Here is a 57671-nt window from a genome sequence, read left to right as displayed (position 1 = left end):
AATAGACAGAGTTTCATTCTGTTGCCTACAATACGCCACTAATTGTACGCGATTTGCGCACCGCTTTCTTCTTACGCCCAACCACATTGCTACTACCATGACTTCTCCACAACTTGATACTGGGTTACTGCGTTATTTTTCCACCTCCCACCTAGCGGCCGCTATTGCAGCGCTGCTGGTGTCGTATGGGTCCAGTGCGGTGATTGTGTTTCAGGCAGCCCAAGCATTCGGCAGCAGTGCTGAGCAGATCAATTCTTGGTTTACCGCATTGGGTTTGGGGTGCGGGTTGCTGACCTTATTGCTGTCTTGGCATTATAAAGAGCCGATTATGGTGGTTTGGAGCACACCAGGTGCAGCGTTGATGGTCAGCATGCAAGGCGTGCCTTTGGGGCAAGCAGTGGGCGCCTTTTTGTTTGCTGCTGCCTTGATGTTGCTGGTATCGGCCACGGGATTTTTTGCTAGGTTGGTGGCCATGATTCCGAAAACGTTGGCCTCAGCGATGTTGGCAGGCATCCTCATTCGCTTTGGTAGTCAGGTATTCTTATCCATGCAAACCCAAACGGTGCTGGTGTCGCTGATGCTGGCTACTTATTTGCTGAGCAAAATTCGGATGCCGCGATACAGCATTTTGTTGATGTTAGTAGTGGGTTTTGGGTATGCGGCACTAACCGGGCAATTACACACGGAAAATTTACATTGGCACGCGCCATCATTACAGTGGCTTGCGCCCGAATTTCATTTGGGGACCTTGATTAGCGTGGGGGTGCCACTGTTTATCGCCACGCTGGTGACTCAGAATGTTCCTGGCATTGCCATTATGCGCGCTTATCAATACCAAGCACCTGCGGCACCTTTGGTTAATGCCACCTCCATTGGAACGCTATTGTTGGCGCCATTTGGCGCGTTTATGATGAATGTTGCCGCCATTAGTGCAGCGATTACCATGGGGCGGGATGTAGACCCAAATCCTCGCAAGCGCTATTTGGCCAATATATGGTTGGCCTTATTCTATTTGGGCTTGGCTGCTTTAGGTGGGGTGGTGGTGTCGGTGTTCGCAGCCTTGCCCAATGAGTTACTCTGGGCTTTGGCGGGCATCGCGATTTTTGGCACCCTCTTGACCAATTTGGTGGCAGCTTGGGCCGAAGAAAAAACCCGAGAAGCCTCTATGGTTACCTTAATTGCCAGCGCATCTGGGATGACTTTGTTTGGCATTGGCAGCGCATTTTGGGGCCTACTGTTCGGATTGTGTGTTTACCATTTAAATCGGCGTTTTAATCGAGATTAGTAGATGGTGGACCACATAATTGCGGCCATCTATTGTGTAAATATCGGTTAACAATAGCCTCGGGCGTATCCATTACTGCTTGGATTTGAATTGTTTTCGGTTTGAAATTATTGTTGTCCTGAATTAATCATGATCTGTTTAATTCAAGCAAATGTGTTTAGATACAAATATCTAAGAAATTCAATGTAGTTTTGTTACTTGCAAAAGCAGGAGATACATACATATAAATGAGAATCAATATCATTATATGTTTGAAAACATTATGCTTTTGTGAATTCTTGCGGTCGCAAAAACTTTAAAACCCAGAGGAATTTGGTTACAATAATAAAGTCTTTACCAACATTTGCATAAGGTGTGTACCGTCATGTTGGCGAGTTATTTTCCGATATTGGTGTTTGTCCTGGTGGGTATTGCAGCCGGGGTATTGTTTATTTCATTGGGCTTGTTACTTGGGCCTAACCGTCCCTATGCTTTGAAGCAAGAAGCATTTGAGTGCGGTTTTGAGGCATTTGAAAATGCGCGCATGAAATTTGATGTGCGTTATTACTTAGTGGCCATCTTGTTTATCTTGTTTGACTTGGAAGTGGCGTTCATGGTGCCTTGGGCTGTGGTGTTCAAAGATTTGGGCGCCTATGGTTTTTGGGCCATGCTGCCGTTTCTGCTGATATTGGTGGTCGGCTTTGTTTATGAATGGAAAAAAGGCGCTTTAGAATGGGAATAGAAGGCGTTTTGAAAAAGGGCTTTGTGACCACCAGTGCGGACACGGTATTGAACTATGTGCGCACGGGCTCATTGTGGCCGGTAACATTTGGTTTGGCTTGTTGTGCGGTGGAAATGATGCAGGCTGGCGCTGCACGGTATGACTTGGACCGATTTGGTATTATTTTTCGACCATCACCGCGTCAATCTGACTTGATGATTGTGGCTGGAACATTATGCAATAAGATGGCCCCAGCTTTGCGTCGGGTCTATGACCAGATGGCGGAGCCGCGATGGGTTCTCTCCATGGGCTCTTGTGCCAATGGGGGTGGATACTATCATTACTCTTATTCTGTGGTGAGAGGCTGTGATCGTATTGTGCCGGTGGATGTGTATGTGCCAGGCTGCCCACCTACAGCAGAAGCATTGGTCTATGGCTTGTTGCAGTTGCAACAAAAAATTAAGCGCACCGCCACCATTGCGCGGGTGTGAGGATTGAGACATGGCGGATATTGCAAAACTTCAGGCAGCCTGCGAAGCGAATTTCGGCGATAAGGCCACGCTTAAAGTGGCATTTGGTGAGTTAACGCTGGAATGCGCAGCGGCAGATTATCACCACATCATGCAAACGCTGCGTGATCACGATGATTTGCATTTTGAACAAGTGCTTGATTTATGCGGCGTAGACTATTTAGCATACAAAAACGAACCGTGGGATGGCAAACGCTTTGCAGCAGTGAGCCATCTTATTTCTTTGCGCCATAACTGGCGCATTCGTGTACGCGTATGGGCTGACGATGACGACTTTCCCACGGTGGATTCCGTGGTGGATCTTTATAATGGCGTCAATTGGTATGAACGAGAAGCATTTGATTTGTATGGAATTATGTTCAATAACCATCCTGATTTGCGTCGTATTTTGACAGATTATGGTTTTGTTGGACATCCATTTCGCAAGGATTTCCCTGTTTCTGGCTATGTTGAAATGCGTTATGACGAAGCCGAAGGCCGCGTAATTTATCAGCCGGTGACGATTGAACCGCGTGAAATCACCCCGCGGGTGGTCAGAGAGGAGCAGTACGGTGGCTAAACTACGCAACTACACCATTAACTTCGGCCCCCAGCACCCTGCTGCACATGGCGTGCTGCGTATGATTCTGGAGCTGGAGGGTGAAACCATTGTGCGTGCCGATCCGCATATCGGGTTGTTGCATCGTGGCACAGAAAAATTGGCTGAAACACGGACTTATTTACAAGCACTCCCCTATATGGATCGCTTGGATTACGTGTCGATGATGTGTAATGAGCAGGCTTATTGTTTGGCGGTAGAAAAACTACTGAATATAGAAGTGCCGTTACGTGCTCAATACATCCGCGTTATGTTTGCCGAAATTACCCGAATTTTGAATCATTTGATGGGCGTAGGCTCCCACGCGCTGGATATTGGCGCAATGACGGTATTTTTGTATGCATTCCGTGAGCGTGAAGATTTGATGGATTTGTATGAGGCAGTTTCGGGTGCGCGCATGCATGCGGCGTATTATCGCCCGGGCGGTGTGTACCGTGATTTACCGGATTTTATGCCCAAATACGAGTCCAGTAAGTATCGTAATGCCAAAGTGTTGAAAGAATTGAATGCGGCGCGCGAAGGTACTATGCTGGACTTCATTGAGGATTTCACCAATCGCTTTCCTGGGTGTGTGGATGAATACGAAAATCTACTGACTGATAACCGTATATGGAAACAACGTACGGTTGGTATTGGCGTCGTGTCGCCTGAACGTGCTTTGCAAAAAGGGTTCACTGGCGTGATGTTGCGCGGTTCAGGCATTGAATGGGATGTGCGCAAGAAACAGCCTTACGAAGTGTATGCAAAAATGGATTTTGACATTCCTGTCGGCGTCAATGGCGATTGTTATGACCGCTATCTTTGCCGTATTCAGGAAATGCGTGAATCCAATCGCATTATTAAGCAATGTGTGGATTGGTTACGTGTCAATCCAGGGCCTGTTATTGTGGATAATCATAAGGTTGCGCCGCCACATCGTACCGACATGAAAATGGGCATGGAAGATTTAATTCATCATTTCAAACTCTTTACTGAAGGCATGCATGTTCCAGAAGGTGAGGTGTATGCGGGGATTGAACATCCTAAGGGTGAGTTTGGGATTTACTTGATCTCGGATGGCGCCAATAAGCCATACCGCATGAAAATTCGCGCTCCTGGATTTGCCCATTTGCAAGGCATGGACGAAATGGCGCGTGGCCATATGTTGGCCGACGTCGTGGCCATTATTGGCACTCAAGATATTGTATTCGGAGAGGTGGATCGATAATGTTGTCCGCTGATAGCTTGAAACAAATTGACACAGAATTAGCTAAATATCCTGCAGACCAACGACGCAGTGCCATTATGGGTGCTTTGCGCGTGGCGCAAGTGGAATTGGGCTACCTAAAGCCTGAAACCATAGAAGAAGTGGCCGATTATGTTGGCATTCCACCCACCCAAGCTTGGGAAGTGGCTACTTTTTATAATATGTATGATCTGGCGCCGATAGGAAAATATAAGCTTACTGTGTGCACTAATTTGCCTTGTGCGCTACGCGGAGGTGTAAATGCAGCCGAGTATCTGAAAAAACGCTTGGGTATCGGTTTTGGGGAAACCACTGCGGATGGCAAATACACCTTATTGGAAGGGGAGTGCATGGGCGCTTGCGGCGATGCACCGGTTATTCTATTGAACAACCACAAAATGTGCAGCTTCATGACTGAAGAAGCCATTGAAGCGAAATTGGCGGAGTTGAACTGATGGCAATTTACCAATCAGGTGTGATATTTGATGGGATAGATACCCAGGACCCCAATTGCTGGACATTGTCTGCGTATCAGGCTCGTGGTGGCTATCAGGCACTCAAGCAAATTTTGGCGGAAAAAACGCCACAAGACGATGTGATTGCCAATATGAAAACATCGGGTTTGCGCGGGCGCGGTGGTGCTGGCTTCCCAACTGGGTTGAAATGGAGTTTTATGCCGCGTTCTTTCCCCGGTGAAAAATACGTGGTTTGTAACTCAGATGAAGGTGAACCAGGCACATTTAAAGATCGTGATATTTTAAATTTTAACCCTCATGCCTTGATTGAAGGGATGGTTATTGCGGGTTATGCGACCGGTTCTGGTGCGGGTTACAACTATATTCATGGTGAGATTTTTGAGACTTATGAGCGCTTTGAAATAGCGCTCAAAGAAGCTCGCGATGCTGGTTTTTTGGGCAAGAATATATTGGGCAGTGGTTTTGATTTTGAACTGTATGCGCATCATGGTTATGGTGCTTATATTTGTGGTGAAGAAACGGCCTTGTTGGAGTCGTTAGAAGGCAAAAAAGGGCAGCCACGTTTCAAACCCCCATTCCCTGCTTCCTATGGCCTATATGGTAAACCCACCACCATTAATAACACGGAAACTTTTTCTTCGGTTCCGTTTATTTTGCGCGACGGGGCGCAAGCGTTTGCCGATAAAGGCAAGCCCAACAATGGTGGCACCAAATTGTTTTCGGTATCTGGACATGTTAACCGGCCTGGGAATTATGAGGTTCCACTGGGCACACCATTCAAAGATTTATTGGCTTTGTGTGGCGGCATGCGCGATGGCAAAAAATTGAAGGCCGTGATTCCTGGTGGCTCTTCTGCTCCAGTGTTACCTGCTGAGATCATGATGGAACTCACCATGGATTATGACGCCATTGCCAAAGCGGGATCGATGTTGGGTTCAGGTGCTGTGATTGTGATGGATGAAGACGTGTGTATGGTTAAAGCTTTGGAGCGTTTAAGCTATTTCTATCACGAAGAGTCTTGTGGTCAGTGCACGCCTTGCCGAGAAGGTACCGGCTGGTTGTATCGCATTGTGCATCGTATTGCGACAGGTAAAGGACGCCCAGAAGATTTGGCCTTACTCGAGTCGGTTGGTAGCAATATGGCTGGGCGTACCATTTGTGCCCTGGCTGATGCAGCGGTCATGCCAGTGCAGGGGATGCTGAAGCATTTCCGCAATGAGTTCGAACACTACATTGAGTATGGCACGCCAATTAAAGAACACCGCTGGTGCTGATGCATTGTGTGCTTAAGTTTAGGATTACAAACCCATGTTACAGATAGAAATTGACGGCAAACAGCTTTCTGTGGAGCAAGGCAGCACGGTGATTGAAGCTGCGCACCAGGCTGGCACCTATATTCCCCATTTCTGCTACCATAAAAAATTGTCCATTGCCGCAAATTGCCGTATGTGTTTGGTGGAAGTGGAAAAAGCACCTAAGCCATTGCCTGCATGTGCGACTCCAGTTACCGATGGCATGGTTGTTCACACTGATTCGGATAAAGCCAAAAAGGCCCAACGCGGAGTGATGGAGTTTTTGTTGATTAACCATCCGCTGGATTGTCCGATTTGCGACCAAGGTGGTGAGTGTCAGTTGCAAGATTTGGCTGTGGGTTATGGCAATAGTGCCAGTCGCTATCAAGAAGAAAAACGTGCGGTGGTGGGTAAGGATATGGGGCCTTTGGTTTCTGCCGCTGAAATGAGCCGTTGCATTCACTGTACCCGTTGTGTGCGATTTACTGAGGAAATTGCCGGTTACCAAGAAATCGCCATGGCCAATCGGGGTGAGTTTTCTGAAATCATGCCGTTTATCGGCAAAGCTGTGGAAACCGAGCTTTCAGGCAACGTGATTGATTTGTGCCCAGTGGGCGCATTGACCAGCAAACCTTTCCGATATGATGCACGCTCATGGGAGCTGAGTCGACGCAAAACGATTTCTGCACATGATGCATTGGGCAGTAATTTAATCGTGCAAACTAAGGATCATACGGTACGGCGCGTTTTGCCTTTGGAAAACGAAGCCATCAATGAGTGTTGGCTGAGCGACCGTGATCGTTTTGCATATGAAGGTTTGTTGGTTAATCGGCTGGCTCAGCCGCAAATCAAACAAGACAACCAATGGCATGCTGTTGATTGGCAAACTGCGTTGGATTATGTTGCCAAGGGTTTGCGTGGTGTGAGTAATGACTATGGCAGTGATGGTGTTGGGGTTTGGGTGAATCCCGCCAATACTGTAGAAGAAATGTATTTGGCCAAAAAATTAGCCAATGGGTTGGGTATCAATGCTGTCGATAGCCGTTTGCGCCAATTGGATGGCCGTTTGGCAGAGGCGGGTGCTGGTGCCCAGTGGCTGGGCCAGAGCATTGAAGATTTCGCGCGCAATGAGGCAATGTTGTTTGTGGGAACGCGCTTACGCCAAGAGCAGCCGCTTTTGACTGCACGCGTGCGCCAGGCAGCCAAGGCCGGCGCCAAAGTGGCGGTGTTGTCTTCAGAAAACGAAACATTGCACATGCCATTGACTGCGCAAATAGCCTTACATCCGCAGCAATGGGCTGCATGGCTGGCGGAGGCCATTCATGGTGCTGTTGGGCAAGCTTTACAGGCGGCAGAGAACGCAGTGATTGTGTTGGGTGCCGAAGCGCAAAATCACCCGGATGCGGCCGCTTTATTTGCCGCAGCACAAATTTTGGCACAAGAAACAGGTGCTGTGCTGAGTGTGTTGCCGCAGGCTGCGAATAGCGTGGGTGCTGATGTATTGGGCATCAGCGCACGTGTGGCCGAACACACGTTGTCGGCGCAATTGGCAATGCCAAAAAAGGCCGTCATGCTGCTCAATGTCGAGCCTGATATGGATGTTGCCGATGGCGCAGCAGCCGTATCTGCGTTGAAGCAAGCGCAGACTGTCATGGCGTTTACGGCATACGATAACCCGGTATTGCGTGAAGTGGCGGACGTGTTGTTGCCGATTACCCCTTTTGCAGAAACGTCAGGCAGCCTCATCAATATGGAAGGGCGATTGCAGTCTTTCCATGGGGTCGTGCAGGCGCAAGGTGCAGCGCGTCCATTGTGGAAAGTGTTAAGGGTATTGGGCAATGTCCTCGATCTGGATGGGTTTGAGTATGAAAATACCCAGCAAATCTTGGCTGATGCTGTCAATGTGGCGGATTTACCAAGCTTGCTCAATAATCAGGTGAACACAGATGCAGCACCAGAAACGGCGCAACCATTGATTCGGGTGGGTGGCGTGTCTATGTATGCGACTGATGCCATTGTGCGTCGATCTGCACCACTGCAAGCGACCAGCCATGCAGCGGAGCCTCGTTTACATGCGCACAGCCAAACGTTGGCCTTGCACGGATTGCATGATGGTGAAGTGGCGTTGGCTAAGCAGGCATCGGGTGAGTTAAGGGTAGTGGTTGCGGCCGATGATAAGCTGCCTGAAAACGTGGTGGTTTTGCCGTTGCACCAAAGCAACTGGCAATTAGGTGCGTTATTGACCACTGTTGAATTGAGCAAAGGATAATCATGCAAGCGTGGTTCCAACAATTACTGGGTAATGACATCGGTTTGGTGGTAGCGATCTTGGTCAAAATCGTGTTGATTTTGGCTCCGCTGATTATCACCGTTGCTTATTTAACGTATTTCGAGCGCAAAGTCATTGGCTACATGCAATTGCGTGTAGGCCCGAATGTGACAGGGCCTTTTGGCTTGATCCAACCGTTTGCCGATGTGTTGAAGCTTTTATTTAAAGAAATCACTCGGCCCACCCAATCCAATAAAGCCTTGTTTTACATTGGGCCCATGATGTCGCTGATGCCAGCCTTTGCTGCATGGGCTGTGATTCCGTTTAGCGATAGTTGGCTGCTGACCAACATCAATGCAGGGGTGCTGTATATCCTGATGATTACGTCTTTGTCTGTGTATGGAGTCATTATTGCTGGGTGGGCATCCAATTCCAAATATGCATTTTTGGGTGCCATGCGCTCATCGGCACAGACCATCTCATATGAAATTGCCATGGGTTTTGCCTTGATTGGGGTGATTATGGTTTCAGGCAGCATGAATTTCCATGACATTGTGGCCAGCCAAGGCAAAGGTATTTTTGGCGGTTCCATTTTGTCGTGGAACTGGTTGCCTTTGTTTCCCTTGTTCATTGTGTATTTGATTTCTGCTGTGGCTGAAACCAACCGTGCACCATTTGACGTGGCTGAAGGGGAATCTGAAATTGTGGCCGGTTTCCATGTGGAGTATTCCGGTTTCGCCTTTGCGTTGTTTTTCTTGGCCGAATATATTTTCATGATTTTGGTGGCCGCACTGACTGCGCTATTGTTCTTTGGTGGTTGGCTGTCTCCGTTCCCGCAGAGCTGGGGTTTTATTGGTGCTCCAAGCGTGTTGTGGATGTTCGTGAAAATGGCCATGGTGTTGTATTTTTACCTGTGGATACGCGCTACTTTTCCTCGCTACCGTTATGACCAAATCATGCGTTTGGGTTGGAAGGTATTGATTCCGGTGACCATTGTCGCGGTCATTGTTTTGGGCTTATGGATGATTTCACCCTTGTCTTTGTGGCAGCACTGAGCCGAGGAGGAGCATGATTATGGCGAATATTGTAAAAACCTTTTTGTTGACCGAGCTGGTCAAAGGGATGGGGGTTACGCTCAAGAACTTTTTTGCGCGTAAAGTCACCATCTATTTTCCAGAGGAAAAAACCCCACAGTCTGTGCGCTTTCGTGGTTTGCACGCGCAACGTCGCTATCCCAATGGGGAAGAGCGCTGTATTGCGTGCAAGCTATGCGAAGCAGTGTGTCCGGCATTGGCCATCAATATTGAATCCGAGCAGCGTGATGATGGTACACGTCGCACCACACGTTATGATATTGATTTAACTAAGTGTATTTTTTGTGGCTTTTGTGAAGAAGCATGCCCGGTTGATGCCATTGTGGAAACCCATATTTTTGAATACCACGGTGAAAAGCGTGGGGATTTGTATTTCACCAAACCGATGCTGCTGGCCATCGGCGATCGCTATGAGAGCGAAATTGCCAAACGCAAAGCGGCCGACGCTCCGTATCGATAAGAGGTGACTATGACTTTGCAATTGATTTTGTTTTATGTCTTTGCTGCGGTAATTTTGGCGGGTGCGCTCAGTACGGTAACGGCCAAAAACCCGGTACATGCGGCGTTATTTTTGGTGCTGACTTTTTGTGCCAGCGCCATGATGTGGCTGTTAATGCAAGCTGAATTTCTCGGCATTGTGCTGATCGTGGTGTATGTGGGTGCGGTCATGGTGCTGTTTTTGTTTGTGGTGATGATGCTGAATATCGATATTGAGGAAATGCGCGTTGGCTTTTGGCGGCATGCACCTGTGGCCGCTATTGTGGGCATTGTAACGGCGGCATTGATTATTTTGATTCTCATGAGTCCCAAAACCGATTTGGCAGCTTTTGGACCAATGAAAAACGTTTCGGCTGATTACAGCAATGTGCATGACTTGGGTATGCAAATTTATACCACTTACTTACTGCCTTTTGAGTTGGCCGCAGTATTGTTGGTGCTGGGTATGGTGGCGGCCATTGCATTGGTGCATCGCAAAAGCACCAATGTGCGCTACATCAATCCTGCTGACCAGGTCAAAGTTCAAGCAAAAGACCGCATGCGTGTTGTCAAAATGCAGGCAGAAGTGCCACAGGCCGCCGAGTCGGCTGAAGATACTAAAGAGGAGGGCAAAGCATGATATCCATTACCCATTATTTGGTATTGGCCGCTATTCTATTTGGTATTTCGGCCATGGGTATTTTCATGAATCGAAAAAATGTCATCGTGCTCTTGATGGCCATTGAATTGATGCTGTTGGCAGTAAATTTTAACTTTGTGGCTTTTTCCCGTTACTTGGGTGATTCAGCCGGCCAAATTTTTGTGTTTTTTATCCTGACCGTAGCGGCGGCGGAATCCGCCATTGGTTTGGCTATTATGGTATTGATTTATCGTAATCGCCAAAGCATTAATGTGCAGGATTTGGATCACCTCAAAGGTTAAGTAGCGCGTGAGACGAGAGACAAGATGGATAATATGAGTTTATATCTGATACTGGCTTTAGCACCGCTTGTAGGCTCCCTTATTGCGGGTCTGCTGGGCAACATCATTGGCCGCAAAGGGGCGCACACCGTTACCATTTTGGGTGTCGCGGTGTCTGCATTGCTCTCCGCATATGTTCTGTATGGTTTTGCAACAGGCGCGCGCGAAGTATTCAATGAAAATGTCTACACTTGGTTAACCATGGGTGGCCTTGATTTTTCTGTGGGCTTTATGGTGGATGCGTTAACGGCCACAATGTTGGTGATTGTGACCAGCGTATCGCTGATGGTGCATATTTACACTATTGGTTATATGAGCGATGATGATGGCTATCAGCGCTTTTTTAGTTACATCTCTTTGTTTACGTTCTCCATGCTGATGTTGGTGATGAGCAATAACTTCATCCAATTGTTTTTTGGCTGGGAAGCTGTGGGTTTAGTGTCCTATTTGTTGATTGGTTTCTACTTTAAAAAACCAACCGCCATATTTGCCAATTTGAAAGCATTTTTGGTAAACCGTGTCGGTGATTTCGGTTTCATTCTGGGCATTGGCTTGATACTGGCTTATTTTGGCGGCAGTTTGCATTACACTGACGTTTTTGCGCATGTGGATTCAGTTAAGAATGCAACCATCGAATTGATTCCGGGGCATCCGTGGTCTCTGATGACGGTAACCTGTATCTTGTTGTTTGTGGGCGCAATGGGTAAGTCAGCGCAGTTTCCTTTGCATGTGTGGCTGCCTGATTCCATGGAAGGCCCAACGCCGATTTCCGCTTTGATCCATGCTGCAACCATGGTGACAGCGGGTATCTTTATGGTGTCACGTATGTCGCCGTTGTATGAACTTTCCGACACGGCGTTAACGGTGGTGATGGTGTCCGGTGCCATAACAGCTTTGTTCATGGGCTTTTTGGGCATGATTCAAAACGACATCAAGCGCGTCATTGCTTATTCAACCTTGTCACAATTGGGTTACATGACAGTGGCACTGGGTGCTTCTGTGTATTCCATAGCTGTGTTTCATGTCATGACTCATGCTTTCTTTAAAGCCTTACTGTTTTTGGCTGCTGGTAGTGTCATTATGGGTATGCACCATGATCAGGATATGCGGCATATGGGTGGTTTGCGAAAATACATGCCGATAACTTGGATTACCATGTTGATTGGCTCATTGTCGCTGATTGGTACACCTTTTTTCTCTGGCTTTTACTCGAAAGATTCGATTATTGAAGCTGTGCATGCATCTAATTTACCGGCCAGTGGCTTCGCCTATTTTGCTTTGATGGCCAGTGTGTTTGTGACAGCATTCTATTCATTCCGGTTGTATTTCTTGGTTTTCCACGGCAAAGAAAAATGGCGTGATGCAGCACATGATGCCGATCATAATGACCATGCCGAGCATCATGGATTGGGTCCCAACGATAACCCGCATGAAAGCCCGCTGGTGGTAACCATCCCATTGGTTTTGTTGGCCATCCCATCTGTTCTGGTAGGGATGTGGGCCATGGAGCCCATGTTGTTTGGTCATCTGTATCAAGGTGCCATCCATGTTGACAGCGCAGCCCATCCGGCCATGAGTGTGATGCATGAAGAATTCCATGGAACGTTGGCGATGGTTTTGCATAGTATACAAAGCCCCGTATTGTGGCTGGCGCTTGCAGGGGTGTTGGTTTCTTGGTTCTTCTACATGAAAGCCCCTCATATCCCTGCTAAGTTGGCATCGACATTTAGTCCAATTTATAAATTGCTGGACAATAAATACTACTTGGACACCATTTACTACGGTATTTTTGCTAAAGGCAGTCGAGCACTAGGTACTTTCTTTTGGAAAATTTGTGATATTGGCATCATTGATAACTGTGTGAATGGTGCCGCCAAAACAGTGGGTACCATTGCCAGTGTAGTTCGACGCATGCAAACCGGTTTCATCTATACCTATGCTACAGCGATGGTGGTGGGTGTGCTGGTGCTGGTGGCAGTATGGTTTTGGCCCTTGATTAGCGGTTAAGTAGCGGCATTCAACTTGGTATTATTTAGGCTATAAATATGTACAATTATTTACTCAGTTTGGCGATTTGGCTGCCGATTGTGGCGGGCATCTTGGTGCTGGCTACTGGCTCAGACCGTCGTGCCGGCTTGGCCAGAATTCTGGCTTTGATTGGTGCTTTGGTCAGCTTCTTGGTGACCATTCCGTTGTTTGTCCGTTTTGACCGCCTAAATGGGGGCTATCAATTCACCGAATTCCACACTTGGATTCCACAGCTCAATCTCAACTATGCTTTGGGTGTGGATGGCTTATCTGTGTTGTTTGTTATTCTGAATAGCTTTATTACTTGGCTGGTGGTGATGGCTGGGTGGGAAGTCATTAAAAAGCGCACTGCCCAGTATATGGCTGCTTTCCTGATTATGTCAGGGCTCATCAATGGTGCGTTTGCGGCCATGGATGCGATTTTATTTTATGTATTTTTTGAAGGTATGCTGATTCCGATGTATTTAATCATCGGTATTTGGGGTGGCCCGCGCCGCGTGTATGCCTCCATGAAGTTCTTTTTGTATACTTTGTTAGGCTCATTGTTGATGTTGGTGGGTTTGGTGTATCTGTCGTATCAGGCAGGCAGTTTCTCGATCCCTGATATGCACAACATCAGGCACTTGGCTTTAAATGTACAAATTTTACTGTTTATCGGTTTTTTCCTGTCTTTTGCTGTGAAAGTACCAATGTGGCCAGTACATACTTGGCTGCCTGATGCGCACGTGGAAGCCCCTACCGGCGGTTCTATGGTCTTGGCAGCCATTACCTTAAAAATTGGCGGCTATGGTTTCTTGCGCTTTGTGCTGCCGATTCTGCCTGATGCAGCCCGCTATTTTGCACCCATGATGATTGTATTGAGCTTGATTGCGGTGATTTATATCGGGATGGTGGCGTTGGTGCAAACCGACATGAAAAAACTGGTGGCGTATTCCTCCATCAGCCACATGGGCTTCGTGACATTGGGTCTGTTTTTGTTCACCGGTGGCTATCTGAATGAGTGGGCACTGAAAGGTGCCATCATGCAGATGCTTTCTCACGGCTTTGTGTCTGCGGCCATGTTCATGAGCATTGGGGTGATGTATGACCGTATGCACACCCGTGATATTTCTGCTTATGGCGGTGTGGTCAATTCCATGCCTATTTTTGCTGCATTCATGATGCTGTTTGCCATGCTAATGCCGGATTGCCCGGTACTTCTGGGTTTGTGGGTGAATTTATGGTGATCATGGGCTCGGTGAAAACCAATTTTTGGATAGGTGCTTTGGCCGCACTGACGTTGATTTATGGTGCTGCCTATACCTTATGGATGTATAAACGGGTGATTTTTGGGGCTGTTGCCAATCCCGAGGTGGCTCAGCTCAAAGATGTTAACAAACGAGAATTATTGATTTTGGTTATTTTGGCTACGGCAGTATTGGGTTTCGGCCTGTATCCTGAGCCGTTTATTGCGGTGGTTCACCAAGCTGCGAATGATTTAATCGTTCAGGCAGCGCAAAGCAAACTGTAAGGATGTGTGAATGAACTGGGCAGATTTGAATGTGTTACCCGCAGCACCAGAAATGGTGCTGACTGTGGCATTATTTACGGTTTTATTGGTGGATTTATGGCTGAAAGACAGCCAACGTTGGCTAACTTGCGTGCTGGCCATTGTCAGTGTCGCAGTGACTACGGTGGTGCAAGTAGTAATTTGGCATGGCACACCAACGTATGCTTTTCATGACATGTTTGTTTTGGATGGCATGTCTCAATTAGCTAAATTGGTTTTGTATGCATTGGTAATGGTGTTGTTTGTGTACAGCCAAGCCTATTTAAAAGCCCGCCAAATTTATCAGGGTGAATTTTATACCATTACTCTGTTTGCCTTATTGGGCATGTGCATCATGGTTTCAGCCAGCCATTTTCTAACCTTATATATTGGCTTGGAGTTGTTGTCTTTGGCTTTGTATGCTTGATTGCTTTGCGTCGCCAAGATGGCGATGCTGCCGAAGCTGCATTGAAATATTTTGTGTTGGGTGCATTGGCGTCTGGTTTGTTGCTGTATGGTATTTCTTTAATTTATGGCGCAACCGGCTCCTTGCAATTGGCCGATGTGTTTACTGCGTCACAACAGGCTAACCCATGGCTCTTGAAATTGGGCATGATTTTCGTTGTGGTGGCGATTGCCTTTAAGCTGGGTGCCGTGCCATTCCATATGTGGGTACCTGATGTCTATCAGGCGCGCCTACTGCAGTGGCAGCCTTGGTGGGTACTGCACCAAAAATCGCAGCCACTGTCTTTGCATTCCGTATTTTGGTTACGGGCTTACTCACGCAATACCAAGATTGGGGCGGCATGTTGATGCTGTTGGGTGTCGCGTCTTTGCTGGTTGGTAACTTGGCGGCCATCATGCAAACCAATATCAAACGCATGTTGGGTTATTCAACGGTATCGCACATGGGCTTCATTCTGTTGGCGTTTTTGGGCGCCGAAGCTGGAGTAACCGCGGCACTATACTATGCCATTACCTATGCTTTGATGGCCACTGTGGCGTTTGGGGTATTGATGTTGTTGTCTAATGAAGGATTTGAGTGTGAGCAAGTCAGCGATTTGGCTGGGCTCAATCAAAAAAATGCGTGGTACGCATTTTTGATGTTGTTGTCTATGTTCTCCATGGCAGGTATTCCTCCATTAATGGGCTTTTATGCCAAGCTGTCGGTGATTAAAGCTCTATTGGCGCACGGTTATGTGTGGGTGTCTGTGTATGCAGTCATTATGTCTTTGATTGGCGCTTTCTATTATTTGCGTGTGGTTAAAACCATGTATTTTGATAGCCCAGATGCACTCGATCACAAAATAGAAATGCGTCGAATTGCACAGTGGGTGCTGTCGATCAATGCATTGCTGTTGTTATTGTGGGGCGTGTTGCCTGAATCTGTGATGCATTGGTGTGTGCAAGCCTTTAATCAGTCTATGATTGGCTAACGCAAAAACCAGAAAGCAAGGCAGCCTTTGGGCTGCCTTTTTTATGGCCGATACAAATGCTTATCAAGCGTCAAGTGCTTCGGTACAATGGAGAGAATCAAATTAGCTTCGTGCCGCTCCTGATGGGCGCAATAGGCCTGTCTTGGTGAGGCCCGATGGTTTCTGGATGATGGCAAACCATGTGGTGCCATTGCCCCGATTTTGTATAGCGCGGGTGCGGTCCTTTTTTTCATTTTCAGGCAGCCTGAAATACAATGGATACATACGATTTACGCCAAGCCGATACAGTGGTTATCAAAGTGGGTTCCAGTTTGGTAACCAATGGCGGGCATGGCATTGATGCAGATGCCTTAACCAACTGGGCACAACAAATCGCGGAACTGAAAACCCACGGCATTGATGTGGTGTTTGTTTCCAGCGGCGCCATTGCCGAAGGCGTCAAGCGCCTGGGTTGGCACGCCCGTCCCAAGGCCTTGAATGAGCTTCAGGCAGCCGCTGCGGTGGGGCAAATGGGATTGGCTCAGGCTTATGAAACTGCGTTTCAGCCCCTCAATATTCAAACGGCTCAAATTTTACTGACACATGAAGACCTTAGTCACCGTACCCGTTATTTAAATGCACGCAGCACCATTCGCACGTTGCTGGAAAAGGGCGTGGTACCGATTATCAATGAAAATGATACCGTCACTATTGATGAAATTAAGCTAGGTGACAACGATACATTAGGGGCGTTGGTGACGAATTTAATTGAAGCCGATGCGCTGATTATTCTCACGGATCAACAGGGTTTATTTGATAGTGATCCGCGTACCAATCCCCATGCCAAACTCATCAATGCGATTGCGGCCAATCACCCAGAGCTGGAAAGCATGGCTGGCGGTGCGGGCAGCAGCGTGGGTACGGGTGGTATGTATACCAAAATTCTGGCAGCGAAGCGCGCCGCATTCAGTGGTGCGGCAACGTATATTGCTTCGGGGAAAACCGATAAAGTTTTATTGAGATTGATGCACGGCGAGCCTGTGGGCACTTTGTTGACCCCAGATGAAAACCGGCTCAATGCCCGTAAACAATGGATGGTGGGTCAAATTCAGCTTTCAGGCAGCCTGATGGTGGATGAAGGTGCCGTGCAAGCTTTATTTAAACGCCATTCCAGTTTGCTGCCCATCGGTTGTGTGGCGGTGGATGGTCATTTTGATCGAGGTGCGCTGGTGGCGGTGCGCAATGTTGATGGTGTGGAGGTGGCCCGCGGTTTGGTCAATTACAGCAGCCGCGAAGTGCAAAAATTATTGCGTCAGCCTTCTCACCAAATCGAGCATTTGTTGGGTTATGTGGCCGAAGATGAATTGATTCACCGTGACAATATGGTGCTGCGGCGCAGTAATCTGCGCAAGCTGATGTCTTCTGTACCAGTAAGCAGTTGATGCTGTGCATGTCATGGTGCTGTCACACAATTCCTTTAAGCTGTCACGATACCTTCATTTGATTTCGTAGGAGCAAGTTATGGCGGCAGTGACTGTTTTGGTGGTTGAAGATGAAGAGTCGATTCTCACTTTGATTCGGTTCACCTTAGAGCAGGCTGGTTTTCATGTGGACTGCGCCACCAGTGTTGAGCAAGCAAAGCCTTTGTTGTCGGCTAAATTACCTGATGTGGTGTTGTTGGATTGGATGCTGCCCGGTACGTCAGGTGTGCAGTTTGCCAAGGTATTGCGCCAAGATGAGCGTACGCGGGACTTACCCATTATTCTCTTGACTGCCCGTGGGGAAGACGGTGATAAAGAACAAGGCCTCAACCAAGGCGCTGACGACTACATCACCAAACCGTTTTCACCGCGCGAGCTAATTGCACGAATCAATGCGTTGCTACGCCGCCGCGCACCGCAAAAAACCAGTACGCTGTTGGATGTGCAAGGCTTGGTTTTGGACCCAGCCGAGCAGCGGGTAACGGCGCAGGGCAAACCCGTGGCCTTTGGGCTACTGAATTTAAATTGCTGCATTTTTTTATGACCCACCAAGACCGCGTTTATAGTCGGCGACAATTGCTGGATTTGGTTTGGGGTGACCATGTGTTTGTGGAAGAGCGTACAGTAGACGTACACATTCGCCGCTTGCGCCGAGGTTTAGAAGCCGTGAATTTTGCCCATTTGGTTCAAACAGTACGCGGCGCTGGCTACCGCTTTTCACAGAAGGAATCGGCCTGATGCAGGCTGCCTGAATACTGAATCATGATGAACGATTTCCGCCAACATGTTTATTTTGTGCTGGCCACAGTGCTGGTGACCGCGGTGGCTACCTATTTATTAGGTGGCACTTTGGTCATGTTGGTGAGTTTAGATGCGTTGCTGTTTGCTTGGTTGATTGGCTACTGGGTGCATCTGGGTAAACTGGCACAATGGTTGGAAAGCCCAAAATTGCGTAATGTGCCTACCGGCATCGGTATTTGGGAGCATGTTTTCAAGACCCTAATGCAGCAGGCTAAGAGTCGCAAAAAACGCAAACAAAAACTGGGTATGGCACTGCAGCGCTTTAATAATGCCGCCGAGGCGATGCCTAATGGGGTGGTGATTTTGGGCAAAGATGGCCGGGTGCAGTGGCTCAATACACTGGCGGCAAAGCACCTTCATCTTGATATCACCATCGACGCCAATGGCATTTTGCCTAACTTGATTCGCGCACCGGAGTTCCATCATTTATTGGGTATCCCTTTAACCGAGCCCGTGAGCATTAAATTGGCGATGAGCGACCAATCTGGCTTGCCGCAAACGCTTAATGTGATACGAGCACCGTTTGAGGATCAAGCTGATTTATTGATCACTCAAGACATCACCGCTGCTGAACAGCTTAATGTGATGCGTACCGCTTTTGTGGCCAATGTGTCGCATGAATTGCGCACGCCGCTGACCGTCATCAATGGTTTTTTGGAAACCATGGCCGATATGCCTGATTTACCCCAGGCACAGCAACAACAATTCATTACCTTGATGCGCAAAGAAGGCGAGCGCATGCATCAATTATTGGCAGATTTACTCACGCTTTCGCGCTTAGAAAGCCATGAGTCAGAAGCGGTGCACCATGAGCCACTTTGTTTATCCGCTTTGGTGCGTCAATTGCTGCAGGAGGCACAATCGCTCTCGAAGCAACAACATGAATGGCATAGCGACATAGCTGATGATGTTTGGGTCGAAGGCGTGCAGTTGGATCTATACAATGCATTGAGTAATCTGGTATTCAATGCAGTGCGTTACACGCAAGCCGGCGGTCATATTACCGTTAGCCTGAGTGGAAATCTTGCGGTGCAGAGCCCGCAAGCCATATTCAGCGTGCGCGATACTGGGCCTGGCATCGCCCCGGAACACATTCCCCATTTGACGGAACGATTTTATCGTGTTGATCCAAGCCGATCACGACAAAGTGGTGGCACCGGTTTGGGATTGGCCATCACCAAACATGCTTTGGCGGAACACAAAGGCGTGTTGCGCATTGAGAGCGAAGTCGGTGTGGGCAGTGTGTTTACCGCATTGTTGCCGCAAATTCCGCCCCCTATCGATGAGGGTGTGTCAGAGGCAAGGCCGCCGGCGTCGGTGCTGCCTTGAGTGGCGCGCAAGCACTTGAAGCTTAAGAGATGCGGTGGCGGGTGCGGAAAAAGCCAAATTGACTTAAAATACGCTTAATTTTATCGGTTAAACAGCATTGATCGATGTTAATCAGGCAATCCATTGAATTCAGGCAGCCTTAGGGCTGCCTGAAAAGCGTGTTAAGGAAATAAAACCATGAGCGAAGAGCACAATCAGCAAGCCGTAGTGCTGGATGAAAACCAAATTATGGCGCTGCGCCGTGAAAAATTGGCCGACCTGCGTAGCAAGGGTGTGGCCTTTCCCAACGACTTCCGTCGTGATGCATTTGCGGGGGATTTGCATCACGATTATGAAGCACTGAGCAAAGAAGAATTGGCAGAAAAAGCATTGCCGGTGAAAGTGGCTGGTCGCATGATGCTCAAGCGCACCATGGGTAAAGCCAGCTTTGCCACGATTCAGGATATGAGTGGGCAAATTCAGTTGTATATCAATAATCAAGGCATAGGTGAAGAAGCCCACAATGAATTTAAGCATTGGGATTTGGGCGATATTGTCGGCGCCGAAGGTGAATTGATGAAAACCAACCATGGTGAATTGACTGTGCGGGTATCTCAAATTCGGTTGCTGTCTAAATCATTGCGCCCGCTGCCTGATAAATTTCATGGTCTCAATGACCAAGAGCAGAAATACCGCCAGCGCTATGTGGATTTGATTACCAACTCGCATACCCGTGACACATTCATGAAACGCAGCCGCATTATTCAAGCCATTCGCAATGTGATGGTGGGCAACCGCTACTTGGAAGTGGAGACGCCGATGATGCACCCCATTCCCGGTGGTGCAACAGCCAAGCCCTTTGTTACCCATCACAATACTTTGGATATGGATTTGTATTTGCGTGTGGCGCCAGAACTGTATTTGAAGCGCTTGGTGGTGGGTGGCTTGGAACGCGTGTTTGAAATCAACCGTAATTTCCGCAATGAGGGCATGAGTACACGGCACAACCCAGAATTTACCATGATGGAATTCTATGAAGCCTATGGTGATTATCAGCGTATGATGGATATGACAGAAACTGTGATCCGCACTGCGGCAATAGAGGCCAATGGCAGCGCTGTGGTTAGTTATAACGGACAAGAAGTGGATTTAAGTCAGCCTTTTGCGCGGTTCACTATTTTACAAGCCATCCAACATTTCAATCCGCAGTATACCGAAGCGCAGTTGCAAGATGAGCATTGGTTAAAGACAGAGATCCAGCGTTTACACGGCAGCTTGCCCGCTGCCCCTGGTGTCGGCAGCCTGCAGTTGGCTTTATTTGAAGAGTGTGCTGAAGCCAAGCTGTGGCAACCTACTTTCATTATTGATTACCCAGTGGAGGTTTCTCCGTTGGCACGTGCATCTGATACCCAACCCGGTCTAACTGAGCGGTTTGAATTGTTCGTAGTGGGGCGTGAGCTCGCCAATGGCTATTCTGAGTTAAATGATCCAGAAGACCAATCTGCCCGCTTCAAAGCACAAGTGGCGCAATTAGATGCTGGTGATGATGAAGCTATGCATTATGATGCAGACTACATCCGAGCCATGGAATATGGACTGCCGCCGACGGGTGGTTGCGGTATTGGTATCGACCGATTGGTGATGTTGTTGACCGATGCGCCTTCCATACGGGATGTGATTTTGTTTCCACAAATGCGGCCAGAGTAGAGTTTTTTGTCTCTCCAAGACTGCCTAGGCGTTCCTAGGCAGTTTTTTTATAGATTGCGTATCCGAGATGCAGATATGTCAAAGGAAAGAACCGTTAGGACGAAACGGATGTACTGTGTTATCAGGGTTGGGTCAGAAAAAATATTGGCCAGAAACTACATAAAAAACCGTTTCTGCAAGCAACAGCAAAGCAATCATAATGGCTGCAATGTGCATCGTCAGCATGATTTTTTGCTGATGCATTGTCCATATCCTCGCGCTGTAATGCAATAATGTTTTATGCGCATTAAGATGGTAAGCGCCGACTACCACGATGAGCGGTATTTGGCTAATAAGAATCCATAAAAAATGGATTACCGCCATGGCAAAAACAGTGTGCATTTTGGCAGCGATGACAATCACAGCATAGAAGGTTGGATCACTTAAAGCAGACAAAGCCAACAGCAAAGCCGCTGAGACACACTGCCATGTGCTGGCAAGGGTTTTTCTGGGTGGTTTATCGGGTTTTGGGTGGGTTCGTTGTACAAAATGAGTGGTCAGCCAAGCAATAATGACAATGATAATAATGAGGTTCAATATGGCCCATAAAGGGCTCAAATGGTCTGGAATAAATGCTTGCAGAAAATCAATGGCGGTCTGGCCCATCATTGAAAGTGCAACACCTAAGAATGTGGTTCCCAATAAAAATACAAGGGTGAAAAGAAATATTTTGGATCGGGTTGTGCCCACCGCAATGGCCGAGGCAACCATTATCGCCGCCACTGGATCAAGACCAAGGAGTCCCAATCCAATTATATTCACCAGTAATTGCATCCGAGTTTATGTGAAAAATTTAAATTATGTTGATAAGAAGTATTACAGCTTGGTTGAAGAATCAGGCGGTAGGTTTTTGATGGTTTTCTGATTGGCCGTATGACTTGTACGGCCATTTTTGACCTCATACTCCCCCTCAATAATATCGCCATGTTCGTTTTTTCGGCCAAAGTGAGATGAGTTGCTGGCTGCTATTGGTTTTCCTTTCAGCGGCAGCAGTAACATCAGCGCTACGGCATCAGAGCAGAAGCCAGGACTCATCAGCAGTAAGGCGGCGACGGTGTAGCGAATTGGCCAAAGTAGTTGATATAAAGATGTGCTTTCGCCGCTGCGTAGTGTCGCACCTGCCATGAGCACACCCGAGAATCCAACATTGCGGAGCATTACTATCCCAGCAATGAAGCTCAACAGCATCAGTAATAAAGTAGGCCCGCCACCAATCCAATCGGTCATCATCACAATAGACACAATTTCCAATGCAATCAGTAAGACGAATATCCAGCCGAAATGGCGCATGGGATTTCCTTAATTAACTTTGTTGGTTTAAATGGTCGCATTTCCGGGAATTTCAATCAAAATAAGCGTCAAAGCAAGTAAAGCACGAGGTTGAGTAGATACAATAGAATGGTTATTCTAAAAAAATAATGGGCATGGCCTACGATTTATTTTATCTTAAATAAACAGGTTGCTGTATTGGCCTGAGAATACGAAAAAAATTAATAAAGGAGAAAGTATGAAAAAATTACTTGTGGCGCTATTGGCCTTGTCGGCCGGGGCTGCGTTTGCCGATGGCATCGTGGGTAAATGGCGTACGGTGGACGATGAAACCAAAAAGCCCAAAGCGATTATCAGCATTACTGAATCTGGCGGTACCTACTCAGGGCGTATTGTGGGCTTAATGCCGGGCGTAGACGCCAATTGCGGTGAATGCAGTGGTGCGCAAAAAGGCAAACCGCTGGTGGGGCAGACAGTGTTGCGTGGTTTGAAAGCAGAGGGTGGAGAATATGTGGGTGGTAAGATCACCGATCCTAAGTCTGGGAAAGTGTACAGTGCTAAGGCTAAAATAGTCGATGGCGGCAAAACATTGCAGGTTCGGGGTTATCTAGGTGTTTCTGTTTTAGGTCGCACCCAAACATGGTCTCGTGTTCCATAGTCGAGGATGCCGTAAAATAACGTAAAGCAGGTGCACTTGGCGCCTGCTTTACTGTCTGGTTTAGGGTTAATGAGATAAATTTGACCCTATGAACCGTTTACACGATTTTTTTCGATATTGCATTGAGATTTTTTCCAAGCCGGGATTGGTGTTAATTGTTTTGAGCCTATCGGCTTGTGCCAGTTCTTCTTCAAGTGGTGCACAAAATGGGCGTGTCCCCAGTGGTTATTACCGAGTCCAAGCAGGCGATAATTTGTATCGAATCGGTTTGCGCCACGGACAATCAGTAATAGCATTACAGCGTCTGAATGGTTTGTCGAATCCGCACGAAATTGAGGTGGGGCAGCTGATTCGTGTTCGTGGCGGGACACAGAGCAAACCATCTCGTGTTAGCAAAGCTACCACCGCTGTGCCAACGGATCATCGCCGTTCATCTGGTTTGTCTTCAGTGAAGCACTATCCAACGCCTGTTGTACCCAGTATCGCACTACAATGGCCAGTGCGAGGCGCTATTTTACGTGCATACAATGGCACGACACAAAAAGGCATTGATATTGGCGGTGCTCGTGGCGTGCCTATTAAAGCGGCTGCAGCGGGGACGGTGTTGTATGCTGGAGATGAGTTGCGCGGTTACGGGCGGTTGATTTTGCTCCAGCACAGCAGCAGTACCATGACAGCCTATGCGCACAACGATTCATTGCTGGTACGCAAAGGACAGCGTGTGACGGCGGGACAATCCATTGCGACTATGGGCGATTCGGGTACAGAAGGTGTAAAGCTTCATTTTGAAGTGCGAGTGAATGGTAAAGCGGTTAACCCAACTCGGTATTTGCCACAATAACTTCTTTTTACAATCAAGTTTGCCTGAAACAAAAAAAGCAGACCGAAGTCTGCTTTTTTTGTTTCAGTTATTAGCGCAACACGATGCCACCATCAATCATGATGGATTGACCCGTCATGTAATCTGAATCAGGAGAGGCCAAGTAGTGAACAAAGTCAGCCACATCTTTGGCTTCTTGTGGACGCCCTAACGCGATGGCTGATGAGAATTTGGCAAAGGCTTCACCCGGTTTGGTGCCCAAATATTTGCCCATTTCCGCGTCAATACGATCCCACATTTTGGTAGCAGCCACGCCTGGGCAATAAGCATTTACGGTGATTTGGTGGCGAGCCAGTTCTTTGGCGGCCGTTTGGGTGAAGGAGCGCACTGCATGCTTGGTGGCGCAATACACGCCCAAAAATTCATATGATTCATGCCCTGCGATACTGCACGCATTAATGATTTTACCACCGTGGCCTTGCTTGATCATTTGTTCTGAGGCTGCCTGAATACCATAAACTGTGCCATAAACATTAATAGCAAATACTTTTTCCAAATCTGGTTCGCGGACTTTATCCAAAGGCATAACGTCTTCCACACCAGCATTATTGATGAATACATCCACTTGGCCGAAAGCAGCCACGGCATGAGCCACTAACGCAAATTGATCATCACGCTTAGCCACGTTGCCTGCAAATGAAGTGGCTGTAAAGCCATTGTTTTTGAATTCTTTTTCAGTGGCAGCTAGTTTTTCAGCATTAATGTCTGAAAGTACGATACGGAAACCATCATGAGCCAAACGCTCGGCAATCGCTTTGCCCAAGCCGTCGGCAGAACCAGTAATCACAGCTACTTTTGCATTAGACATATTCCATCTCCTTGAGTGGTGTTGATAATTAAAGAAGGTGTTTAAGAATTCTTTTCAGATTACACCGTTTGCCCTGTTGGGCGGGATAAAATGACACCATTATTGATGCAAGGCAAGCATCGTTATTTTACGGGGAAATACCTCGGCAGAGACCGATTTAATTTAATCTTGCTGTGTTTGACCTGATTTCATGGTTGCCTTAATCGGATTAAGTCTATGAAAGTAGATACAGTGTTTTATAATGAGTAAAACCAAGGAAAACGCATGAATGGACACCGCGCCCGTAAACGATTTGGGCAGAATTTTCTTCAAGATACACGCATTATTCAGGATATTGTGCGCGCAGTGAATCCGCAGCCGGAAGATGTGGTCATCGAAATTGGTCCGGGATTGGCTGCGATCACCGAGCCGTTGGCTGCTAAGCTCAAGCAATTGCATGTGATTGAAATCGACCGCGATATTGTGGCCCGCTTAAAAAAATTACCTTTTGCTGAGAAATTGGTCATTCATGCAGGCGATGTATTGCAGTTTGACTTTGCTACAGTGGCTGGCAAGAAAAAAATTGTGGGCAACTTGCCTTACAATATTTCGACCCCGCTGCTGTTTCGCTTTGCAGACCATGTTGATGACATCATTGATATGCATTTTATGCTACAAAAAGAAGTGGTCGAACGCATGATAGCGGCGCCGAAAACCAATGATTATGGCCGCTTAAGTGTGATGTTGCAGTATTTCTTTGAGATGGAGTGTCTATTGGATGTGCCGCCGGAGTCGTTTAGCCCGGCGCCGAAGGTTGATTCTGCGGTGGTGCGCATGATTCCCCAACCTGGGCGAATTGGTTGGGCGGATGATTTTGAGCATTTTGCAGCATTGGTAAAACAAGCTTTTGCGCAACGCCGCAAAACCATTCGTAATAATCTCAAACATGAAGCCGATGATGCACAGCTACTGGCTGTGGGTATCCAGCCTCAGGATAGACCGGAACACATTGCCCCTGAATTGTATGTGGCATTGAGCAATAAATTATTGCACAATGCCACTCAGAATGAATCAGATATGAATGGATCAATGGATGGACAACGCGACCAACACAAACATGATTGAGTTTAAAGATGTGCATAAATGGTTTAAAGATTTGCATGTGATTAATGATGTCAATCTAACGGTTAAACAGGGCGAGGTGGTGGTGGTTTGCGGCCCTTCTGGCAGTGGTAAGTCTACGTTGATACGCACAGTCAATCAGCTGGAAAGCATTCAGCAAGGTGAAATTTGGGTTGATGGCATGAATGTAGCTGATCCCAAAGCAGATCTCAATAAAATTCGTACCGAAGTTGGGTTTGTATTCCAACACTTTAATTTGTATCCGCATTTGAGTGTGATTGAAAACATCACGTTGTCACCCATGAAGGTAAAAAAACTGAGCCGAGCTGATGCCGAAACCAAAGCGATGGAGCTGCTAAACCGGGTAGGGTTGGCACACAAGCGCGATGCTTATCCGCAGCAGTTGTCTGGTGGTCAGCAGCAGCGGGTGGCCATAGCACGCGGGTTGGCCATGCAGCCACGAGTGATGCTGTTTGATGAACCCACTTCAGCGCTCGACCCAGAGATGATTGGTGAGGTATTGAAAGTTATGAAAGATTTGGCTTTCAGTGGTATGACTATGATGGTGGTCACGCATGAGATGGGTTTTGCGCGTGAGGTGGCCGATCGGGTGGTGTTTATTGATCAAGGGCAGATTGTCGAACAAGCAACCCCTGAAGAATTTTTCTTGCGACCACAACATGAGCGGGCACAGCAATTTCTCAAACAACTGCTGACCCATTGATGTGAAAAAATCGGATTCAGGCAGCCTGTTTTAGTAGCCCAAACGCTGGCATATGGTGGACACCAAGCCAGCTTGATTTAATGTATAAAAATGCAAGCTGGGGGCGCCTTGTTGCAATAAGCGCTCGCACATTTGTGTTACCACATCCAAGCCCAAAGCCTTGATGGATGCGGTGTCATCGGCATAGGCTTGCAATTTCAAACGTAGCCAGCGCGGAATTTCGGCACCACAGGTTTCTGAAAATCGGGCCAGTTTAGAGAAGCTGGCGATGGGCATAATGCCTGGGATGATGGGGATGTTGATACCTCGGCTTTGCACTTCATCCACAAACCAGAAATAGCTGTCTGCATTGAAGAAATATTGCGTAATGGCTGAGCTGGCTCCAGCTTGGCATTTGCGCACGAAGTGGTTAATGTCATCTTCGGAGCTGCGCGCCTGAGGGTGAAATTCGGGGTAAGCCGCTACTTCAATGTGGAACCAGTCGCCAAAATCTTCGCGTATCAGCGAAACCAGCTCATTGGCATAATGCAGACCCTGATTGTTCAGGCCTACCCCAGAAGGCACGTCACCGCGCAAGGCCACCACATGGCGGATACCCATGTCTTTGTAGGTGTGTAGGAGGTCACTCATTTCTTCGCGATTCGCGCCAATGCAAGCCAAGTGGGGAGCTGCAGCGATGCCATCTGCCATAATGTCGCTTACTGTCTGGAGTGTGCCTTCGCGGGTGGCCCCCCCGGCTCCATATGTACAGGAAAAATAATCTGGTTTGAATTGACTGAGTTGCTTTCGGGTAATGGCCAGCTTGCGCCGCCTTCATCAGTGCGGGTAGGAAAAAATTCGAAGCTCAATGGCGTGAAACTCATGATGGCTGCCTGAAAGAAAAATTTCATTCACCATAGCGGGTAGATTCCGATTTATCAATGAGTTAATCTACTTTTGTATTGAAAAATACGCGGGTCGCCATGAAAAATATTAATAATAAATGATTTTCAATACATTCTCGTAAGCCATGAGCGGTATCAGAAAGGGTAATCTATATCGCCAATATCGTTTATTTGTCGCTTTGCCGGCGTGAGAATTGAATGCCCAATTGCTTGAGTTTTCGATACAGATGAGTGCGCTCTAAGCCGACTTTTTGAGCAACTTTGCTCATGTTGTGACCTTCTTGCGCAATGTGGTATTCAAAGTAACGGCGTTCCAGCTCTTCACGCAATTCCCGCAGTGGCATGTCAAAATTGAGGCCAGCCACGGTTTCAGTGTGTTGGCGACCATGAGTAAATTGCCCCAAAATAGCATTTACCGCGTCAACATCCACTTCATTGTTGTCGGTCGTCATCACCAAGCTTTTGACCACACTGCGCAATTGCTCTAAATTCCCGGGCCAGTCGTATTGTCGCAGTGCGTTGAGCGCAGCAGTGGTAAATTTAACCAGAGGCGATTTTTGGCTTTCCGCCAATTCAGTTGCGATTTGCTCTACCAAAAACACCATGTCGTCTAATTGGTTGCGTAATGGCGGAATTGTGATCATCATCGCTGATAAAGTATTCAGCAGTTTGGCATCTTGATTTGTGTCGGTGAGCATGTCTTGTAGTGGGCGGCTGCATGCACAAACGATGCGCACATTGTGCCGATCAGCTTTAGTGAGCATGAACCCAACGCCTTGCTGGATGCTTTTGCTGTATTGCGCAATGTCGCCTAAGAATAAAACACCATTGGCTGATTTTTGCAGCAGCTCCATGGGCGCGTCTACTATTTGCTCCACTTTGGAAGGTTCAGTCCAAGGCAAGTTATTTTTGTGAAAATAACGCGCTACCAGTTCGAATGGGGATCCAGTTTCACCTGTGAGCAAGACTGGAGTAGTCATTTTGGCGGCTCGCTCTAATTGCAGATTTAATTCTTTAATGGATGGGCTGTGGCCCAGCTTGTCTAATGATAAATTGGATGCTGCCTGCATCTGCCCATATTTCAATGCTCGATCCACGGTACTAAGTAATTTTTGTAGGGAAATGGGTTTTTCGAGAAAATCCAATGCGCCGATCTTGGTGGCCTCTACAGCAGTATCAATACTGGCGTGGCCGCTCATCATGACTACGGGCATGGTCAATTGGCCGGATTTGGCCCATTCTTTAAGTAGCGTAATGCCGTCACAGTCTGGCATCCAGATATCTAAGAGCACCATGGCCGGGCGTGTTTGTTGGCGCAGCTGGCGTGCTGCATCGGCATCTTCAGCCACCGTGACGGTATAGCCTTCATCTTGCAGAATTTCCGACAATAAGTCGCGGATGCCCACCTCATCATCGACAATCAGAATGTCACTGCTGCGCATGTCTAGTCTTTCAATAAAGGTAATGTTATTTTGACACAAGCGCCATGAGGTTCTTGATTGCTGATCTGAACCCGGCCGCCATGCTCTTCAATGATTTTTTTCACCACCGGCAAACCCAGTCCCGTTCCCCCCGCTTTATCAGTGACATAAGGATCAAATGCATGCAGAAGCATTTCTTTACTGAATCCTTTGCCATTATTACAAACATAAAATACGGTCTGTCCGTTGTGCCCTTGCGTGGTAACCGTGATGTGTGGTGTTTTTTCGGTTGTAGCAGCCTCAACAGCATTTTTGAAAATATTATGGATTACTTGCCGCAACGCACCGCTGTCTGCCTGTATCGGCAAGGGTATCTTACTTAAATTAATGACAAATGTACAATGGCTGCCTTCATATAGAATCAGGATTTCGCGGATTAGCTCATTCAAATCCAAAGGTGCTAATTTGAGTGCTGGGGCTTTGGCGTAATTGCGAAATGCCTCTACCATGTCTTTCATTGCCGCAACTTGGCGAATAATGGTGTCGGTGGCGCGTTGGAGTATGCGTGCATCGTGCTCATCTAATTTATCCGACAATTTCCATGCTAAGCGTTCTGCAGACAATTGAATGGGTGTAAGCGGATTGCGGATTTCATGGGCCAATCTCTGAGCCACTTCCCCCCATGCGGCTTCCTTTTGCGCCCTGACCAGTGCCGTTACGTCATCGAACACCAGAACTGTGCCAGCGCCGCTGTCTTCCGGCAATGGTGTGGCCTTGCCCAATAAAATCAATGTTTCGTCTTTGTGGTTATAGCTAAGCTGGGCCGGTTTGGTCTGATACTCGGTGGCCAAGATGGCATTGAATACCTCGCTGAGCATTTCGGCTTGAGGGGTATGATCAGCGAGGTGACTGATGCTTTGCCCAGCCAGACGACTCAAATCTTGTCCTAAAATCGCTTCGGCCATTTGATTGTGGGTTTTCAGGCAGCCTTTTGTATCTAAAGTGACCACGCCGGTAGTCAGGCTATTGAGGATGTGTTCCAAGTAATGGCGGGCAGCAGTCTGTTGTTCATTGGAAATGCGCAGCTGGGCTGTCATGTGGTTAAACAATTCTGTCAACTTACCCAGTTCATCTTTGCGGTAGACCGTGGATTGCGCCCGTAGATCGCCCTTCGCCACTGCCCGCGCACCTTCGGCCAGCGATAAAATGGGTGCCACAAAGCGGCGAGCGAAATACAAGGCGACTAAGAGTGCCAGCACTATGGCCAGCAAAGTGGCCATCAATAAGGTAGCCAAGAAAAATGTTTGTAGGCCTTGTTTTGCGTAACTGAGTTCTGCATATTTGGCGCGCGCTGCTTCAATTAATGTGGCATCAGTGGCGACTTTAGTTGGAATGGGTTGCCTGAAAAACAAAGCGTGGTTGTCACCATGATGGTCAGGTAGAACCAGCCAGCCTTGTGCATAGAGCACGTTATTCACGTTTTCCAGTTCCCGAGCCGAGCCCGTTTCCCGCACTGATTGCATTTGTTCTGCGGTGATGGGCGGCAATGGCAGGTGTTGTGGATTATAGTCGGCAAGTCGCTGCTGCTTCTTTAAATCGATGATGCTCAACTGGGTGAACGATTTGATTTGCGTGTCGGCTTGGCGCAATGCTTCTTTCGGGTGCTCAAGAGCATTATCGGCAATCATTTGAATTTGAATGGCGGTGGCGCGGCGAACACTGTTGTCTACGGCGTAGTCGAGCGCCGATTTGCTGAGACTCAAACTGCGGTTCAGCGCTTCGGCTGTATCGTTGCCAAACCAAGAATGAATGCTGTGGGAGATAAATTGGGCTGACACACCAAACAAAAACAGCCCAGGTAATACTGCCACCAAGGTAAACATGGAGGCCAATCTCAGCGCAATTTTGGAACCAAATTCTTGTCTGCGCCGACTCTGCAGCAACTGCCACCAATATTTGCCCGCCATGACTGTTAATGCCACCAGCAATAAAGAACCAAAGGCGAATGCCCACCAGAAATATTCAGACAAGGCATTGGTGTTGCCGGTGGCCACCGCCAAAACATACAACGTCACTACACACAATACCGCTATGACCAGCAAGAATCGCCGCATCCTATGCCTTCCTTTATTCCGGTGTAATGGCCAGCCTGCGCCAACCAGAATCCAGCTGCCAGTTGCGCGATGTTAGCGCATTGATTTGAAAAGGTCGCGGTAGTTGCCCGATGCTTAAGGATAAACGAACATCGGCTTGGATATCATGGATGCTGGTGTCTTTTAATGTACCGCTATTCAAAACCTTCCAATTGGCAACTGCACCCACGGCTTTCAATGCAGTGTCTAGACTATTATATTCAGTGGAGAATGTGCCCATGCTGACGCGATAACGGCTGGTGAGTGGATGATAGGCCAGTTTGTATTGGATCAGGTTGTCGCCGCCGACAAGGTTGTTGATGCGTGTGCGGTAGGCGGCAATTGTAGGGGAGGTCAGTTGATAGTTTAAATCAAAATGCAGGGGCACACCTTTTTGCAGCGCTTGTTTGAGCTGGTCTGGCAGTTGGGTATTGAAGCGAGTGTTGATGCTGAGTTGACCGTTGTTGGTGACCAAAGCTTGGGCGCGCGTGGCGCTGATGCCTTCAGCCCAAGCTAAAGAAGTAAGCAGCATTAGCATGCATGCCAGGAATGCAGAGCTAAATTTTGTCGATAAGCGCGTAAAAAAAGCCATCTTGGGTGCCATTGGGTAATAAAACGTGATGTTCGCGTACATGCGCATCGTCATGTCGCTGTAAAAAAGCCTGCATTTGTTGCTGATTTTCTTCGGCAAACAACGAGCATGTGGCCAATAGCATGCGGCCCTTCGGTTTTAGCGTGGTCCACAATGTGTCTAAGAGACTGTGCTGCTGTGCGGCGGTTTGCAGCGCATCTTGTGGCCGGCGTAACCATTTGATGTCAGGGTGGCGTTTAATCACGCCAGAGGCTGTGCATGGGACATCGGCCAAAATGGCATCAAAGGCTTGCCCATCATACCATGAGTGAATATCTTCTGCGGGTGCGCAAAATAGCTGTGCGTGAAAATTCAAACGGTGTAGGTTGGCTTTAACCCGCTGCAAACGAGTAGGCTCTATATCCAACGCTGTGACCTGACAGTCTGCCCATTCCAATATATGCCCAGTTTTGCCGCCGGGGGCTGCGCAAGCATCTAGGATACGCTCACCCTTTTGTGGATTGAGTAATGGAATGGCTTGCTGTGCACCAAAATCTTGTACAGATACCCAGCCTTCATTGAATCCGGGCAGTTTTTGTACTGATATGGGCTCTGTCAGTACTAAGGCGTAATCCGTCATGACTTTGCCATCCATACCGGCTGCATGCAGTAGGCCCAAGTAGCTTTGGGCTGTGTGGTGGCGGCGATTGATGCGCAGTGTCATGGGTGGGTGCATCACACTTGCAGCAGCAATGTTTTGCCAATGCTTGGGATGCTGTTGCTGTAGGCACATTAACCACCAGTGCGGGAGGTTAAAACGGGCTTGTGTGTGCTTTTGGGCTGCCTGAATCAAATGTACGCGTTCACGCAGAAAGCGCCGCAATACGGCATTGACCAAATTTTTAAAACGCCCACCGGCTATCTTGGCGGCTCTGTCAACGGTTTCATTGACCACAGCATGCACGGCATTGCGGGTGAATTGTAATTGGTATAAAGCCACCAGCAATAATTCCCGTATTTCTGCTGGTGGGGTTGAGACCATATCATTGAGTAGCTGCTGTAATAAACCATAATAGCGCAGGCAGCCATAAGTCATGTCTTGTAATGCACCCCGTTCCGTTGCAGATAACTCGGGATGGGTTGCCCACAATTCGTTGAATACATCCGTTAAATTGCGGCCCCGTAACACAGCGCCCACGCAAGTCGTGGCCCAGTATTGGGCTGTGGCCATGCTCATGATGGTTGTCCGATGCCCAGAAACTGACCGGGTGTGATGGTGTTGCCATTGAGGAATGCCACCGCAGGCATGGCCTTGCTGCCCGCTGGTTGGATAGTGTGCAAAGACAAAGCGGCATCGCCGCAGGCCACAATCAGTTCGTGAGCGTCAGCCTTTAATATGCTGCCGGGCATGCCGCTGCCTACCACAATCTGAGCTTGCCATATTTTTAGTGGTTTGCCTTGCCACCAAGTCCAAGCGCCAGGTGCTGGGTTGAATGCGCGAATTTGGCGTGCCAATACTTCAGCTGGTTTTTGCCAATCGAGCAATGCTTCGGCTTTATTGAGTTTGGCCGCATATGTGATGCCTTCGTGGGATTGCGGGGTACGGGTGAGAGTTTGCAAGTGTTGCAAATCTGCAACAATAGCTTGAGCGCCCATCTGCATCAATGCATTGTGGACATCGGCCGACGTATCGGTGGGGGCGATAGCATAAACATGGCGACTGATGACGTCACCTGTGTCTAAGCCTTCATCCATTTGCATGATGCATACACCAGTTTGAGTATCGCCTGCTTCAATGGCGCGTTCAATGGGGGCGGCACCACGCCAGCGTGGCAATAAGGAGGCATGGATGTTTAAGCAGCCTTGTTTGGGCAGTGATAGAACCGCCGCTGGCAACAACAAACCATAGGCTGCCACAACCATTACATCCGCATCTTGTGCGGCAATCAGTGCCTGAATTTCCGCTGATTTTAGGCTGGTGGGTTGAGCCACAGGGATGCCCAATTTTTCTGCCAATTGTTTGACGGGGCTGGCTTGGCGTTTCATGCCTCTGCCTTTGGGCCTGTCTGGCTGTGTTAACACCAAACTGATGGTTATGCCCGCATCGTGGATAGCGGCTAAGGCCGAGGCGGCAAAGGTCGGGGTGCCGGCAAAAATGATCTTGGGAAGTGGTGTCATGGTAAACTTTAAAAAGGGTTTCAGGCAGCCTATATCGGCTTTATAGGGCTTCGCGAGCGCGCTTTTTCAATTTGGCTTTAATCCGAGTCTGTTTGAGCGAAGATAAATACTCCACAAACACTTTCCCCATGAGGTGGTCGAGCTCGTGTTGAATACAAATGGCCAACAAACCATCTGCATCTAAAGTAAATGGCTTGCCCTGTTCATCAAAAGCCTCAACGGTAATTTTTTCGGCTCGGTGTACGGTTTCGTAAATACCGGGTACGGACAAGCAACCTTCTTCATATGTGGTGTCGCCTTCCTTGTGTGTAATGGTGGGGTTGATGAAAACTCTTAATTCATCCTGATTTTCCGATAAATCCATCACCACAACGCGCTCATGCACGTTGATTTGTGTAGCAGCCAAGCCAATGCCCCGCGCTTCGTACATGGTTTCTGCCATGTCTTTGACGAGGGTGCGAATGCGTTCATCAATCTTTGCCACAGGTTGGGCAACAGTATGTAAACGTTCGTCTGGATATTGTAAAATGTTCAATAAAGCCATAATCGCGTATATTTCCAAGCTGATGTTGTTTTTAAATAATGGCAATTTGTTGCTTTTAAAGTCCCAAAGTTTGGGCGCTAAGCAGAATTGCTCTATTATTAATATTGATTTGGAATGTTAATTAAAAAATATTTATTGTTAAGGGTGCTTATATGCAAATGCATAAACACATTATAACCGCGCTGTGTGCGCTTGGCGTGGCGATGTCATCTTCGGCGATGGCCGCCAAACTGAAATTGCGTCCAGATGCACCCGCTGAGTATGTGGTGCGCAGCGGTGACACGTTGTGGGGAATTTCTGGCAAATATTTATATAGTCCTTGGAATTGGTCGAAATTATGGGGCGCGAATCGCGGCCAGATCCGTAATCCGCAGCGTATTTATCCAGGGCAAGTATTGGTGTTGCGTTATGTCAATGGTGAACCACGTTTGGGATTAGGCGCACGCAGTGGTGGTATTCCTACCATCAAGCTCACTCCAAAAATCCATGATTTATCGACAGGTTATGGCATCAATACTTTGGATGTGAATTTTTATCGCATGTTTATGCAGCATCCCCAAGTAATTAATCAATTGGAAACACAGAATGCGCCCAAGCTCGTGGCAGGGCCTGATAATCGTGTTTTATTCTCGCTAGGGGAGCGTGTGTATGCTGATCGCCAGTTGGCACCGGGTAAATATTTAATTTACCGCCCTACACAGGATATTTTGGATCCGGATACGAAAAAATATTTGGGTCAGCAGGTGGTGTTTAGTGGTGAAGCTGCCACTTTGGCGGGTGCGAACACGGCGCTGGCCAGCCGCAGCGCGGCCGATGGTCAGCAATTGCCAGGTGATGAATACTACACCCGCGTGCATCCATTATTAAAAGTGCCCACGGAAACGGCACAGCCATTGGTGATTACCGAAGCCATTTCGGAAATCCGCAATGGTGACCGGTTGTTGCAAATCACCGATGAAAAAGATCCTTTCCAAATGATGCCACATGCGCCAGAGGCGGTCATTAACGCCAAAATTGTGGCCATTATGGATGGCATTGAAGAGGCGGGACCTTATCAAACAATTACGCTGAATAAAGGCAGTGTGGATGGGTTGGATAAGGGATCGGTGTTGAGCTTGTATAAAAAAAGTCGCCAAGTCAAAACCGATGTACCGCAAGGCAATGACGGCAAACGCACGGTGATGAAATACCTGAGCATTCCAGCAGAAGAGGTGGCATTGGCCATGGTTTATCGCGTGAGTGATCATTTGGCTTCTGCGGTAATTGTGGATGCACGTAGGAATGTTACGATTGGTGATCTGGCGATGAATCCTGGTCATGATTTGGATGATGTGAATCAAGATCGTGAGCACGCGCCCAATGTGCCGCAAGATCCGCATGAAGCGCCCAATCATCAATATGATGCGCATTCCAATATCGATATTTATTGATGCACAACTGGGTTAAATAATGGCCCGAGAAGGCCATTATTTAAAGCAGCTTCAGGCTGCCTGAATCTTTCAGGCAGCCTATTTTTGTCAGTGGCAGCCTTTCCGCGGCTGCGTTATGATGCGCAATTGGCTTGTAAACAGATGGCTTTGGCCAGTCTCCTTCATGGGGATTGACCAAAGAAATTTGTTAAATTGGATTGATTATTTATGCACGACACAGACATTCCTTTGCCTAAGGATGTGGTGCGCCCGCCGGAAACGGTGTTGGTTAACATCACGCCACAAGAAACCCGTGTGGCGATTTTAGAAGAAAATACGGTCTACGAAATTCACATCGAACGCAATAGCGGGCATGGTTTGGTGGGCAATATTTATTTGGGGGTGGTTAAGCGGGTGCTGCCCGGCATGCAAAGTGCGTTTATCGACATTGGGCTGGAGCGCGCGGCATTTTTACACATTGTTGATGTGCTGGAGCAGCGCCAAAAACCGGAACAAACCCAACGTATTGAACACATGCTGTTTGAGGGTCAAGCCATTTTGGTGCAGGTGATTAAAGACCCAATCAATGCCAAAGGTGCGCGACTATCAACGCAAATTTCATTGGCGGGGCGGTTTTTGGTGCATTTGCCTCAAGACGAACACATTGGCATCTCGCAACGTATTGAAGATGAAGAAGAGCGCAATCAGTTGCGCGAGCGTTTGGCACAGCTGTTGCCTGAAAATGCGTGTCATGGTTACATCATCCGCACCAGCGCGGAGAATGCCAGTGACGCTGAATTGCAAGCTGACATCGATTATTTGACCAAACTTTGGCAAAACATTCAGCAACAAGCCAAAACCAGTACCCCTGAAAACATGCTGTATCAGGATTTGCCACTCAGCTTACGGGTATTGCGCGATATGTACAGTGACAATACACGCCGCGTATTGGTCGATTCTAAAGCCAATTTTGAAAATATGCGTGCGTTTGCCAGCCAGTATGTCCAAAGTGCGGTGCCGAAATTGGAGCTGTTTCAAGGTGAGCGGCCTTTATTTGAAGCGCATGATATTGAAGCTGAAATCAATCAAGCGCTGCAGCCGCGCGTGAATCTCAATTTTGGTGGTTATTTGATTATTGAGCCCACCGAAGCAATGACCACTATCGATGTGAATACGGGTGGCTTTGTGGGTGCCCGCAATTTTGATGAGACCATTTTCAAAACCAACTTGGAAGCCTGTCACACCATCGCGCGTGAATTGCGGTTGCGTAATTTGGGCGGCATCATCATCGTTGATTTCATTGATATGGCCCACGAAGAACACCGCCAAGCGGTGTTGCAGGAGTTGGCCAAAGCGCTGGCATATGATCGTACCCGTGTAACCCTCAATGGCTTTACCAGCTTGGGCTTGGTGGAACTAACGCGCAAACGAACCCGTGAAAATCTCAACCAGATTTTGTGCGAGCCTTGTGCAACCTGTCATGGGCGCGGCCGCTTGAAAACGGCCCAAACAGTGTGCTATGAAATTCAGCGCGAAATCGTGCGTGAATCGCGCCGCTTTGAGGCAGCCAGCTTCCGTATTTTGGCGGCCCCTGCCGTAATTGATTTGTTTTTGGATGAGGAATCTCAGTCGCTGGCCATGTTGGTGGATTTTATTGGCAAGCCCATCTCATTGGCAGTGGAAACCAGCTACACGCAAGAACAATATGATGTGGTGTTATTGTGACACCCAAGAGCGAGACCCTCATGAATATGTTGAACCATACCCAGGCAGAAACACTGTGGCTGACCATCCGCGAAGAAACTGAATTGGCGGTACGCAATGAACCGATGCTGGCCAGCTTTTTGCATTTGACAGTACTGCGCCATAAGAATTTCGCGCGCATGCTGGCGTTTCACTTGTCGAGTAAAATGGCCAGTGCAGTGATGGACACACGGGCATTGTTTGAAATTTATCTGGAGGTTTTGCGCGAGGATCCGCGCATCATCCAAGCGGCGATGGCGGATATCGTGGCCTATTACGAACGTGATCCGGCCTGCGACGCCTACTCGCTACCTTTGTTGTATTACAAAGGTTTTCACGCTATTCAAACACACCGTATTAATCACTGGCTCTGGGTTCAGGAGCGCAAAACGTTGGCTTATTTTCTCCAGAATCGGGCATCGGAAGTTTTTGGGGTGGACATTCACCCAGCGGCGCGTTTGGGGCACGGCATCATGATTGATCATGGTACTGGCGTGGTGATTGGTGAAACGGCTGTATTGGGTAATGACATTTCCTTGCTGCATGGTGTGACTTTGGGTGGCTCAGGCAAGGAATCGGGCGATCGACACCCCAAAATCAGTGATGGCGTCATGATTGGTGCGAATGCATCGGTATTGGGCAATATCCGCATCCATACCTGCGCCAAAATCGGCGCAGGCAGTGTGGTGGTGATGGATGTGCCGGCACACAGTACTGTGGTGGGCGTGCCTGCCAAAGTGGTGGGGCAAGCGGCCACGGAGCAGAGTCCTGCTCAGGACATGGATCAACGCATTTAAGCCAAATCATGTTTGGTTTGTTTGGCCCGCTTCGTTTTCTGCTTTATGGGCTGATGAGATACCATGATGATCGTATTATCAGCACGTGATATTGATCTCTGGTTTTATGTCAGGGGCTGCCTGAATGTATTTGGCAGCCCTTTTTATTGGTGCGCCGAAACCAGCGTCATGGCCTGCTAGGCCGCGCGGGCACTGGCGCGAATGCATTCATGTATGAGGTTGGTGCCATGAAACACCAATCCGGAATAAATTTGTACAGCGGTGGCGCCCAAGCCCAGTTTCTGTGCGGCGTCTGCGCCACACACAATGCCACCCACCCCAATGAGTGGAATCTTTCCTTCCAACATCGTGGATAACTGAGTCAACACATGGTTACTGGGGTCGCGTACCGGTCGGCCCGATAGACCGCCTGCTTCCTGTGCTAAGGGGTGGGGGCCTAAAGCCGATTTATTGATGGTGGTGTTGGTGGCAATGATGCCATCGATTTCGGTATGGCGTGCAACGTGTGCCACGTCAGCAATTTGAGTGTCATCTAAATCCGGGGCAATTTTGACTGCGATGGGCACATAGCGACCATATTGAGCATGCAATTGGGCTTGCTTGTTTTTCAGGTAACCCAATAACGCGCTGAGTTCGTCTTGGCTTTGTAGTGCACGCAAATTTTTGGTATTGGGCGAAGAAATGTTGACGGTAATGTAGCTGGCGTAGGGGTAGGCCTTTTCTAATCCAATCAAATAATCTTGTGCGGCTTCTTCAATGGGGGTGGTGGCATTTTTGCCGATGTTGATACCCAAAATACCTCGGTATTGGCTTTTTTCTACGTTATTGAGTAAGGCATCAATGCCATCGTTGTTAAACCCCATGCGGTTGATAATCGCTTCTTGTTCTGGTAGTCGGAATAAACGCGGTTTGGCGTTGCCTGGTTGCGGCTTGGGTGTGACCGTGCCTACTTCAATGAAACCAAAGCCGAGTGTGGCCAAAGCATCAATATAGGCACCATTCTTGTCTAAACCTGCCGCCAAGCCCACCGCATTGGGCAAAGTCAGCCCCATTAGAGAAACGGGCGCCCCAGTGGGTGCCGTTGGCTGGATGGCATTGAGCAACCCGCTTCGGTAGGCCCATTGCAGGCTTTGTAAGGTTAAGTGGTGCGCTCGTTCGGCATCCAAGCGAAATAGCCAGGGTTTGATGAGTTGATACATAACTTTCTCCCGCGCATCCTTCTGAAGGATGGGTTGGTGTATTCAGGCAGCCCAATAATCAGCGAATTCTTTACCAAGGTTTCTCTGCTAAGCCTTGCAAACCCTGTTGCACTTCACTACCCAAGCGTCGACTTAGCCGCTTACTGATGCCTTCATCGGGCGTATAGTCCACCAGCTCAGGCGCTTTAATGACATCGCGCGAAACGCTATAAACATTGCCGAAATCATCAATCAGTCCCACTTTTTTCGCTTCGGTACCCGTATAAACCCGGCCGCTGAATACATCTGGGTGATCACCATCATGAAGGCGATTGCCTCGTCCTTGTTTGACAGAAGCAATGAATTTTTGATGAATATCCTGCAACATGTCTTGCCAAATCTGTGTTTGTGCTGCCGTTTCTGGTGTGAATGGATCGCCCATGTCTTTGTTGCTTCCGGCTATTTTGATGCGTCGCTTAACGCCCAGTTTGTCCATAAGCCCGGTGAAATCAAAGCTGCTGCCAATCACGCCGATGCTGCCGACTAAGCTAGATGGATCGGCATAAATTTTGTCGGCGGCGCTGGCAATGTAATAACAGCCCGAAGCGCACATGTCTTCCGCCACCACATACAAGGGGATGGTGCGATGTAGCGCTTTGAGTCGGCGGATTTCCTCAAAAGCGATATTGGAGATGACCGGTGAACCACCTGGGCTGTTTGCACGAATGATGATGCCTTTGACATTGGGGTTGCCATACGCCGTTTCCAGTGCATCACGCAGCATATCGGCTTGGTTTTGGTCGCTGTCGATGGTGCCAGATAAGTTAATCACTGCAGTGTGTGCTTTAGCGGCGCCCAGTTCGCGTTTGCCGCTCGTGAGGGTAAATAACACCATGGCAATAAGCAATAGCCACAGCAAGCGGCCGACCCAGCGCCAGATGCGGCTACGTCGCTGCTCCCGATACACTTCCAGCAGCAGTTTTTCAAGCATGCTTCTTTCCCAAGATACCTGCTCGGTTGGGGTAGCTGCATGGGATTCATTGGTATTGATTTTCATGAGTGTGGTGCCGTCGGGTTTGTGTTGTGGGTGGGTTGAGATAAGCCTAGCCATTGGGCTAAGTCGGTGATGCCGCTGAGCATCGTCAAATGCGGCGCGGTTTGTAATGTGGCCTTATCGTGCGCGCCTGTGGTAACGGCCACGGCATCCGCACCGGCATTGGCAGCCATCAGCAAGTCGTGGGTTGTGTCGCCCACCACCAATACATCACGAGGATATAAACCGAACTCTTCACACAGGGATAACACCATGTCAGGATTGGGTTTGGGCGCGCACTCATCAACGGTGCGGGTGCTTAAAAAGAAAGGGGCTGCCGCAGTTTCGTCTAGCGCTTTGGTGAGCCCTTGTCGGGCTTTGCCGGTGGCGATGCCGAGCCAAAAGTGTTGTTTCAATTCAGGCAGCCAAGTTCTCGCTTCTGTAAACAATTGAGTGCGGTTATCCGGACTCAAATAACGTTGCCGGTAATAATACACCAATGCGTCAATTTGTTTTTCAGTGGCGCTGGGGGCGGTTCGGCGTAGGGCTTCACGCAGATTGAGGCCAATGACTTGATGAGCGGCGTGTGGGTTCCAATCCGGCAGCCCGACTTGTTGGTGGGCGTAGTACATGGCATCGACAATTTGGCCGATGGAGTCAGCGAGGGTGCCGTCCCAATCGAAAATCAAGGCTTGGTAGGTTTTGGTGATGTGCATAAATAAATGAAGTTATGTATAAGGGGCATTCAGGTTGTCTGCCGCGCAAAAAAATGGCGAGCATGGCATAATACTCAGCAGTTTAATGGCTGCATGACCATTTTTTGTTTTATGAGTCTGTTTGTTTAATAATGCTATTTTAATTCGAGTACCGCTACGATGAAAGCAGTGATTCCAGTTGCCGGGTTGGGCACGCGTATGTTGCCGGCTACCAAAGCCATTCCCAAAGAGATGCTCTGTATTGCCGATAAACCATTGATCCAATATATAGTTGGTGAGTGTGTGGCGGCTGGTATTAAAGAAATTGTGTTGGTGACCCACTCATCCAAAAGCGCCATTGAAAATCATTTTGATGCGGCTTTTGAGTTAGAAAGCATGCTTGCTGAAAAAGGCAAAATGGCGCTTTTGGATGAGGTGCGTCAAATTTGTCCGCCAGATGTTCGTTTGGTGCACGTGCGCCAAGGACAGGCCAAAGGATTAGGGCATGCGGTATTGTGCGCCCAGCCAGTGGTAGGTGAAGAGGCGTTTGCGGTATTGCTGCCGGATGTGTTGATTGATGAAGTCAGTTGCCATTTGAATCGCGATAATCTGGCGGCTATGATGCAGCATTATCAGAGCACACACCACAGCCAGATTATGGTGGAAGCTGTACCTATGGCGGATGTCAGTAAGTACGGTGTGGTGGATTGTGGTGGGTTGGTCGTAGCGCCTGGCGAAAGTGTGCCTATGCATGCTATTGTGGAAAAGCCAGCACAAGAACAAGCCCCATCTAATTTGGCGGTGGTGGGTCGGTATGTATTGTCGCCAGCTATTTGGGCTTGCTTAGCTGAAACCCCGAAAGGTGCCGGCAATGAAATCCAGCTCACGGATGCCATAGCCGCACTAATGCAGAAAGAAACGGTGGATGCATTTGCCATGACTGGGTATTCGCACGATTGCGGTGATAAATTGGGGTATATGAAAGCCTTTGTCACCTACAGTAAACGCCATCCTGTTTGGGGTGCAGCATTTTCAGCTTGGTTGGATAATCAATCCTAATTGGGTGGTAGAAAACAGTGAACGTCAGCGCAAATGGGCTGGCGTTTTTTGCGGGTGGTTATTGATTGCTGAGTTTAAACGGCATCGGGTGACCACTGTTGTAAAAATTGTTGTAAATCAGTAGGCAAAGGTGCCGTTAAATGCAGCATATCGCCGAGCAAAGGATGGCGGATATGCAATTCAGCGGCGTGTAAAAACATGCGTTTGAGTCCTATTTTTTGTAGGCGCTTATTGGCTTGGTAGTCCCCATAGCGCTCATCGCCCGCGATGGGACATTGCTGTGATTGCATGTGTACGCGGATTTGATGGGTGCGCCCAGTTTTGAGTGTGGCTTGCAGCAATGTTAAATGAGATAGGCCAATTTGGTGCAGCAGGTTCCCTGAAAACCGTTTTTGCACTTTAAACAAGGTGAGTGCATGTTGGCCTTCCGCATCAATGCGCACCATTTTTTCACCTTGTGCGCCTGTGTACTTGGCCAAGGGCAAGCGTACTTGATGTACTGTTTCTGGCCATGTGCCAACGCCGAGTGCCCAATAGATTTTTTGTGGGTGATTGTTGCGGATGTCTTCATGTAAGCGAACCAAGGCACTGCGTTTTTTGGCGATCATCAATAGGCCGCTGGTGTCTTTGTCCAACCGATGCACCAATTCCAAATAGCGTGCTTCAGGGCGGGCCTGACGCAATTGCTCAATCACACCAAAGCTCACACCACTGCCGCCATGCACTGCAACGCCGGCTGGCTTATTGATGACTAACAAGCAATCATCTTCGAAAATGATGTCGAATTCCTTGGCGGGGATGGGTGTCGTATGGATTGGTTTTTGTGCCATGCGGACTGGAGGTAAACGCACCAAGTCGCCTTCTTGTAAGCGGTCAATGCCTTTGCTGCGTTTTTTATTGATGCGCACTTCGCCATTGCGGATGATGCGCTGGACATGGCTTTTGGGAACGCCTTTGAGTATGCGGAACAGATAATTGTCCAAACGCTGCCCAGCTTCTTCGGCAGCAATCGTTAAATATTGCACACAATCTTTGCTTAACACACTCATCTTGCTTATAATCCATTCGCCTTTATGCATTTTCACAAAACGGTCAAATTGTTTGCAATAACACCATTTTGGCGCATAAAGTCGGGTGATTTACGCGGTAGTAGTGGGCGGTTGCGCTGTTTCAGGCAGCCCACACTGCACCGCAAAAGCGAAATACTAACTGATTTGGTTACAAAGCGCACTCAAAGGGCGTATTTCCTTCATTGACTGGGCACGCCGCCGCAATGAAGATGGTGATTAAGTTTGACCCTTCGGAAAAACAACAGGCAGTCAGACGTGGTATGAAAACCCATGCATACAGGGTTTCCGCGCAGCCTAAATACGGTACTTTCCGGCAGAATAACAGAAGAACGGCTACCTAATTTTGACCCATCATAGCGCGAAAGCGGCACGCAGCAGGCTGTGCATGATGGGCGCAACAACCGCTGTATGGGTTGTTGTTTTGTGATCTTTTTTCCTTCTTTATGATGTTAAGCCTGAATATTGTCCGTTGAACGCGGGTTCAGGTGTCAAATACTGATTACATCGCCTCGTGAGTGCATAACAACGAGGTTTATCATGAAACGTATGTTATTCAATGCCACGCAGGCCGAAGAGCTGCGCGTGGCCATTGTTGATGGTCAAAGTCTAATTGACTTGGATATTGAAACGCTGGGCAAAGAGCAGCGTAAAGGCAATATCTATAAAGGTATCATTACCCGCATCGAGCCTTCCTTGGAGGCCTGTTTTGTCGATTATGGTACCGATCGTCATGGTTTTTTGCCGTTTAAAGAAGTATCGCGTAGTTATTTCCAAGGTTACGAAGGTGGCCGTGCCCGCATTCAAGACGTTTTGTCTGAAGGCATGGAAGTGATTGTGCAGGTAGAAAAAGATGAACGGGGCAATAAAGGTGCGGCACTGACCACATTCATCAGTTTGGCCGGGCGTTATTTGGTTTTGATGCCAAATAATCCCCGTGGTGGTGGCGTGTCTCGCAGAATTGAAGGAGAGGACCGCCAAGATCTGAAAAATGCCATGAGCCAGTTGGATGTGCCGCGCGGCATGAGCCTGATTGCACGCACAGCAGGGATTGGCCGCAGCGTAGAGGAATTGCAATGGGACTTGGGTTATTTGGCACAGTTGTGGCAAGCCATTGAAGCAGCTGCCAAAGAACACAGCGAACCTTACCTCTTGTTTATGGAAAGCGCGTTGGTTATTCGCGCTATTCGCGATTATTTTCAGCCTGATATCGGCGAAATCTTGATTGATACTCAAGAAGTGTATGATCAAGTGCGTGAATTCATGTCTTATGTGATGCCCACCTATTTAGGGCGATTGCGTCTTTATACCGATCACACGCCGTTGTTTTCGCGCTTTCAAATTGAACACCAAATTGAATCAGCCTTCTCCCGTGAAGTGACCTTGCCTTCCGGGGGCGCCATTGTTATTGATCACACTGAAGCACTGGTGTCGATTGATGTCAATTCTGCCCGTGCTACCCGTGGCGCTGATATTGAAGATACGGCATTCAAAACCAATATGGAAGCGGCTGAAGAAGTCGGCCGCCAAATGCGCTTGCGTGATTTGGGCGGCTTGGTGGTGATTGACTTCATTGACATGGAAAACAGTAAAAACCAACGTGATGTTGAACACACGCTGCGTGAAGCTTTGAAGAAAGACCGCGCTCGGGTGCAAATGGCCAAATTGTCGCGTTTTGGATTGATGGAGCTGTCGCGTCAGCGTCTGAAACCTTCTTTGGGTGAAAGCAGTCACACTATTTGTCCTCGCTGCGCGGGTACTGGCTTTATTCGCAGCATTGAATCCACTGCGCTGCATGTGCTGCGTATCATTCAAGAAGAAGCCATGAAAGACAATACTGCCGAAGTGCGTGCACAAGTACCGGTGGATGTGGCCACTTTCTTATTGAACGAAAAACGTGCTGAGCTGTCTGGTTTGGAAGAACGCTTGGATGTTTCTGTTTTATTAATTCCCAATTTGCATTTAGAAAATCCGCACTACACAGTGGTTCGCGTGCGTACTGATAATGTTGAAGAAAATGTACTGCCGAGCTATCGCCAAGTGGAAGAGCCAGAAGATTCGGGTAACCTGCCTTTTTCTATTGGCGAAAACAAACCAGTTAAGCCAGAACCTGCGGTAAAAGGCATTCACCACAGCCAGCCGGCTCCCATTATTGAGCAAGCGCAACCCAGTGTTTGGACACGCTTAAGTGGCTGGTTCTCACGCTTGTTTGCGGGCGATACCGTGACTGAAACGGCTGCTAAACCGAATGAGACTCCTCGACCATCTGGCCGCTCACCCAATAACACTCCGGCTAAACGTCGACCACGCAATCAAGATCGCCGTTCTTCAGGCAACCGCCGACCAAGTGCCGATGAGGTGAGCAATGATGATGACAAGGCAAATATAGATATTGCAACCCGCAAGCCGCGGCAAAATCGCCAAGGTGGTAAGGGGGATAATATTGAGCAGAAGACCGAAGTTGCCAATACGCCTAATGCGCCAACCAATACAACAGCGCCCCAAGGCGGAAATGAAGAGCGCAATCGGAATCGCCGTCGTCGTCAGCGTAATCGCAGTGAAAACGAAGTTGTCACCGCGAGCGAAACAGCGAATGAGCAATTACCTACTGAGGAGCTTACTGATGCTGTGCAGGCCGCCCCACTGGTGGTGACCATTCCAACACAAGCTGCAGAGAAGCCCAACAAAAATGAGCGTCGTAAACCGCGCCAGCGTGATGACCGGCGGCAAGGCAACAAGAAAAGCCGACGCCACATTCCTTCTTCTGCCAAAATCATTCAGTATTTGGACATCCAATCTTCTGCTGACTTGGTTCAGGCAGCCTCTGCCCACGTTTTGGGATTGGTGCCTGCGGTTAACTCGAGATCAACAAATGCAGTTCATCATGTTGAGGACCTAGGAGCCAGCAGAGAGCCAGTATCGTTGGTAACTGAAGCAGCTCAGGCAGTCTATGCCGCCAGTCAGCATGTGATGGGCAGTGATGTTAGTGTGGATCATGTTGATTCTGTTGTTGCCGCTGCGCCGACGCCAACACAACCAGCTCGCGCCATTGAAGAAGCCGCAGTTTCCGTAGCCGTGCCGCAAAGCGTGCCTTTGGCTTTGCCTACATCGGCTGATTTGGGTGGCTTGGTGCTGGTGGAAACGCGAGCTCAAGCGATTGCACCAGACGCAGCCACAGAAGTGCCAACACCGCGATTGCGTCGTCGCGATGTGGTTCATATGGTTGAGCCAAAAGCAGAAGTTGAGCCTTTACAACAAGTTGAGACAAAACGCTGAAACCCTTATGGATGCTGGCGATGAGAAAATCATCGCCCAATAAAAAAAATGTCTTTTAGGGGTTGACGACCTACCGAATCCCCCTTAGAATGCGTGCTTCCTTTCCCCGATAGCTCAGTTGGTAGAGCGACGGACTGTTAATCCGCAGGTCCCTGGTTCGAGCCCAGGTCGGGGAGCCAAAGGGTCGTTAGCTCAGCCGGTAGAGCAGCGGACTTTTAATCCGTTGGTCGAGCGTTCGAATCGCTCACGACCCACCAAGATTTAAGCAGTAGAACAAAGCCTTATGTGGTTATTTTAAATAACCGTGTAAGGCTTTTGTTTTTACTGTGCCAAATTTGTGTCATAAACTTGATCCAATAACACTACATTCTTCCTCAAGTGAATGGGTGCTAGATGGGCATATTTCTGAACCATACCATACTGACGGTTTCCCATCCGCCCATTTCCTGTAAGTCCATTAATGGGACGCCAGATTGTATTAACCAACTAGCCCATGTGTGCCTAAGATCATGCCATCTAAAATTAGTAATACCAGCTGCTTTAAGAGACCGTTTCCAAATCTTTGAATTGATGCCGTTTAAAGGCTTGCCATTTTTTGTGAATACGTAGCGCTGATTACTACCCATGTATTTAGTTAAAACTTGGATTGTTCCAATTATTTAATGGGACACCAAGGTTTTTACCTGATTTGGTTCGATCAGCATATATCCATGCAACCTTCGTATTAAGATCTATTTGAGACCATTCCAGAAGTAATGCGTTTCGCTGCCGTAAGCCTGTCATTAAACTGAACTTGGCTAAATCTGAAAGTAGCTCAGGCAAGCAATTTAATAAGCGTTCTACCTCGTCTTTTTTAAGCCATCTGATGCGCCGCTTAGGTTCTTTGAATGTGGATAGAGCAGGGGCTTTGTCGATCCACTCCCACTCTCGTTCACACTTCCTAAGCACAGCCCTTATCAATGCAATATAACGGTTTTTTGTTGAATTCGAGCAAGAAAGCTGTGTAATCGTTTGCATAATGAAATCACGGTTTAAGCTGTTGAGAGTTTTGCCTCTGAAAGCGGTTAGAAGCTTCATCTTACGTTTATCATCTTCTAAGCTCTTTTTATCTGCTTTTTCAGTAATCCACCTTATACATGCCTCGTCCCAATATACATTTGGCTTTCTATCTAATTTTTTAATACTCCATTGTTCGTGCTTAATTTTGTCGTGAAGTTCTTCTGCCTCTCTTTTGATTTTGGTTGCAGCAGAGCGTCTAATTCTTTTGCCGCTCGCTGTGATGATATCAATGTACCAGTATCCATTTTCTCGTTGATAGATTGGCATTTTTGTTCACTCCGTCGTTCGAGTGACGCTTGCACGCATCCATTTTGCAAATCCTGCAAGAATGCGTCAAGGTCATTTGCCCTGATGCAATATTTTCGTCCGGGCTTACTGGCCTTTAGTAAACCTGAACGAATATGCTGGCGAATCGTTTGATCGTGGCACTGGCAAATCTGAGCCGCTTCTACTACCGTATAGGTCTTCAGTTCTTCAGCCATAAATTCATCCTTCTCTTATTTCGTAAATGGGGAAGCAAGCAGTTTCCAACAGCCGTTGCAAATGCCGTATTGCCTGGTACCGCTGAACGCCATTATCAAGAATCAAATACCCTTCGTGACTGACATAAAAAAACAGGCAATATTTTTTGCCTGTTTCAGTACTACTGGGGACGAGCCGGTAATGTGGGAAATCATTGATGGTTGGCAACCATGATGGCCCAACCTTATGGGTTTCCACTGTTTTGTGTGTATCGGTGATCATGGGTCTTCCTACTTAAGCATGAATAGAATCACTTGAATATTGAACAATACTCCATTGATAAGGATAAGTTGTATGGTATGGTCATCCAAACTTAAAAGTGATGTCTATAGACATTTTTATCCTTTTAGGAGTCTAGAATGGCGACATTAGAACGCATTTACTTTGTTCCTCATTACCTCGTACGCAAAGAGAATACTGTTACATATTCCCCCAGTAGCAGCATTCCCACCATTAAAGACTTACCCCAAATCTTTTGGGCAGACGGTTTACCCTGGAGAGAGGCAAACTTATGGGCTGTAGAGCGGGTAACGACAGGTGATGCGTCATTGAAGACTGTTGCCAGTAATATGAATGGTCTTCTCAATTATGCTAAATTTCTTGAGTTGTATGATTTGCAATGGTTTGAATTTCCTACCCGTAAAGCTGATCGTTGTCTAGTCATATATCGAGGGAGGCTAATCAAGATGCGTGATACAGGTCAGATTAGCCCATCTACCGCATCTGAATATATGCGTAATTGCATAATGTTCTATAGGTGGGCAAAAGATAAGGACCTTCTGTCTCCATACATTGAACTCTGGCGTGAGAAGTCCTACATTATTAAGCACTTTGATCGAGTAGGTTTTGAACGAACTATCAACGGCACTACAACCAATCTCAGCATCCCAAATCGTAAGCGTCTAGGCCAAACTTTAGAAGACGGATTGTTGCCAGTTTCAGAAACTGATCGTGATGCAATTTTGAACTTTGCCTTAAAAAACTCCACGCCTGAGCTGTATCTAATGTTGGCATTAGGTTTTTTTACTGGAATGCGTCTCGGTAGTATCTGCGATCTCAAAATTCAATCTTTGGAACAAGCCACTCCTGACCCTTACGCTAAAGGGCTCTTGCGTATTGCAGTTGGCCCAGCTGCAGTTCCAAAAGTACATACGAAATTCGGGGTGACAGGTGAAGTCTGGATACCTGAGATTTTGCGTGATGAACTACTGAAGTATGCACTAGGTTGTAGAAGATTAGAAAGAGAAGTGAAAGCTTTACCAGAGAATCGCAATCTGCTGTTTTTAACTCGATTTGGGAACGCTTATGGTAGGCGAGGTAGTGATCAATCATCTGCTATTAATGTTGAAATGTCTATGTTTCGAAAGCAGGGTGTCAAAGCTGGATTACCGGTATTACGTAAATTTCGCTTCCATCAGTCACGTTGTACCTTTGGTACTGAGTTAGCTCGTTTGGCACTATCAGTTTGTGATGATGTAGCTATTGTAATTGCAACGGTCAGCTATGCATTGCTTCATGCACCTAACTCTGAAGCTACCACCTTCAAATACATCCGATTCATACAAGCCCTTCCAATCAAAAAAGCGATTTCAAATAATTTTATGAAGGCATTTAGTGGGTTTCGCGTTGGAACACCATACGATGAATAACTCTAAATTTGATCTTACTTTTCCCATGCTTGAATATGGTACATCTGAAACACCATGGGATCTTCAGCCGTGGCTATTTCTTGGTGGTGCCGGAGCTAAGGTGAAATATGTACATCAACAAATCTCGCGAGGAGACCTAGGCAGTCTATTGCCAGAGCGCTTAGAATTAGTGAAGCGATTACATGAACATATAACTGACGATCTTATTGGTGGAGGAAGTCGGTTTTCAGCTCTAAATAAAATTCAAGCATTACGAAAACTCTTTGCATGGGTTGATTTAGAAAACGTATATTTTAGTCTTGATACGGCGGCCAGCATTTTTATTCGTTGGACGGATTATTTGCTCCAATGTCATAAAAGCAGACCAAATTTCAGTGATGGATCTCTATATGATCTAACTAGACTCACAGCAACGATGCTAGATCGAGTATTAAATCGTCAAGCAAGCCTTAGTAAGAGTACTCGTATCCGCAAGCCAAGGAATAAAGCTAAGGTACAAACAAGCAAAGCGGATAAACAAAATTTGCAAATCACTTTCACATTCGGGCATGTTCTAGCAGATATATGTGAAGCATTAACTTGGGAAAGGATAATGGCCCCTCTTCCAGTTTGTGTTTCATTGCATTCTGGTCAAGTGTTAGAAATTTGGTCGGGCTATCTCAATCCCAAAAAAGCAGCCATGCGTAACACTAAACCCAAAAGCCAAGCACAAATAAATGCTTCTTTAGTGGCACGTAATGCACACGATGAAGATCGGACACTGCAACTCGCTTTCCCATCGTTAACTTACGGATTGAGTGTGAATTACTAATGTTTATCTCCCAAACTGGTCTGAATCTCCAGCAGGCTCACACTTTACGAATTGATCAGTTTCATTACACTAGTCACCTAGATGGCTATCAAGTACGTACTTATAAAAAGCGCCGTGGAGGAGAAGTCCTATTCGAAATCTTTACCAGTTATCGAGAGTGGTTCGAGCGTTATATCAAATGGCGTTCTGAATGGTTTTCGGATGAGTCCGATAGCTTGCTTTTTCCGCTGATACGCAACGGAGGACGCATTCTGGAAAAGGCACCTCAATTTACAAACATTAGACGTATCTGTCGAGAATATAGTATACCAATGGTGAGTCCTAAAACACTACGAAGAACGAGAATTAACTGGTTGCTTCGGATGGGCCATAATCCTGAGCAGGTTGCAGAATTGGCACAACATACAGTGCAAACTTTGATGCACGTATATACCAACCCGCATCCACAAATAGCTATGGTAGAAATTACGCGTTTTCATCAACAAAACGACGTTTAACCTTTTATCAAATTAAGATAAAAAGCGTTTGTTAGAAAATGAACAAAGCCTTATTGTAAATAATTAAGATAACATTATTAAAAAAAATTGATTTATCAGTATGCAAAAAAATAGAAATTCTTGGCTAAATTAAATTATAGATGGATTGTATTCAAGAACAAATTTTAGAGAAGTCTACATCCAATTAATAGTTGTTAACTTAATAATTTTATTATATAAATATTTTATTACTTTAATTTTATGAAATTAGTAACATGACAAGAATAACCCTAAAACTGCCTCAGTATGAATTAGCAAGAAAAAAAATTGCATCAAATTATATGCAACAGATAGGACTGCCTGAAACGATTATCAATGCTTTTGTAGAACTTGATACTGAAAATAAAAATTACTGGAAGATTTTGACTGATTTAGATACACCTTTTGATGTTATTTATATTAAACAATGGAATAAACGAGCCGAGATAATTAATGATGTTCCAATATTAAAATTATCAGTAGATACTAATTTAGAGTCTATCAATGAATATACTAAGCTTTCATGGATACAAGTTCCCCTCACCCTCCTATCACCAACTGAAATAACCGCAAGCTGGAATAACCAATTTCAGTATAAACAAGATAATCCGACTTCAGGGCTAAAAGGTCTTAGACCTCCTCAAATTGGTGCTTTACATGCAATAGCTTCAAAATTTACTTCTAAAAAAGATTTTACTCCGCTAACAGTTATTCTTCCGACAGGAACAGGTAAAACGGAAACCATGTTAGCAACTGTTGTTTCCCAGCAATGCTCAAAAGTCCTTATTCTTGTACCTTCAGATTCGTTACGCCAACAAATTTTTAAAAAGTTTACTACATTTGGATGTTTAGCTGATTTAGGTGTTATACCTAAAATTATAAATTATCCTGCTGTTTTTTTAGTTAAGCATGGTTTAAAAACTGAGGAAGAAGCAATTGAGATTATTGAATCTTCGAATGTAATTATTGCTACAGCCTCAATATTAAACCATTCATCTCAGGCTGCAAAATTAAAATTATTTGAACTCTGTACCCATTTATTCATTGATGAGGCACATCATGTTGCTGCCTCGACTTGGAATAATATTCGTGAAAACTTCAAAGATAAGAGAGTTATACAGTTTACTGCAACCCCTTTCAGAAATGACGGTAAAGACTTAGGTGGAAAAATAGTTTTCAATTACAGTCTTGGAGAGGCGCAGGAAGATGGATATTTCAAAAAAATAAGTTTAAAACCGATTAAAGAATATGATTTAAAAGAATCAGATATCGCTATAGCCAATAAAGCCGTAGAACAACTTAGATCTGATATTTCTCAGAATTACGATCATTTGGTAATGGCTAGAGTAAATGAAAAACCTAAAGCTGAGAAATTATTAGCAATTTATCAATCTATAGCGCCAGAATTTAATCCAATTGTTGTCCATTCAGGTTTAACATCATCACAAAACAATCAAAAGCTAGAAGAACTCAAAACTAGACATTCACGTATAGTCATTTGTGTAGATATGTTAGGTGAAGGATATGATCTTCCAAATTTAAAAATTGCTGCATTGCATGATCAACATAAAAGTTTAGCTATTACATTACAATTCATTGGTCGATTTACTCGATCATCAAGTAATACTCCAATTGGAAATGCCTCAGCAATTGCAAACATTGCAGATGTTGATATTCAAGGAGGTTTGCAAAAGCTATATGCACAAGATGCAAATTGGGATTTAATTCTTAAAAGATTGTCAGAAGAAAGAATTAATAATGAAATTAAACTTCAAGATGTTATTGATTCCTTAAGAGGTAATGGAGGGCTAGATAAACAAATCTCTTTATGGAATTTACGACCATCTTGTTCAGCTATGCTGTTTAAAACCGAATGTCAGAAATGGGATATTAGTTCACTTGAAAATTTAAATTTAAGATTTGCTCAAACATGGCATGTTATATCAAACGAAAACAAAATCTTAATTATTTTAGGGGTTAGAAATACCCCAGTGAATTGGGGAAAGTTTGAAGATATTGATGATACCAATCACTATATTTTTATACTAAATTGGGATGAAGAAAGAGAAGCTGTTTTTGTTTATTCGAATGATCATGATGCATTTAAAACTGAAGACATAGCCAAAGTTATTTGTGGTGAGAATACTATTCAAATTACTGGTGAGACTATCTTTAAAGTATTAGATAATGTTCAACTCCCATTAGTTAAAAACTTAGGTTCATCCCAAGTCGGTGCGATTAGTTTTACACAGTTTTTTGGTCCAAATGTTACAGATGGTTTATCTCAAATTGAAAAAAGCAGTTCTGAGCTTAATAACATTGCTGTTTTAGGTTATGAGAATGGAGATAGAGTAGTTTGGGGATGTTCACAAAAGAAAGGAAAGATTTGGTCACCAAAAGCAGGGAATCTTGTTGATTGGCAAGAATGGAGTCAGAATGTTTGGGATAAAATTCACTCTGAAGATGAAATAGATGTGAATAATTTAGTTAAAGACTTTTTAAAACCAATTCGAATCGATAAAGCGTATAAATATTCCCCTCTGTTTGCAGAATGGGGAGAAACGCTACAAAATGCATTTGAAGATAAAGTAAATATTTTGTTTGATCAGACAGAAATTCCTTTGTTTTTAGCTGATCTAGACGTTTTTAAGGATGAATCTAAGCAACTTTATATAAAAATCTATACAGAAGATCTCTTTGGTTTATATCGCTTAAATATTTCAGATCAATTTCCCTCAGGCTACATGTATGAACATATTGAAGGAAGTTTAATATCTATTAAGACTCATAGTTCAACTATTCCTTTCGAGGAAAAAATGGTGAAAGATCCAGTTAGGATCCATTATGTTGATGGCTCAATGAGTTATAACTGTTATTTGATTCAAATAAATTTAATAGACAATACCTTCGATGTAGATGGTTTGAATCAAATTAATTGGACTGTAGATATTACTAAAGAATCAATGGGGAAAGCCCGAACTAGAAATACTGTCCAATTTCAAACTTTGAGTATGATTCAAGATCAATTTGAAATAATAATTAATGACGATGGCAGTGGTGAAATTGCTGATCTCGTCGCTTTAAGACAAGAGAATAACGAAATAATTCTAAGTTATATCATTGTAAATATTCAAGTTCACCTGAAGCTGGTGGAAGATTAGCTGATATGTATGAAGTTTGTGGACAAGCTCAGCGTTCTATACGTTGGAAACATGCGGGTCTAAAACACTTATTCAAACATATCAACGGTCGTAACAATAAATGGCTATCTGAAGGTTTTAGTAGATTTGTAAAAGGTGAGTTAGCTGACTTAGAAAAATATAGAAATATGGCAAATACGATGCCAATTAAATTAGAGGTCACAATTGTTCAGCCTGGCTTAAGTAAATCAGCTATTACCGAAGAGATATCAAAGTTATTGGCATGTACTGAATCGTACATAAAGAAAACAACAAGAGCTGACCTAAAAGTTTGGTGTTCGACATAAGCCTTGTTTTAATCTAATAATCGAAATGAACCAAATGCTTTATCGATTTGAACCATAGATTTAAAATGAAATCGGTTTTTTATGACTTATTTGGTTGTATTTTGATCTAGTTTTTTTATATTTTATGACTAAAAAATAATATAAAGTAATCCTTTAAAATAAAGACTTATTATTTTAGTCATAATATTGGTTACATTTTTCACCAAGGTTAAGTTTCATACCAACTATTTAAAGCTTCATACTGAAAGATGATTTATTACTCGTAAGTTTCATACTAGCTCAATTCAATATGAATCTTTATTGTTTCTAGGCTTTGATACCATCAAATAAAATCAAAGACTTGAGCGTAAATCAGTATGATACTTTTTTACTCTCGTACAATTGGAATGGACATAAAAAGGTTTTTTTGCAACAAATTCAATCTTGCTATGGACATTGGAAAGATTTGTTTAAAGTACACCTTCAGTAGTATACCGCCATGTCCATAGCATTTAATCTTTCCTTTACATTGATGAGTGTTTTGCCGATGTGCGTGGCATAGACAACCTACGCCATCTGGGTTTAGACATTCGGCAGCGTGTACTGCAATGGGTAGGCATTCCAACCTGTGTCGGCATTGCGCCCACGAAAACACTGGCTAAATTCTGCAACCACTTGGCTAAACGACATAGAAGCCATTTTCAAGGGGTGGTGGTCTGGTCAGATTGGCCAACACATATACAACATAGAGCATTGGCAAGTGAACCTGTGACGGAGATATGGGGCATCGGCCGTCGCATCGGTCAGAAATTAGAATACCAGGGCATAAAGACTGCATGGGATTTTGTGAATGCCCACACGCCTAATTTGCGCCAGCAGTTTGGCATAGTGGTTGAGCGAACACAACGAGAAATGCAAGGCATTACCTGTGATGATTTGCATGTAACTGCAGACACGTGTCAAAACCTGATTCGCAGTCGCAGTTTTGGCCAGATGATCACAGAATTGGCACCATTACAGTCAGCCATTACCCACCACATTACATCTGAGGCAGCAAAATTACGTGAACAGAGAACGCAAGCCCATATCGTTACAGTGTTTATCTACACAAACCGCTTCAGAGAAGATTTAACCCAATTACAGCGGCCACAGACAGATCGTTTTACCCCAAGGTAGCAATGACACCATCGCGCACAACCAAGTGGCTCAATTGCTTCTAAAGGCTGTTTTTCGACAAGGCTATGAATACAAGAAGTGTGGAATTGAGCTGAGTGGCATTGAACCAGCACAGGCATTCAGGCAACATGACTTCTGGCTGCCTGAAAATACTGGTAATCTCAACTTAATGAATGCCTGGGAAGGAATCGCAAGTAAATTTGGTCGTCACTCCATGAAATTGGCTTCCGAATTGCTCGCGCATGGTTGGACTCTGACCAGAGATGAGTTGAGCCCTTGTTTTACAACCCTTTGGCATGAATAACCTATTATTGGCAGATAAAAAGAGATTGTGGGATTATTGAATAGATTAGGGCATCTTTGTGCAATATTAAAAACAAGGAATGGATCGTATTTGGCACTTAGTCCTTAATTTTAAGAAACTTAATTAATTGATAGTCAGGACATTTATAAATGATGAATATAAATAGCAGTCATGTTAATGAGTTATTAAGTACGCTTAAAAAGAAAGAACATGAATACCAAAAAATCCGTATATTTTTCTATGTATCTTTGTCCATCTGTATTCTTTTTTTTATAGTAGGTATTTTTATAAAAAATGTAATGTCAATTGCGGGTGGGTTTGTGACAGCAATGATGCTGGGTATGGGCTATTTAGGTGCAATTATGATTTACCATGATGAAATTAACGATTTAAAAAGAAAAATTAAAAAATTAATTGATGAAGAAAATATTTAATTCATGGGGTGCGAAAAATCAATTTATTTTAGTTTTAAAATAGACGGATGTATTTGATTACAGAAATGTCAAATTGGCACGGCACTCAGAAAACATAAACAAATTGGGAATAGAATAAATATGTAGGGGTAAATCTAGATAATTACAATACAAAAATAGATGCAGTCAGTGGCACTTTCAGAGCAAATCCGAGAAGAATAGGTGCACCCACTAGTGCAGTAGGGTAATCCTCCCGCTTTAAATAAGTGCCCAGTATTTAATGTAGAGAGGGATCATCTTGAAGGATCTACTAAAAAAATAAACACCATCAAGAAGATGGTGTTGAGTCGAAATCCGGTACCAGTAAAGGGTTAGTATGCAGCTTTAAAAATGCCAATAACCTGCTCTTTAGTAGGTTGAATCGGGTTGGTTAAACCACAAACATCTTTCATCGCATTCTCAGCAAGTATCTCAAAATCTTCTTCTTTTACACCCAACTCACGTAAAGACTTAGGAATACCCACTATAGCAGCTAACTTCTTAATGGCACTGATGACGTCAAGGTCTTTCAACTCTGCATTATTGGCACCTAAAATGAGACCCACTTCATCTAATCTTTCCTTGGCCGCGCTTAAATTAAATGCTTCAACGTGCGGCAAAAGTAATGCGTTGCATACACCATGAGGTAGGTTATAAAACCCTCCTAACTGGTGCGCCATTGCGTGTACATAACCTAATGAGGCGTTATTAAACGCCATCCCTGCCAAAAATTCTGCATAGGCCATTTGCTCCCGAGCCAGAGTATTTTTAGGATCAGTAACCACGATCGGTAAATTGATTGCAATCAACTCCATAGCCTTCACAGCACAAGCATCCGTAATTGGATTGGCGGCAGTAGAGACGTAAGCTTCAATTGCATGGGTCAGCGCATCCATACCGGTAGCAGCAGTCAAAGAGGCAGGCATACCCATCATCAGAGCAGGGTCATTGACTGAAAGATACGGTGTAACATGTTTATCAACAATGGCCATTTTAACGTGGCGTTCTTCATCCGTAATAATGGTAAAGCGCGTCATTTCAGAAGCCGTACCTGCT

Annotated in this window: 50 protein-coding genes, 2 tRNA genes and 5 pseudogenes; 38 read left to right on the top strand and 19 right to left on the bottom strand. The window is 46.3% G+C overall.

The genetic code is table 11. The features are described 5' to 3' along the window. Positions 1–97: 97 nt before the first annotated feature. The 19 genes and pseudogenes from A2F46_RS07770 to lysS all read left to right on the top strand — a co-directional run bounded on the left by A2F46_RS07770 (position 98) and on the right by lysS (position 21195). Positions 98–1285 carry a benzoate/H(+) symporter BenE family transporter gene (locus A2F46_RS07770; protein ID WP_066568880.1) on the top strand — a complete coding sequence of 396 codons (1188 nt, stop codon included), beginning with the start codon at positions 98–100 and terminating at the stop codon, positions 1283–1285. Positions 1286–1649: 364 nt separating this feature from the next. Then, a complete protein-coding gene (ndhC, locus tag A2F46_RS07765) occupies positions 1650–2006 on the top strand; it encodes an NADH-quinone oxidoreductase subunit A (protein ID WP_066568879.1) in 357 nt (118 codons plus the stop codon). Further along, positions 1997–2476 (top strand): NADH-quinone oxidoreductase subunit B family protein, encoded by a 480-nt coding sequence (locus A2F46_RS07760; protein WP_066568877.1) that lies wholly within the window; start codon positions 1997–1999, stop codon positions 2474–2476. The genes ndhC and A2F46_RS07760 overlap by 10 nt, the downstream gene beginning before the upstream one ends. Positions 2477–2486: 10 nt before the next feature. Then, a complete protein-coding gene (locus A2F46_RS07755; protein ID WP_066568874.1) occupies positions 2487–3074 on the top strand; it encodes an NADH-quinone oxidoreductase subunit C in 588 nt (195 codons plus the stop codon). Further along, positions 3067–4320, top strand: a complete 1254-nt coding sequence (locus A2F46_RS07750) for an NADH-quinone oxidoreductase subunit D (RefSeq protein WP_066568872.1) — start codon at positions 3067–3069, stop codon at positions 4318–4320. The genes A2F46_RS07755 and A2F46_RS07750 overlap by 8 nt, the downstream gene beginning before the upstream one ends. After that, entirely contained in the window at positions 4320–4793 is a 474-nt protein-coding gene (nuoE, locus tag A2F46_RS07745; protein WP_066568870.1) for an NADH-quinone oxidoreductase subunit NuoE, read from the top strand. The genes A2F46_RS07750 and nuoE overlap by 1 nt, the downstream gene beginning before the upstream one ends. After that, the gene (gene nuoF, locus A2F46_RS07740) at positions 4793–6088 is read left to right on the top strand and encodes an NADH-quinone oxidoreductase subunit NuoF (protein WP_066568868.1); all 1296 of its coding nucleotides are present in this window, start codon (positions 4793–4795) and stop codon (positions 6086–6088) included. The genes nuoE and nuoF overlap by 1 nt, the downstream gene beginning before the upstream one ends. 34 nt (positions 6089–6122) lie before the next feature. Continuing rightward, on the top strand, positions 6123–8375 hold the full coding sequence (gene nuoG / locus A2F46_RS07735; protein WP_066568867.1) for an NADH-quinone oxidoreductase subunit NuoG: 2253 nt from the start codon (positions 6123–6125) through the stop codon (positions 8373–8375). Between the two features lie 2 nt (positions 8376–8377). After that, on the top strand, positions 8378–9430 hold the full coding sequence (gene nuoH / locus A2F46_RS07730; protein WP_066568866.1) for an NADH-quinone oxidoreductase subunit NuoH: 1053 nt from the start codon (positions 8378–8380) through the stop codon (positions 9428–9430). Between the two features lie 19 nt (positions 9431–9449). Continuing rightward, positions 9450–9929: an NADH-quinone oxidoreductase subunit NuoI gene (gene nuoI, locus A2F46_RS07725; protein ID WP_066568949.1), complete on the top strand. Its 480-nt coding sequence runs from the start codon at positions 9450–9452 to the stop codon at positions 9927–9929. 9 nt (positions 9930–9938) lie between these two features. Further along, positions 9939–10586 carry an NADH-quinone oxidoreductase subunit J gene (locus A2F46_RS07720; RefSeq protein WP_066568864.1) on the top strand — a complete coding sequence of 216 codons (648 nt, stop codon included), beginning with the start codon at positions 9939–9941 and terminating at the stop codon, positions 10584–10586. Then, on the top strand, positions 10583–10888 hold the full coding sequence (gene nuoK, locus A2F46_RS07715) for an NADH-quinone oxidoreductase subunit NuoK (protein ID WP_066568862.1): 306 nt from the start codon (positions 10583–10585) through the stop codon (positions 10886–10888). The genes A2F46_RS07720 and nuoK overlap by 4 nt, the downstream gene beginning before the upstream one ends. A gap of 24 nt (positions 10889–10912) precedes the next feature. Continuing rightward, the gene (gene nuoL / locus A2F46_RS07710; RefSeq protein WP_066568861.1) at positions 10913–12934 is read left to right on the top strand and encodes an NADH-quinone oxidoreductase subunit L; all 2022 of its coding nucleotides are present in this window, start codon (positions 10913–10915) and stop codon (positions 12932–12934) included. A gap of 38 nt (positions 12935–12972) precedes the next feature. Next, positions 12973–14465 (top strand): annotated as a pseudogene (locus A2F46_RS07705) (NADH-quinone oxidoreductase subunit M). Between the two features lie 10 nt (positions 14466–14475). Then, positions 14476–15919, top strand: a pseudogene (nuoN, locus tag A2F46_RS07700) (NADH-quinone oxidoreductase subunit NuoN). 254 nt (positions 15920–16173) lie between these two features. After that, positions 16174–17340, top strand: coding sequence for a glutamate 5-kinase (proB, locus tag A2F46_RS07695; protein WP_066568856.1), 1167 nt, complete (start codon positions 16174–16176; stop codon positions 17338–17340). A 79-nt stretch (positions 17341–17419) separates the two neighbouring features. Further along, a pseudogene (gene phoB / locus A2F46_RS07690) lies at positions 17420–18117 on the top strand (phosphate regulon transcriptional regulator PhoB). A 24-nt stretch (positions 18118–18141) separates the two neighbouring features. Further along, positions 18142–19509: a phosphate regulon sensor histidine kinase PhoR gene (phoR, locus tag A2F46_RS07685; protein ID WP_231867748.1), complete on the top strand. Its 1368-nt coding sequence runs from the start codon at positions 18142–18144 to the stop codon at positions 19507–19509. Between the two features lie 177 nt (positions 19510–19686). Continuing rightward, positions 19687–21195 carry a lysine--tRNA ligase gene (lysS, locus tag A2F46_RS07680; RefSeq protein WP_066568848.1) on the top strand — a complete coding sequence of 503 codons (1509 nt, stop codon included), beginning with the start codon at positions 19687–19689 and terminating at the stop codon, positions 21193–21195. Between the two features lie 132 nt (positions 21196–21327). Here lysS and A2F46_RS07675 read toward each other — a convergent pair whose 3' ends face one another. Both A2F46_RS07675 and A2F46_RS07670 read right to left on the bottom strand, forming a co-directional pair. Next, positions 21328–21843: a hypothetical protein gene (locus A2F46_RS07675; RefSeq protein ID WP_156471600.1), complete on the bottom strand. Its 516-nt coding sequence runs from the start codon at positions 21841–21843 to the stop codon at positions 21328–21330. Between the two features lie 207 nt (positions 21844–22050). Then, a complete protein-coding gene (locus tag A2F46_RS07670) occupies positions 22051–22524 on the bottom strand; it encodes an FxsA family protein (RefSeq protein WP_066568842.1) in 474 nt (157 codons plus the stop codon). Between the two features lie 217 nt (positions 22525–22741). On the opposite strand from A2F46_RS07670, the gene A2F46_RS07665 reads away from it, so the two are divergent. After that, entirely contained in the window at positions 22742–23161 is a 420-nt protein-coding gene (locus A2F46_RS07665; RefSeq protein WP_066568841.1) for a DUF2147 domain-containing protein, read from the top strand. Positions 23162–23309: 148 nt separating this feature from the next. Further along, the gene (locus A2F46_RS07660; RefSeq protein ID WP_231867747.1) at positions 23310–24002 is read left to right on the top strand and encodes a peptidoglycan DD-metalloendopeptidase family protein; all 693 of its coding nucleotides are present in this window, start codon (positions 23310–23312) and stop codon (positions 24000–24002) included. A gap of 70 nt (positions 24003–24072) precedes the next feature. On the opposite strand, the gene A2F46_RS07655 is transcribed toward A2F46_RS07660, so the two are convergent. Further along, a complete protein-coding gene (locus A2F46_RS07655) occupies positions 24073–24849 on the bottom strand; it encodes an acetoin reductase (protein WP_066568839.1) in 777 nt (258 codons plus the stop codon). Positions 24850–25113: 264 nt separating this feature from the next. Between A2F46_RS07655 and rsmA the strand changes: the two genes are divergently transcribed. Together rsmA and A2F46_RS07645 are read left to right on the top strand one after the other, a co-directional pair. Then, complete coding sequence (rsmA, locus tag A2F46_RS07650) at positions 25114–25953, top strand: 16S rRNA (adenine(1518)-N(6)/adenine(1519)-N(6))-dimethyltransferase RsmA (RefSeq protein ID WP_066568836.1); 840 nt, start codon at positions 25114–25116, stop codon at positions 25951–25953. Next, on the top strand, positions 25946–26674 hold the full coding sequence (locus A2F46_RS07645) for an amino acid ABC transporter ATP-binding protein (RefSeq protein ID WP_066568832.1): 729 nt from the start codon (positions 25946–25948) through the stop codon (positions 26672–26674). Before rsmA ends, A2F46_RS07645 begins: the two co-directional genes overlap by 8 nt. 30 nt (positions 26675–26704) lie before the next feature. Here A2F46_RS07645 and metF read toward each other — a convergent pair. The 7 genes and pseudogenes from metF to def all read right to left on the bottom strand — a co-directional run bounded on the left by metF (position 26705) and on the right by def (position 34404). Beyond that, positions 26705–27537, bottom strand: a pseudogene (gene metF / locus A2F46_RS07640) (methylenetetrahydrofolate reductase [NAD(P)H]). 188 nt (positions 27538–27725) lie between these two features. Then, a complete protein-coding gene (locus A2F46_RS07635) occupies positions 27726–29000 on the bottom strand; it encodes a sigma-54 dependent transcriptional regulator (RefSeq protein WP_066568831.1) in 1275 nt (424 codons plus the stop codon). 2 nt (positions 29001–29002) lie between these two features. After that, on the bottom strand, positions 29003–31093 hold the full coding sequence (locus A2F46_RS07630) for a PAS domain-containing sensor histidine kinase (RefSeq protein WP_066568829.1): 2091 nt from the start codon (positions 31091–31093) through the stop codon (positions 29003–29005). Between the two features lie 13 nt (positions 31094–31106). Further along, positions 31107–31703, bottom strand: coding sequence for a DUF4390 domain-containing protein (locus A2F46_RS07625; RefSeq protein ID WP_066568827.1), 597 nt, complete (start codon positions 31701–31703; stop codon positions 31107–31109). After that, entirely contained in the window at positions 31669–32919 is a 1251-nt protein-coding gene (gene rsmB / locus A2F46_RS07620) for a 16S rRNA (cytosine(967)-C(5))-methyltransferase RsmB (protein WP_066568824.1), read from the bottom strand. The genes A2F46_RS07625 and rsmB overlap by 35 nt, the downstream gene beginning before the upstream one ends. Beyond that, on the bottom strand, positions 32916–33860 hold the full coding sequence (fmt, locus tag A2F46_RS07615; RefSeq protein WP_066568822.1) for a methionyl-tRNA formyltransferase: 945 nt from the start codon (positions 33858–33860) through the stop codon (positions 32916–32918). The genes rsmB and fmt overlap by 4 nt, the downstream gene beginning before the upstream one ends. Before the next feature lie 40 nt (positions 33861–33900). Next, complete coding sequence (gene def / locus A2F46_RS07610; RefSeq protein ID WP_066568815.1) at positions 33901–34404, bottom strand: peptide deformylase; 504 nt, start codon at positions 34402–34404, stop codon at positions 33901–33903. 158 nt (positions 34405–34562) lie between these two features. Between def and A2F46_RS07605 the strand changes: the two genes are divergently transcribed. The 3 genes from A2F46_RS07605 to cysE all read left to right on the top strand — a co-directional run bounded on the left by A2F46_RS07605 (position 34563) and on the right by cysE (position 38353). Then, positions 34563–35834 (top strand): LysM peptidoglycan-binding domain-containing protein, encoded by a 1272-nt coding sequence (locus tag A2F46_RS07605; protein WP_066568943.1) that lies wholly within the window; start codon positions 34563–34565, stop codon positions 35832–35834. Positions 35835–36041: 207 nt separating this feature from the next. Beyond that, positions 36042–37538 carry a ribonuclease G gene (gene rng, locus A2F46_RS07600; protein WP_066568811.1) on the top strand — a complete coding sequence of 499 codons (1497 nt, stop codon included), beginning with the start codon at positions 36042–36044 and terminating at the stop codon, positions 37536–37538. A gap of 20 nt (positions 37539–37558) precedes the next feature. Next, positions 37559–38353, top strand: coding sequence for a serine O-acetyltransferase (cysE, locus tag A2F46_RS07595; protein ID WP_066568809.1), 795 nt, complete (start codon positions 37559–37561; stop codon positions 38351–38353). Positions 38354–38529: 176 nt separating this feature from the next. On the opposite strand, the gene A2F46_RS07590 is transcribed toward cysE, so the two are convergent. From A2F46_RS07590 to A2F46_RS07580, 3 genes are all read right to left on the bottom strand, one after another. Then, a complete protein-coding gene (locus tag A2F46_RS07590) occupies positions 38530–39552 on the bottom strand; it encodes a quinone-dependent dihydroorotate dehydrogenase (RefSeq protein ID WP_066568806.1) in 1023 nt (340 codons plus the stop codon). Between the two features lie 70 nt (positions 39553–39622). Then, positions 39623–40588, bottom strand: a complete 966-nt coding sequence (locus tag A2F46_RS07585; protein WP_066568804.1) for a S49 family peptidase — start codon at positions 40586–40588, stop codon at positions 39623–39625. Further along, positions 40585–41280 (bottom strand): HAD-IA family hydrolase, encoded by a 696-nt coding sequence (locus tag A2F46_RS07580; RefSeq protein WP_231867746.1) that lies wholly within the window; start codon positions 41278–41280, stop codon positions 40585–40587. The genes A2F46_RS07585 and A2F46_RS07580 overlap by 4 nt, the downstream gene beginning before the upstream one ends. Before the next feature lie 159 nt (positions 41281–41439). On the opposite strand from A2F46_RS07580, the gene galU reads away from it, so the two are divergent. Continuing rightward, the gene (gene galU, locus A2F46_RS07575) at positions 41440–42318 is read left to right on the top strand and encodes a UTP--glucose-1-phosphate uridylyltransferase GalU (RefSeq protein WP_066568802.1); all 879 of its coding nucleotides are present in this window, start codon (positions 41440–41442) and stop codon (positions 42316–42318) included. Positions 42319–42392: 74 nt separating this feature from the next. On the opposite strand, the gene A2F46_RS07570 is transcribed toward galU, so the two are convergent. Further along, positions 42393–43367 carry an RluA family pseudouridine synthase gene (locus A2F46_RS07570; RefSeq protein ID WP_066568937.1) on the bottom strand — a complete coding sequence of 325 codons (975 nt, stop codon included), beginning with the start codon at positions 43365–43367 and terminating at the stop codon, positions 42393–42395. Positions 43368–43925: 558 nt separating this feature from the next. Between A2F46_RS07570 and A2F46_RS07565 the strand changes: the two genes are divergently transcribed. The 3 genes from A2F46_RS07565 to A2F46_RS07555 all read left to right on the top strand — a co-directional run bounded on the left by A2F46_RS07565 (position 43926) and on the right by A2F46_RS07555 (position 46918). Beyond that, positions 43926–46661, top strand: a complete 2736-nt coding sequence (locus A2F46_RS07565; protein WP_231867745.1) for an Rne/Rng family ribonuclease — start codon at positions 43926–43928, stop codon at positions 46659–46661. Positions 46662–46764: 103 nt separating this feature from the next. Beyond that, a tRNA-Asn gene (locus A2F46_RS07560) sits at positions 46765–46840 on the top strand. Between the two features lie 2 nt (positions 46841–46842). Further along, positions 46843–46918 (top strand) — tRNA-Lys (locus A2F46_RS07555). Positions 46919–47050: 132 nt separating this feature from the next. On the opposite strand, the gene A2F46_RS13290 is transcribed toward A2F46_RS07555, so the two are convergent. The 4 genes and pseudogenes from A2F46_RS13290 to A2F46_RS07545 all read right to left on the bottom strand — a co-directional run bounded on the left by A2F46_RS13290 (position 47051) and on the right by A2F46_RS07545 (position 48464). Continuing rightward, on the bottom strand, positions 47051–47287 hold the full coding sequence (locus A2F46_RS13290; RefSeq protein ID WP_255358759.1) for a tyrosine-type recombinase/integrase: 237 nt from the start codon (positions 47285–47287) through the stop codon (positions 47051–47053). Positions 47288–47291: 4 nt separating this feature from the next. Next, positions 47292–47987 (bottom strand): tyrosine-type recombinase/integrase, encoded by a 696-nt coding sequence (locus tag A2F46_RS13285; RefSeq protein WP_255358758.1) that lies wholly within the window; start codon positions 47985–47987, stop codon positions 47292–47294. Positions 47988–48049: 62 nt separating this feature from the next. After that, positions 48050–48202, bottom strand: a pseudogene (locus A2F46_RS13280) (helix-turn-helix domain-containing protein); the annotation flags it as partial. Positions 48203–48206: 4 nt separating this feature from the next. After that, on the bottom strand, positions 48207–48464 hold the full coding sequence (locus tag A2F46_RS07545; RefSeq protein WP_066568797.1) for a hypothetical protein: 258 nt from the start codon (positions 48462–48464) through the stop codon (positions 48207–48209). A gap of 137 nt (positions 48465–48601) precedes the next feature. Between A2F46_RS07545 and A2F46_RS07540 the strand changes: the two genes are divergently transcribed. From A2F46_RS07540 to A2F46_RS07515, 8 genes are all read left to right on the top strand, one after another. Further along, positions 48602–49891: a site-specific integrase gene (locus A2F46_RS07540; RefSeq protein ID WP_066568796.1), complete on the top strand. Its 1290-nt coding sequence runs from the start codon at positions 48602–48604 to the stop codon at positions 49889–49891. Beyond that, positions 49884–50702, top strand: coding sequence for a hypothetical protein (locus A2F46_RS12595; protein WP_066568794.1), 819 nt, complete (start codon positions 49884–49886; stop codon positions 50700–50702). The genes A2F46_RS07540 and A2F46_RS12595 overlap by 8 nt, the downstream gene beginning before the upstream one ends. Next, positions 50702–51199 (top strand): tyrosine-type recombinase/integrase, encoded by a 498-nt coding sequence (locus A2F46_RS12590; RefSeq protein WP_197457609.1) that lies wholly within the window; start codon positions 50702–50704, stop codon positions 51197–51199. The genes A2F46_RS12595 and A2F46_RS12590 overlap by 1 nt, the downstream gene beginning before the upstream one ends. 254 nt (positions 51200–51453) lie before the next feature. Next, positions 51454–54378, top strand: coding sequence for a DEAD/DEAH box helicase (locus A2F46_RS07530; protein ID WP_197457608.1), 2925 nt, complete (start codon positions 51454–51456; stop codon positions 54376–54378). Positions 54379–54383: 5 nt separating this feature from the next. Continuing rightward, positions 54384–54704, top strand: a complete 321-nt coding sequence (locus A2F46_RS12585; RefSeq protein WP_197457607.1) for a hypothetical protein — start codon at positions 54384–54386, stop codon at positions 54702–54704. 507 nt (positions 54705–55211) lie between these two features. Next, positions 55212–55859, top strand: a complete 648-nt coding sequence (locus A2F46_RS07525; protein ID WP_082783627.1) for a hypothetical protein — start codon at positions 55212–55214, stop codon at positions 55857–55859. A gap of 25 nt (positions 55860–55884) precedes the next feature. Beyond that, positions 55885–56163 (top strand): DUF4113 domain-containing protein, encoded by a 279-nt coding sequence (locus A2F46_RS13445; protein WP_066568785.1) that lies wholly within the window; start codon positions 55885–55887, stop codon positions 56161–56163. Positions 56164–56312: 149 nt separating this feature from the next. Next, positions 56313–56597, top strand: coding sequence for a hypothetical protein (locus A2F46_RS07515; protein ID WP_066568783.1), 285 nt, complete (start codon positions 56313–56315; stop codon positions 56595–56597). A gap of 350 nt (positions 56598–56947) precedes the next feature. Here the strand turns inward: A2F46_RS07515 and A2F46_RS07510 are convergent. Continuing rightward, positions 56948–57671: iron-containing alcohol dehydrogenase (locus tag A2F46_RS07510; RefSeq protein WP_156471599.1), on the bottom strand; the 724-nt coding region annotated here is incomplete at its 5' end.

This window comes from Snodgrassella sp. CFCC 13594, assembly GCF_001590725.1.
In the GTDB taxonomy this organism is placed as follows: Bacteria; Pseudomonadota; Gammaproteobacteria; order Burkholderiales; family Neisseriaceae; genus Snodgrassella.
Note: the sequence above shows the minus strand (reverse complement) of the source record. Positions and strands in the feature narration are given on the sequence as shown.

Excerpts from the sequence above, each read along its gene's own strand:
- A2F46_RS12590 (WP_197457609.1), top strand. The coding sequence starts at position 50,702 with ATGTTTATCTCCCAAACTGGTCTGAATCTCCAGCAGGCTCACACTTTA.
- A2F46_RS12595 (WP_066568794.1), top strand. The coding sequence starts at position 49,884 with ATGAATAACTCTAAATTTGATCTTACTTTTCCCATGCTTGAATATGGT.
- A2F46_RS13290 (WP_255358759.1), bottom strand. The coding sequence starts at position 47,287 with ATGGGTAGTAATCAGCGCTACGTATTCACAAAAAATGGCAAGCCTTTA.
- rsmA (WP_066568836.1), top strand. The coding sequence starts at position 25,114 with ATGAATGGACACCGCGCCCGTAAACGATTTGGGCAGAATTTTCTTCAA.
- A2F46_RS07515 (WP_066568783.1), top strand. The coding sequence starts at position 56,313 with ATGATGAATATAAATAGCAGTCATGTTAATGAGTTATTAAGTACGCTT.
- A2F46_RS07720 (WP_066568864.1), top strand. The coding sequence starts at position 9,939 with ATGACTTTGCAATTGATTTTGTTTTATGTCTTTGCTGCGGTAATTTTG.
- A2F46_RS07625 (WP_066568827.1), bottom strand. The coding sequence starts at position 31,703 with ATGGCTTTTTTTACGCGCTTATCGACAAAATTTAGCTCTGCATTCCTG.
- rsmB (WP_066568824.1), bottom strand. The coding sequence starts at position 32,919 with ATGAGCATGGCCACAGCCCAATACTGGGCCACGACTTGCGTGGGCGCT.
- rng (WP_066568811.1), top strand. The coding sequence starts at position 36,042 with ATGCACGACACAGACATTCCTTTGCCTAAGGATGTGGTGCGCCCGCCG.
- A2F46_RS07670 (WP_066568842.1), bottom strand. The coding sequence starts at position 22,524 with ATGCGCCATTTCGGCTGGATATTCGTCTTACTGATTGCATTGGAAATT.
- nuoG (WP_066568867.1), top strand. The coding sequence starts at position 6,123 with ATGTTACAGATAGAAATTGACGGCAAACAGCTTTCTGTGGAGCAAGGC.
- A2F46_RS07630 (WP_066568829.1), bottom strand. The coding sequence starts at position 31,093 with ATGCGGCGATTCTTGCTGGTCATAGCGGTATTGTGTGTAGTGACGTTG.
- A2F46_RS07545 (WP_066568797.1), bottom strand. The coding sequence starts at position 48,464 with ATGATCACCGATACACACAAAACAGTGGAAACCCATAAGGTTGGGCCA.
- A2F46_RS07605 (WP_066568943.1), top strand. The coding sequence starts at position 34,563 with ATGCATAAACACATTATAACCGCGCTGTGTGCGCTTGGCGTGGCGATG.
- A2F46_RS07590 (WP_066568806.1), bottom strand. The coding sequence starts at position 39,552 with ATGTATCAACTCATCAAACCCTGGCTATTTCGCTTGGATGCCGAACGA.
- A2F46_RS07540 (WP_066568796.1), top strand. The coding sequence starts at position 48,602 with ATGGCGACATTAGAACGCATTTACTTTGTTCCTCATTACCTCGTACGC.
- nuoK (WP_066568862.1), top strand. The coding sequence starts at position 10,583 with ATGATATCCATTACCCATTATTTGGTATTGGCCGCTATTCTATTTGGT.
- A2F46_RS07565 (WP_231867745.1), top strand. The coding sequence starts at position 43,926 with ATGAAACGTATGTTATTCAATGCCACGCAGGCCGAAGAGCTGCGCGTG.
- fmt (WP_066568822.1), bottom strand. The coding sequence starts at position 33,860 with ATGACACCACTTCCCAAGATCATTTTTGCCGGCACCCCGACCTTTGCC.
- lysS (WP_066568848.1), top strand. The coding sequence starts at position 19,687 with ATGAGCGAAGAGCACAATCAGCAAGCCGTAGTGCTGGATGAAAACCAA.
- A2F46_RS13285 (WP_255358758.1), bottom strand. The coding sequence starts at position 47,987 with ATGCCAATCTATCAACGAGAAAATGGATACTGGTACATTGATATCATC.
- nuoL (WP_066568861.1), top strand. The coding sequence starts at position 10,913 with ATGGATAATATGAGTTTATATCTGATACTGGCTTTAGCACCGCTTGTA.
- A2F46_RS07530 (WP_197457608.1), top strand. The coding sequence starts at position 51,454 with ATGACAAGAATAACCCTAAAACTGCCTCAGTATGAATTAGCAAGAAAA.
- A2F46_RS07580 (WP_231867746.1), bottom strand. The coding sequence starts at position 41,280 with ATGCACATCACCAAAACCTACCAAGCCTTGATTTTCGATTGGGACGGC.
- phoR (WP_231867748.1), top strand. The coding sequence starts at position 18,142 with ATGATGAACGATTTCCGCCAACATGTTTATTTTGTGCTGGCCACAGTG.
- A2F46_RS07760 (WP_066568877.1), top strand. The coding sequence starts at position 1,997 with ATGGGAATAGAAGGCGTTTTGAAAAAGGGCTTTGTGACCACCAGTGCG.
- nuoI (WP_066568949.1), top strand. The coding sequence starts at position 9,450 with ATGGCGAATATTGTAAAAACCTTTTTGTTGACCGAGCTGGTCAAAGGG.
- A2F46_RS07770 (WP_066568880.1), top strand. The coding sequence starts at position 98 with ATGACTTCTCCACAACTTGATACTGGGTTACTGCGTTATTTTTCCACC.
- A2F46_RS07655 (WP_066568839.1), bottom strand. The coding sequence starts at position 24,849 with ATGTCTAATGCAAAAGTAGCTGTGATTACTGGTTCTGCCGACGGCTTG.
- proB (WP_066568856.1), top strand. The coding sequence starts at position 16,174 with ATGGATACATACGATTTACGCCAAGCCGATACAGTGGTTATCAAAGTG.
- A2F46_RS07665 (WP_066568841.1), top strand. The coding sequence starts at position 22,742 with ATGAAAAAATTACTTGTGGCGCTATTGGCCTTGTCGGCCGGGGCTGCG.
- galU (WP_066568802.1), top strand. The coding sequence starts at position 41,440 with ATGAAAGCAGTGATTCCAGTTGCCGGGTTGGGCACGCGTATGTTGCCG.
- A2F46_RS07645 (WP_066568832.1), top strand. The coding sequence starts at position 25,946 with ATGATTGAGTTTAAAGATGTGCATAAATGGTTTAAAGATTTGCATGTG.
- A2F46_RS07585 (WP_066568804.1), bottom strand. The coding sequence starts at position 40,588 with ATGAAAATCAATACCAATGAATCCCATGCAGCTACCCCAACCGAGCAG.
- cysE (WP_066568809.1), top strand. The coding sequence starts at position 37,559 with ATGAATATGTTGAACCATACCCAGGCAGAAACACTGTGGCTGACCATC.
- A2F46_RS12585 (WP_197457607.1), top strand. The coding sequence starts at position 54,384 with ATGTATGAAGTTTGTGGACAAGCTCAGCGTTCTATACGTTGGAAACAT.
- A2F46_RS07570 (WP_066568937.1), bottom strand. The coding sequence starts at position 43,367 with ATGAGTGTGTTAAGCAAAGATTGTGTGCAATATTTAACGATTGCTGCC.
- nuoH (WP_066568866.1), top strand. The coding sequence starts at position 8,378 with ATGCAAGCGTGGTTCCAACAATTACTGGGTAATGACATCGGTTTGGTG.
- ndhC (WP_066568879.1), top strand. The coding sequence starts at position 1,650 with ATGTTGGCGAGTTATTTTCCGATATTGGTGTTTGTCCTGGTGGGTATT.
- A2F46_RS07635 (WP_066568831.1), bottom strand. The coding sequence starts at position 29,000 with ATGCGCAGCAGTGACATTCTGATTGTCGATGATGAGGTGGGCATCCGC.
- nuoE (WP_066568870.1), top strand. The coding sequence starts at position 4,320 with ATGTTGTCCGCTGATAGCTTGAAACAAATTGACACAGAATTAGCTAAA.
- nuoF (WP_066568868.1), top strand. The coding sequence starts at position 4,793 with ATGGCAATTTACCAATCAGGTGTGATATTTGATGGGATAGATACCCAG.
- def (WP_066568815.1), bottom strand. The coding sequence starts at position 34,404 with ATGGCTTTATTGAACATTTTACAATATCCAGACGAACGTTTACATACT.
- A2F46_RS07675 (WP_156471600.1), bottom strand. The coding sequence starts at position 21,843 with ATGATGGGCCAGACCGCCATTGATTTTCTGCAAGCATTTATTCCAGAC.
- A2F46_RS07755 (WP_066568874.1), top strand. The coding sequence starts at position 2,487 with ATGGCGGATATTGCAAAACTTCAGGCAGCCTGCGAAGCGAATTTCGGC.